We start from the raw sequence: 57,671 nt of genomic DNA, 5'->3' as shown, positions 1-57,671 counted from the left end.
TTCACGTACCGTCTCTGCAGATATCAGGGTAGATGGCGCGAAATACGGCGGCAGCTACATCGGCGCAGGAAGTGGAACTGCAAGGCTTGCGGGAAGCAGGTCCGGCGATCGCTTACGCTTTGCGATTCGCTGGGCGAAGGTCATAAACGGAGAAGCCGGTAACGAAGACGAACGGCGTCCCGCGTTCTGCCAGCAACGCTGCTGGTGGGTAGACCAACTGTCCATTCAGGTTGATATCTGAAACAGCGACATCGAGTGCAAAGCTGCAAAGCTAGGCTCTCTTAGAATCTCCAATGCTCGCTTGACGTCAGACACTGGGCCGAACACTTTGGCACCAACACACTCAAGAATGTCGAGCAGGCTAGCGGCAACGTGGTTACTTGTCCTCGACGACGAGGAAACGCTGGCCTGCGTAGAACCAGCATACGACGCGGGAGCATTTGGCCCGCCTAAGGAACCAACGGCGTTCAGCCTTTCCGCAGGCGCTTGGCGACCATGCCTGGAAGCGTTCTGAACAATCGTCTCTGGCAACTACGCTACCGCAAGGCATTAAGCGTCGAAATCAGCGTATGAGAGATCGACCTCGTCAAGGACCGGCGGGTCGAACGCCTATGGTCCGCTCGACGGCCTCTGCAGGCGCCGTATGCCATATGATATCGCGAAGCCCAGCCCGACAAAAATTCTCTGTCGCGGGATGAACTGACTGAGGGGAGTGACTTAAGGCTTCTCTTGTTACGCAGGCAAAAGCGCTGGCAGACCCCGAGCCATCATCGTCTAGGTTTCGCGTGATGCCGATGGTTACCCGTGAGTGCAATTGGCGTTTAAGCGGAGGGTCCTCCGACCACGGACAAGTACGATTGAGTCAGGTTTTCGAGCTCCTAAAATGAAGCGCAAGCCACAAGCTGGGTGGAACTTTCCACGAACTCCTCTGTTCGTGCGCAGCCTCCAACCGAAAGGATGCAACATGTGCAGGCGAGTAGACCAGATACACGCTAGATCGTATCCTACGCGAGTAAGGCGGGGTCGATCGGAGGAGGACCCAGCTGCAGGTGTTCGACCGGACAGAAATATTGCGTCGACCTGCCCGTTTCCTGTCTTTCCCCAAAGGATTGGTCAACGCGAGGTCGGCCGAGATATCGTAAACCGGAGTGCCCGTCATGAGTGGTAGTCCCTCCAAGCCTACAGTTCGAACCTATGCCGGTCCTGCGGGCGGATGGGGTTCCGCGAAGTCCGTAACGGAAATCTTAGTTCGCGAACATCTCCCCGTTCGAGGCGCCAACCTGCTGCGGCATCAGAACAAGCCAGAAGGCTACATGTGCGTGAGTTGCGCCTGGGCAAAGCCGGCAAAGACCCATCCACTGGAGTTCTGTGAGAACGGGGCAAAGGCAACTGCCTGGGAAGTCACCAGTCGGCGCGCCGACCGAGCGTTTTTTGACGCCCACACCCTGACCGAACTGGAAAGCTGGCGAGACCATGACCTGGAAGAGCAGGGCCGACTGACCCATCCGATGAAATGGGATGCCATTTCCGACAAATATCTTCCGGTGCCATGGGAACAGGCCTTCGCGGAAATAGGCCACGAATTGGGGGGTCTGGCGCCCGAACAAGTTGATCTCTACACATCGGGCCGGGCCTCGCTGGAGACCAGCTACATGTTCCAGTTGTTCGCCCGGATGTACGGCAGCAACAACCTGCCCGACAGTTCTAACATGTGTCACGAGAGCTCGTCGGTCGCTCTGCCCGAGAGCCTTGGTGCGTCAGTCGGCACGGCAATCCTATCGGATTTCGAGAACACCGACTGCATTTTTTACATCGCCCAGAATGTCGGCACATCGTCGCCTCGAATGCTGCATGATCTGCAGGATGCAGTCGATCGCGGCGCAAAGATCGTCACCTTCAACATGCTGCGCGAGCGTGGCCTCGAGCGGTTCGTCAATCCGCAATCTCCGACGCAGATGCTGACCGGGCATGAGACGTTGATTTCCTCTGACTACTACCAGGTCAGGAACGGCGGCGACATCGCGGCCCTGTTCGGCGTCTGCAAAGCGCTAATCGAAGCCGACGATACGCTGAACGCATCCAGTGTGTCGCAGGTTGCCGGCGACGACGACAAGCCAGCCGATCCGGAGAACGCAGCAATGGTGGCCTTTGCCGCCTCGATGGCGGCGGCCGACAAGAAGCATATTCTTGACCATGATTTCATCAAGGAGCACACTTCTGGCTTCGAATTCTTCGCAGCAGCTGCCCGAGGACATCGATGGGAAGATCTCGAGGGCATTTCCGGCCTGACCCGGGTACAAATGATCCAGGCGGCCGCTACCTATGCTAAGTCGAACGCCGTTCTGACGATTTACGGAATGGGGCTGACCCAACACCTGATGGGGGTTCAGAACGTTCATATGGTGGTCAACCTTGCCCTTTTACGGGGCAATATTGGCAAGCCCGGCGCAAACATATGCGCGGTGCGTGGCCACTCGAATGTCCAGGGACAGCGAACGGTCGGCATTACCGAGAAACCGGGGCTCGCGCCACTCGACAAGCTAACTGAGCTATACGGGTTCGAGCCGCCGCGCTGGATGGGCCGCTCGACGGTCGAAACCTGCAAGGCAATTATCGACGGTTCGAGCCGCGGTTTCGTGAGCCTCGGCGGTAATTTCCTGAAAGCCATTCCCGAAACAGAAGCCGTGGAAGCGGCTTGGCGAAAATTGCGTCTAACTGTGCAGATCGCTACCAAGCTTAACCGCAGCCATGTCATCCATGGGGAAGTCGCCTACCTCCTGCCTTGTCTTGGTCGTATAGAGGTCGACCAGCAAGCGACGGGTCCCCAAGCCGTGTCAATAGAAAGCTCCATTGCGTATTTTCACGGTTCGCGCGGAAAAACAAAGCCCGCCAGCCCGGATCTGTTATCCGAGCCGGCGATCGTTGCTGGTATCGCCAAGGCGACGCTAGGTACCACCAGGGTGCCTTGGGAACAATGGGTGGGCGACTATGGAACGGTCAGGGATGCGATCGAGGCAACCTATCCAGAGACGTTCAAGGACTTCAACAAGCGGCTGTTTCAGCCGGGCGGGTTCCCGCGGCCCTTGCCGGCGCGGGAGCGCAGATGGGTGACGACGAGTGGTAAGGCAAATTTCATCACGCCGGACAAGCTGTTTCCGGATCTTTCTACTTCCGGCAGAACTGACGTGCTGCATTTGGCGACCCTGCGGTCGAACGATCAGTTCAACACAACGGTCTACGGTTATAGCGACCGGTTCCGCGGTGTGGAGGGGACGCGAAAAGTGGTGTTCATGAACGGCGACGACATAGCCGCAATGGGGCTGACTAACGGCACGAGCGTCGATCTTACCACGGCGATCGGGGAGGAGACGGTACGCAAAGTTACTGGCTTCCGGATTGTCGAATACAATATCCCGAGAGGGTCGTGCGGGGCCTATTTCCCTGAGACGAACCCGCTGTTTCCTCTAGAACATCACGATGCCCAATCGAAAACGCCATCCTACAAACTCCTTCCCATCCTGATTACACCGTCCTCAGTAGTGCCTCACGATTAAACTTTTTGGCTCAGGATTTTGATGATGTCGTCGCGTTTACGCAAAGGGCGGTCGAGTTTGGTGTTCTGGTCTTTAGCCATCGTGGCGGGTGTAGCCGTTGCGATATCTGCAAGGATCTCGAAGACTGCAAAGGGGCCTGACGATCGCACGCTTGTTCGTAGTTCGCGACTCATAGTGTACCAGGCCGCACTTTCGGGTCTCAAGATAGATCAGTGGCTGGGCATCATGACTGCTTTCGCGTCGTGCCTGGGGATTGCCGCTCTGCTCGGCTACGTCGGGGAACCCCAGCAGTTGCGCCAGGACCCTGCCGTCATCTCGGAGCTGGAAAAGATCAGACTCATGCCAAACGGGATCAGCGGCGCGCCGCCGAATGTCGATTTCGCGCTCGGCCAGCCTTATGAGAACGGCTCCTATAACCTTGCCCAAGGTAAACGCCTGTACTCTTGGTTTGGATGCGCCACATGTCACGGCGACGGTCAGGGAGGAAAAGGACCTTCCTTTCTCGATGGTTGGTGGCTCTACGGGCCGGAAATGGTGTCGATCGTATCGTCCATCCGCGACGGGCGGCCGCATGGCATGCCGCCTTACAAGGACAAGATCCCAATCGGGCAGATCTGGCAGCTGGCAGGATATGTCCAATCGATTGGAGCCTATCAGGCCAAGGTTGCAGCACCTGGCCGCAACGATGCCAGGCAAACGCGCCCGGCTGAAAACCGTGCTCCAGCAGTGATCCTGTTCGAGCCCGTCCCAACCCGCGTTAATCCCGACCAGGGTCCGAGCCCATGAAAGTGGTCGCTATTCTTCTTTTCTTCTTCCTGACAGGCGTTGCAGGTTGCAGCGGTTCGCAATCAGCGCTTGACGTGCACGGCGCGCCCGCGATCCACCTCAAGGACTTGATGACAGCGTTCGTTTGGATCTGCGGATTTGTCTGGCTGCTGGTTATCTTTGCGCTGATTTACGCGCTGGTGAGGTCACGCACCGGGGATGCGTCAACCCAACCGGACGGCCCTTGGACGAAGATCGTGGTATCTGGCGCTGTCGCCGCGACTGGCGTTATCATCACGGGACTTACCATCGCGAGTTTTTATACCACGCGCGCCATCGACGGGAGCCAGGGCGACGCGATTTCGATATCCCTCAAGGGCGAGCAATGGTGGTGGCGCATCCGGTATCCAAATCGGGATCCGGCGCTGGAATTCGAAACTGCCAACGAGATTCATATCCCTGTCGGACGGGACGTACGCCTGCAACTGGAAAGCGCTGACGTCATCCACTCCTTCTGGGTCCCAAGTCTTGCCGGAAAACAGGACCTCGTTCCCGGCCGCAGCAATACCCTGCTCATTCGCGCCGAGCGCCCCGGTATCTACCGCGGCCAATGCGCCGAGTTCTGCGGACTGCAGCACAGCCATATGGGAATCTTGGTCGTGGCGGACGACGAGGCGTCCTATGCGCGATGGCTCGCCTCGCAGCGAAAAGTCCAATCACAAACCATGGACCCCGAAGCGTCGGCCGGCGAAAAAGTGTTCTTGGCCAAGCCTTGTGCTGCCTGCCATACTGTCCGAGGCAGGTCCTCCACGGGAACAACCGGCCCCGACCTGACCCACGTCGGGAGCCGCCAGACCATCGGCGCCGGGCTTCTTGAGACGACCCCAGGCTCGCTCGCAGCCTGGATTGCCGACCCTCAAACACTCAAACCCGGCAACAACATGCCGATGGTGCCACTCACAAGCAACGAATTGCGCCAGATTTCCCGTTACATGGACAGTCTCAGATGAACGCTATTAGACCAGATCGGGATACCAGGGACAGCCAACTCACAGAGGCAGAGCTTCAGCGACATCTGAACGCGACATGGGGCTCGCCGCGCCGTTTCTGGGGCGCTCTGACAAATGTCGATCACAAGGTTATCGGTCGGCGCTACATCGTCACGGCTTTCGTTTTTCTGGCCCTCGGCGGTATCCTGTCCCTCGCCATGCGGCTGCAGCTATCCCAGCCGGAAGCCCGCTTCATCGGTCCCGATCGCTACAATCAGATTTTTACCATGCATGGAACGAACATGATGTTCCTTTTCGCCGTGCCGGTGATGGAGGCGATGGCGGTCTATCTCGTTCCACTAATGGTTGGCACCCGCAATATCGCCTTTCCACGACTGAACGCCTTTTCCTACTGGATGTTTCTCGCCGGCGGGATCCTACTTTGGGTGGCTTTTGCGATCGATACCGGTCCCGATGTCGGCTGGTTTGCCTATGTGCCACTGGCTGGTCCGCAATACGGGACCGGAAAAAGGGCGGACATCTGGGCGCAGATGATCACCTTTACCGAGATCTCCGCCCTTGCGGTTTCGCTGGAACTGGTTGTCACCATTTTCAAGCAGCGCGCTCCCGGTATGTCGCTCAATCGAATCCCGCTGTTTGTCTGGTCGATGCTTGTCACGTCATTTCTCGTCATTCTCGCGATGCCTGCCATCATGATCGCCAGCACATCGCTCATCCTCGATCGTCTGGTTGGCACCCACTTCTTCAATCCCGCCGAGGGCGGTGACGTGTTGCTGTGGCAACATCTGTTCTGGTTCTTCGGCCATCCTGAGGTCTACATCATCTTCCTACCGGCCGTCGGCATGGTCTCTACCATTGTAGCCACCTTCACGCAGCGGCCCGTCTTCGGATATCTGGCGATGGTCATGGCGCTCATCGCCACCGGAGTTCTGGCGTTCGGGCTCTGGGTGCATCACATGTTTGTCGCCGGCTTGCCCCGGCTGGGCGCTAGTTTCTTTACAGCATCCAGCATGGCGATCGCACTTCCCGCCGGCCTGCAGATCTTCTGCTGGCTGGCGACGATCTGGTGGGGCCGGCCAATCTTCAAGACACCGTTCCTGTTCGTCCTCGGCTTCATCTTTACCTTTGTGATCGGTGGGATGACCGGGGTCATGGTCGCCTCGGTTCCGTTCGATACGCAGGTTCACGACACATACTTCGTCGTCGCCCATTTCCACTATGTCCTAGTCGGGGGTGCCTTGTTTCCGCTGCTCGGCGCGATCTATTATTGGTTCCCGAAATTCACCGGTCGGATGATGAGCGAGCGGGTGGGGAAGTGGGTGTTCGGCCTGATTGTCGTTGGGTTCAACCTGACCTTCTTTCCTATGCACATTCTTGGCCTGCGAGGCATGCCGCGAAGGATCTACACCTATCAACCCGAAATGCCTTGGGGCGGGTTGAACATGTTCATCAGCCTGAGCGCCTTGATCTTGACGGCCGGATTTCTTCTGTTCTTCATCGATGTGGTTCGAAGCGCACGTCACGGCCGACCCGCCGGAGCCAATCCCTGGCGGGCATCCACGCTCGAATGGGCGACGCCGTCACCTCCACCCTGTTACAATTTCCAGCGCATTCCAGTTGTTGGCGACAGCACGCCGCTCTGGACTGACGGCGAAGTCCTGACCGTTGCAAGCGGCTTGCGTGTTGATCGGCGGGAATTGTTGGTCACGGGAGTGGTCGATGCGTCGCCGGAAGCCCGGGAGTCTTCGCCGGGTCACTCGGTCTGGCCTTTGTGGACGGCAATCGCCACCACCATCGTGCTGATCTGGTCGATCTTTACACCCTGGGCCGTCGTTTGGGGTTCGATCCCGATCGCCATAGCCTTGATCGGGTGGTTCTGGCCCAAAGGCGAACCGGAGGACGAATCGTGAAAGAAGCCGTGGTTCTCGACGTTTTCGATCTGACTGGACATTGCGATGGCATTGCAAGCCCTGCGTGGTGGGGCACCCTTGCCTTCATGCTCATCGAAGGTACCGGCTTCGCATTGGCGATCGTGCTCTATCTTTACCTCATGAGCATCGCGCCGATATGGCCAATTGGGGTCGGGCCGCCCGATCTGGGGGCCGGCACAGTTATGACTGTCCTCCTGGCCACAAGTCTTGTTCCCAATCTCCTGGTCTCCCGCTGGGCGGCGCAGCAAGACATGCGCAAGGTGCGTTTGGGGCTGATCCTCATGTCGTTCTTCGGGATTGTTCCGCTTGTCGTCCGGATCTTTGAGTTTCCGGCGATGCACATCCCGTGGGACCAAAATGCTTACGGGTCGGTGGTCTGGCTGCTGCTCGGTTTGCACACGACGCATATCCTGACAGATCTCGTAGAGACCCTCGTTCTCACCTGCCTGATGTTCACTCGTCACGGCGATAATCCGCGACGCTTCGGAGATGTCGGCGACAACGCAATGTATTGGAACTTCGTGGTCGCTACCTGGATCCCTATCTACGTCTGTATCTATTGGGTTCCGCGGCTATGAAGACTGCGATCGTCCAAAATGCCGCTTTGCTCGTTCCCGTCGGCCTTTGGGGTTTGACCACGCAACTAGGACTGATCTTACCCACGGTCGATTGCGATCGCAACACGGCTTTGACGCTGTGTGCCTACCTTCTGGCGGTGATCATTTCTCTTTCTGCTATTGGAGCCGGAGCAATGGCGTCGAGATCAATAGAAAATCATCGACGGGTCCAATTCGGAACCTTGTGCTGGTGTGGAGGCCTGCTGTTTTGTTTTGCCGTCTCTCTGCAGGGAGCAGCAGCTTTGCTGATAAGCCCATGCGAGAGATGATCGTTTTCCTCACGATCGTGGTGGCCAGCAACCCCGCATGGGCCCATGGCACAGACGCACATTCCGACGGTGCGACCTGGACCTTCGACCCCTGGATCGTCGTACCTCTCGCGATCATGGCGATTGCCTATGGCGTGGGATCGGTGAAGATCTCGAGCCGAGCAGCACATGGCAACGGCGCTTTTGCCTTGCGCCTCGGATTTTTTATCAGTGGCTGGGCAACGCTTGCCGCGGCGTTGACGTCTCCCCTCCATTGGCTGGGCGAACACCTCTTCACCTTCCATATGATCGAGCACGAAGTGGTCATGGCCGTGTCGGCCCCTCTGTTTGCCTTATCACGTCCGGTGTCAGCGTTTGTCTGGGCCCTGCCAAGGCACGGGCGGTATATTGTGGGCACTGCAATGAACAGCGCAGTGATGCGGGGGATCTGGGGATGGTCGACACGTGGGCAAAACGCCACGCTGCTGCACGGGGTAGCGATCTGGGCCTGGCATCTGCCCTGGCTGTTCGACGCCTCCGTGACCGATATCAGCCTTCATCGCCTGCAGCATCTGAGTTTCCTGATCACCGCCCTGGTGTTCTGGTGGTCGATCCTTTGGCGTTGCAGTCGCGGGGTCGCCGCATGGCACCTGTTCGTAACGATGATCCACACCGGTATCCTAGGAGCACTTATGGCGCTTGCCCCAAGGGTTCTATACCTCGCCCAAACTGCGGATGCGAAGGCATGGGGACTGACGCCTCTGGAGGACCAGCAGCTTGCGGGAATGCTAATGTGGGTGCCGACTGGCACTGTCTATGCAGGTGCTGCTCTGACCATGCTGGGCATGTGGATCAACGGCTCCGGCTTAAAAGGTGTCGCCAATGTCTGACGTGAGACTTTCAAACTGGCTGACTCCAATAGTATCGATATCTGCGGGGCTTTTGGCCGTAAGCGGAACTTTTGTGGCTGTTGGGATCATATCCGACCGTCAAGAGCGGCACGCCGTGGCGGTCGCTCTGACCCATGGTGACGCCTCAAAAGCGTTGCCGCTCTTGCGGAAATACGGTTGCTCCGGATGTCACAGCATTCCGGGCGCGCCAGGTGCTGACGGCCAAGTGGGAGGACCCCTTTCCGGACTTTCAGGCCGTGTCTATATTGGAGGTGTGCTCACCAATTCGCCAGACCATCTGGTCGAGTGGATCATTGCGCCGCAAAGATTCTCACCGAACACCGCGATGCCTATCACGGGCATTACCGAGGCCGAGGCGAGGGACGTCGCCGCCTACCTGTACGATCGCTGAATCATGGTTCGGGAGTCGGCCGCGCGGGCAGCGACTTGATATATTTGGCAATCGCTTTGCGGTCCTCATCGGACAACATCGCGGTATTACTGACAACATCGGCCATTGACGAACCGACGCGTCCGTGAGTGGGTGTATCTCCCGTCTCCAGCATTCTGGCAATGCGTTCCTCAGTCCAACCGCCGATCCCCACCGGGGTGATGTTCGGAACGAAGCCCGTACCTTGCGGATCGATGCCGCCCGCGAACCGGGCAGTCGACTTGATGGCTCCGAAAATGTTGCGTGTCGAGTGACACTCAGCACAATGCGACAACGCCTCGACGATATAGCGGCCCCGCTCGATACCAAAAGCCGCCACTTCGCTGCCCGGCTGTGGCTGGGCAGGATCGAAGAAAAGTAGCTTCCAGAGTCCCACGGATCTGCGGATCGCGAACAAAATACTTGGATGGTGCGGCGGTGCACGGCCGGCTACGGGGGGCAAGCTCTTCAGATATGCGAACAGGTCGTTGATGTCAGCGGCCGTCATGCCGGTATAGCTGGTATACGGAAAAGCCGGGTAATAATGACGTCCGTCAGGCGACACCCCTGTAACCAGCGCGTTCGCAAAGTCCGAAACGCCCCAACTCCCAATCCCGTCGACGGGATCTGGAGAAATGTTCGGCGGTCGAAAAGTGCCGAAGGGCGAGGCAAGCGCCAGGCCGCCGCCAAGTTTCAAGCGATCCGGCTGGCCGGGTGTTGCGTGACAGGACGCACAATCGGCTGCATTAAACACATCACGCCCGCGCTCAGCATTTCCGCCTGTGCGCGGGAATGGGTTGCTCGGCCCAAATTGCGGGCGAGGGGTCGTCAGGAGCCATGCGCCGCCCAGACCTACCAGTGCTGCGGAAATAAAAACGGTTGCGACAATCCGAAAACGCATGGAAGACATCCGCTTCAGCCCGATGGCGAGGAAACGCCTGGATTTTCACCGGCGGCAAGCTAAAAAGTCTCCATCTATCATTTTAGGCTAACTTGAGGGGCGGCCGATAGTTCCTTAACTCCGTACGCCGGTCTGAGATAATACCTGCTATCACGGAAGCCCACAATCTTGCCTGTCCTGTCATAACTATTCGAATTTTCTCCGGTTCGAGCGGCGCCCTTTAGCTCGCGAGGTCGCCCAACCCATAGTCCCCGCAAGGCGCTTGATGGTCCGCGGCCATCCGACTTAGGGGCGGCAACCCCAACCTCGAGGGCACCTCCTTTTCTCGTGGAGAGGGTCAAATTGTAAACCGTAGAATCTCACGGTCGGCTTTTTCAAAATCCGTTGTTCGTTGCAGATCCAGTAGGAGATTCCGGAAGACGGCCAAGGCATCCAAGAGCGGCTCGACGCCATCTAACAACACTTGTCGCCGGCCACGCCAAGCACACTCGGCCATTCGACGGGATCTTCAACCTTATCCGTCGTGAGCAGTTACCAGGAGCATCGCGTCAATCCACTGGTACGAAAACTCTTTCGCGCGGGCAGTATTTTCTAGGATGGGTTAGCAATTTGCGGCGCTTTGGACTGAAGGCGCAAACTCTGGTCGATGACATAAGATAATATCATCTCATCACGGAACTATCGGATGGACTGACTGTTCGTGCGGACCTCAACCCGAAAGGACGTACCATGTTCATGCGAGTAGACCAGCTCCAAGCGGAGCTGCCGGCGCCCAAACGCGCCGATCCCAATGCCGCCGCTGCCTTACAAGAGCTTCTCGGCGGCAAATACGGAGAGATGTCGACCCTCGGCAACTATATGTTCCAGAGCTTCAACTTCCGTTCGAAGGAAAAGCTGCGACCGTTCTACAGCCTCGTCGCCAGCATTACCGCTGAGGAACTCGGGCATGTGGAGCTCGTCAGTAATGGCGTTGCCATGCTGAACAACGGTCCGGATATTCCGGATGGCGATGCCGGTGATGGCGGCGATATCTCAAGCGCCCCTTGGGAAGGCATGAAAGACATTCGCCTCGCGGCAGCGTTCCTTTCTGGAGGAGGCGGCGCGATGCCCGTCAATAGCAACGGCGTTTCTTGGAATAACGATTTCATCACCACGACTGGAAACGTGGTCGTCGATCTTTTGCATAATTTCCATCTCGAATGCGGCGCCCGGCTTCACAAGCTTCGTGTCTATGAGACCCTCTCTGATCCGACCGGCCGCGAAGTCTGCGGCTACCTGCTGGTGCGAGGGTCAGTTCATGCGCATGCATACGCGCTTGCTCTCGAAAAAATCACCGGCGTTGACGTCAAGAAATTCCTGCCAACCCCGAACATCCCACTTGGCAATATCCCCGAGTGCCAGAAATATCTCGATGAGGGATCACATCGTCGTCTCTATACCTTTAGCCCAAATGACTACAAGGAGATGTCGGGCATTTGGGGCAATGGCGAGGTTGCACTGCCGCTTGACCCCCCCGGTGAGCTTGAGGTCATCGACGGCATGCCGGAAGGTGGCAAAATCCAACAATTTGTCGGCGTCCCCTCTGCGTTTACCCCGGACTACGCGCCGGAAGAAATGTTTGAGATCGCCGAAAAGCTTTACAAGAAATCTCGCTAAGTTTGGTTGGCGGGCTTTGCCCGCCAATCTCATCCATGCGGGAAAAGGCAGCGATAGACCTGCCTTTTCGGTCGCGCGGGGAAAAGCGCAGTCAGCGTTCATGCGGCAAGGGTGCTCACCGCCACCATCGTCGGACACCCTTCTAGCGTATCGCTCCGGTCCCCACTGATAAAACCCTGGCGTTAGGATGACAGCATCCATCTGACCGAGACCGTTAACCTGCTCGGAGCGACTGGTCTCGGCGGCGCTTGATGGGTCGCCCAGACGATCTGATGAATCGCGACGACAGTTCACCGACTGCCTTCGCTCGTTTCCTCGACCCCGCATGGATACGACCTATAGTGTCGTCGACTAAGTTGGCGTGCGCTGCGGCGAGCCTCAAACCATCGGTCGACCCGGTGATGACGATGTTGCGCATCGAACGCCCTCCAACCACAAAGATGTGCGGGGGATTACAAACCAACCTCGCCAACAGTCATCGGTTGCCACAATGCAGGTCGCGAATCGTGTAAAGGCCTAGCGCGGTCTGCAGACACTCTTCGGAGAGACGTGTTGTTGTAGGAAAAGGCGCAGTCTTTTGATCAGTCGTATCGCGCTCGGTGCGTTTAAGGACTATGCCGAATTGTGCTGTACGCTCTTTACGGCCTAAACGGTTGAGGCATCTTCTAACGATCATTTTACGAACTTGCGGGGGTAGGCGGCCAGAGAGAGATCCGGCCGCCATCCGTCCCCAGCCGATTCTAGACTTCAGCATTTCCAGACGGTCACTATGCTCTTTGATTTGCCCTCGGGCGAGCTACGTTACGCTAAGGTGTTCGCGGTTCTGTCCGACCTTGAGGTAGTCCTCTTGGATAGTCACGAGCTTCTTATGGCTGTCCAGCTGGGCAGCAACACGGGCCTTGTCGAAATCCTTGCCGGACTTGTCGAGCGACGCCTTGCCTTGGGCGTCGAGCATGGCCTCCAATTCGGATGGGGACGGCGGCTTCAGCGCCCCTTCGGCCTTGCCGCCCATTTCCATCGACTTCAGGATGTCCTCGATTGTCTCCTGCTTGGTCCCATTTGGCGAACGCTTTCACCATCGGGTCAGATGCCTTTTCAACGGCGACGCGGCTGGTCCCAACTGCTGCGCCAATGTCGTTGCTGGTAAGAGCCTGAGGCCACCTTTGAGGCCAGGAAATGGACCGGCAACATGCTTGCTTGCAGCTAACGCCCAAGCGTCAGATCAATGGCCTGCAGGTAGTCGTCCCCCTTGGGGAATACAAAGCGGACGATGACGGAGGATGGGCGCCACTCGTCAATAAAGTGAGCGGGCGTATGGAACGAGGTCGCTTCGGATTAGTTGTTCTCGACAGAGGAGAGCTAACTATGCCGACTCAACGAACATCAGGGTTCACGGACGCTGAGCTGCTGGATACATTGCCCGCCCTGCGTGCGTTCGCGCGTCGCTTCCATAAGTCTCCCTCAGATGTCGAAGACCTCGTGCAGGAGACTTTGACCAAGGCTATCGCCCATTCCAGCAGCTACCAACATGGAACCCAGCTTCGATCTTGGCTATTTACCATCATGAGAAATACCTTCTGTACAAAGTTCAAGGTTGCCAAGAGGGAACAAGTTGGCCAAGTCGAGGATTACGCTGGGCGTGCCTCTTCGCTTCCGACGCAGGACTGGGCGATCATGGGACGCGAGTTGGAGAGAGCAATCACAAACTTGCCGGACAGCCACAGATTCGTCGTAGATCTCGTTCTCGTCCAGGGCCTGAGCTATGAGGTTGCGGCACAGCGATGTGATGTCCCTGTAGGGACCATTAAAAGCCGGATTAGCCGGGCGCGGATCCAGTTAAGTAAGGTGCTTTACCCATTAGGACCGTGAAACCTCAATGTAAATCCGCGCCACCCCTGCCGAACAGGGCATTTGCAATGTAGGAAAGCTCTGCCGGCTTTTCGCATAACGCAAATCCGGTGAACTTTAAGGGAAGAGCTGACGGGTCATACCCGGTCGCGAACACGAACGGGATATCACGCCGTTCGAGTTCTTCCGCAACAGGGAACACAACCTCGTCGCCCAAATGGATGTCAAGAATGGCGCCATCAATCTTCTCCGTATCGAGCAAATCGAGCGCGGCTTTCACTGCGGCGACCGGCCCGATGACGATGGCTCCGGCGGCCTCCAGCTTCCGCCTGGTTTCATCCGCGAGGAAATACTCGTCTTCAACGATAAGAACGTGTTTTCCCACAAATAGCGGGATGCTGATATGTTCCAACCTGGGTCCTTCCGTGGCAGAACACTCGCAATACTAGGCCATCTTGCGCTCCGCAAGCTTGAACAACACAAGATCTTTTTTGTTCCCTTCCGCATACGGAGGGACCTCCCAGCGTCCAACAAGTCGCGCTTTGTCTTCGCGAGATCCAGCCAGTGCCGCGATTCATCTGGGTAGAGGACCAGGATCTAGTGGTTTGGTTTTCTGTGACGTCTGCTCTTGGCTATTGTGACGGTGGAAGGCGGGTTTATTGGAGCGGCGGGTGAATCCGCCGAGATTTCTCCTTACCCTATGGGCGCCAGATCACTAATCCCCTCGTTTGCCCAACGTCTGATTTCGGGCCGCGAGAGGCCCGAGGGGCTGGTTTGGATCCGAGTATGCCGAGTCACATGAGCGCAATCAAAAGGCCAGACTCCGCCGTACATCCGGCAATTCTCGCTACTCATAGAGCCCTGCAGAACAACAGGGAGTGGGGATAGCTTTTTTGTCTATAATGGAGAGAAGACAGGGGGATGTAATACGCAGGAAAACTCGGACGCGGGTTTTTAAGCGCGAAATTCAACGGAGAGCGAGGAGAGGTTGTTTCGGTCAAAATGGCCGCAAACGCAGGTCTTTAGACCGATGCCGCAGTCGTCAGTGCGCAGGCGGTGATGGTTCACGTTGCGACAAGGAAGGCAACAACGATTTCGTATCTCGATCACTTGGCTAAGGATCACGCGATCAGCGTCGCCAAGCCTAGCCCGGACAATATCGGCGTGCCAACCACCGACGATACCAAGCGGAAGATTCTTGCCGGTAGGGTATCGATGTCGACGATGCCCGTCGAATACTGAGCAGGCTTGCGTGTTTGCAAATAGTCCACTCCGAAGGGGGCATTCCGAAATCCCTTTCGCCGGCAGTTCTCTACCAGGGCCGCGTCTGGGGGCGGTTTGCAGTGCTCGCGAGACCTTGTACTGTCTGGTATCGTACGGCAACGAATGTAGAAGCAGCGAGTTTAGTTCGCAAACAAAGCAAGGACTAATGACACGGGATCATCTTGAGGCTGCGCAATAGCAGTTTCCGGTCCGGATCAAGGACGGCCGGGGAATGGGCCCGAAAGAAGCCTTGAACTACCTAACCTATGGCTGGCCGGCAGAGACGGGATCGACTACGACAATGCTCGTCCTTAATGCCTGACCATTTCGCAGAACAGTGCCTGTCGAAGTGGTACGTGAGGCTTTTTTGCGGCGAGTTTCGAGGCCGGTATGCTCGTAGCCTGTGTGCTTCGGATGGATCGAGAACGTTTAGCAAACGTGCAACGAGGAGATGTAATGCCAGATCATCGAAAAGAGAACAAAGTTGATGTTCGCCCGCAGCCTGTCAAGCCGGCGCAAAAGGCCGATCCCACGCTTGAGCCGCCGGTGCGGGAATCCAGCGAGCAAAATTCAAAGGATGTCACGGATCCGACACTGCAACCGATCGGTTCCTCTGGCAGAAAAGGTAAGCCATCGCTTGATTGATAAACTCGACGCGGTTTAGCCGAAGCCCACTCAGCCCTGGTTTTGCCAAGCTTTATCGATGAGGAAGACAAGTCCGGACGTGCGGTACGGCAGCGTCCCGCCTATTCGCACCTGCAGACCCTATCTGGTACTCACGATACCTATCACCTTTTCACGTCTTATCGATCGTTGGCATTATCGCTCTTAGCACACAGCCCCTGCGTCTCGTGCGGCATTGGACTGTAGGCACGATATTTAAGCCACTCCAAATAAAAGACCGGGCGATGTCGCTCCGGCCTCTCTCCTTCCGCACTCCCAGTGCATCCGTGGTCAAAAGGGAGATAAAATTATTTCTTGCCGTCGTTCGGGCGGGCCTTATCGCCCTTTTTGACCTTTGAAGAGTCTGTTTTCGCATCTGGCGACTGTCCTAGATGCGTTCCACCGAGGTGGCCGCCTCCACTCGTATTCTTGCCCTGAGGATCTTTGGTTGCCATGGGAACTCCTTTCATCTGGCTTCTCAACCCTCTGCCAGAGTAAATGTTCCCATGACACTGAACACTTATACGAGCACTGTTGCAACCGTTACCGGGTACGCTATCGGACGGGAACTCATCATAAGCAGGTAAGTTGACCTGCGATCTAAAGATGAGGCTTTTCATGCAAAACCTGGTTTGCAACTTTGAAGATGATGTCATAGAGCTCATACCGGCTCTCCGGCTTCTTGCCGTAGGGTTCATACTGGACGAAGACCTGCAAAATGATCTTGTTGAGGAAATTGTCACGCGCGCTTCTGCGAAGTCGGAGCGGTCTGCCCTTGGTGACAAGATTAGCGATGAGCAGAGGCAATTCACTCTGGATATCTCGGCAGGCGCCACCTCCTATGAAGTCGCCGACGAAGTGCATTGCATGATCGAAACCATTGAAAGCCTTGCTCGCGCGCGCCCCCGGCTGATGAACGGGCTGTATAAGGAAAACACTGCAAATTGGGCGAGGGCTTCCGGATGAATTGGCCGACGACCGTGTTCTTACTAGCTAGTATTGTGCCGCTCATCGCAGGAGCCGCCGCTCTGTGGTTTGGGCCAAAGAGGCGAAAATCCTTCCGTGATCCGCGGGAGCAGTGAATGCCATTTGTTTATTTACACAGGAGCGACGGCAAACGGTTCTTCAACGATCCCAAGGGTCGCTACTTCGCTGATCACAAGCAAGTGCAGGAGGAGGCAAAGCGCGTTTTGGCCATGTGTCTGCTCGAGACCGAAGTGATCGGCGACACCATGGGCATGAGTGTCGAGGCGAAAGACCTGAGCGGCAGAACATTGTTTCAGGTGACTGTCGTGGCATCGACTTGGTAGGGCGAAGGATAATGAAACAGAATATTTCGAAGCTGCTGAATGACCCGCGTTTTGATCTGCCCGCTCTCATCTTGCTCGGCATGATATGCCTAATTGCCATCGTAATCTTCTGCCGCAGCCCAACCAAGCACTACAAAGAGACATATGTTCCTGTCGCCGTGCCGCAGACATCTGGCATAGCCCTGACCGGACCACCGGCTCTTCAGCAAACATGGATGATCTGAAAAGACGTCGAGCTCGATTGAAAATTTTCGGAAAGGAGGTGCTGTGACATGACGTTGTACACGTGAAAATCAGCGCCGATGGCAGAGAACGCTTAGCAGGTATTTCAACTTTACGCGAACTTGAGTTGGTCTTTGAGCAAGCCGATTTGCCACTCGCGCAGGCGCCGGCCGAAATCATCGAGCAAACCTTATGCCCCACGATCAGAAGGGTCGGTGCGAGTTTCGCCGGCGTTTTTTGTTGTCAACAACGACTGCTTTCGTGCTCGGGATGATCTAGGCTCAGGAGCTGTTAAATCGTAAGCGCGAATTTCTGCGCACCTTCTGAAGCGCGGTGCTCTCAGGCATGAAGTGTCCACCAAAATCAGACCGTCCTAAAACGTCGAAGGATCGGGTGATACTGCGGACTCGTCTTGGACCGATGAGGAATTCTTGGGAATTTCTCTCATTAACCCGATTGGGTCAGTAGGAGACCAAAATGTAGTACCTTAATGGATTTTCCTGCGCTCAAAACGCAGATTTCCCGATTATGCCTTCATAGCGCCTATCAGGTCCGGGATGCTAACAAGGGCGATTGCCCTTCTGATATTATAGGCGACTGCAGTTAGGCTAAACTCTCCCTGAACGTGGTTCAACCCACGCATCAGGAACGCGCCTTGGTTCATCCATTGCTTAATAGTCCCAAAAGGATGCTCAACGCTTTCCTTTCTCTGACTCATAATATGTGGACGTTGGCTTAGCCTTTCCGCCATGCGGTCCAGCTCGGCAAGCAAACTGCTGAACTTTTGCCGCCTCGTCCTGAGCGCAGCAATCTTCTTCTCAGTGTCACTGCTTCTACCGTTCGAACTGATACTACTGGCCGCTTTCTCTTCGTCGGCATCACCGTCATCAAGCGCTTTCACATAGTCGGAGAGTTTTTCGTCGGCGCGACGCACAAGATCCAACAGCTTTGTGCGCGTGAAGTTGCGATGCCTATTATTGACCGCCTTGATGCGCGTACCATCCACGGCAAGCATTTCCCTGCCGAACAAATCGAGGCGACGACAGACGATGGCAAACTCGCGGAAAATTTGCTTGAAAGCTGCGCAATTCGCTCGGCGAAAAGATGCGACTTTCCGATAATCAGGTTTCAGATGGCGCAGCAGCCAGATCACCTCGATATTACGGCGGGTTTCTGCTTCCAGCTTTCGGCTCGAACGTACCCGATTCAAATATCCGTAGAGATAAAGTTTAAGCAGATCAGCCGGATCGTAGCCGGGGCGGCCCGTCTCTCTTGCCGTTACGCGGGAAAACCCAGCGGCGACAAGATCAATGCTATCCACAAAAGCCTCTATGAGGCAAACCGGATTGTCCGATCCGACATAATCATCAACCGCTTCGGGGAGAAGCAGCAGCTGCGAGCGGTCTGAGCCAAATAAATGTGCCATGTAAACAACTTACTACGGTTCGCTTACCGTTGGAATCCCACGGAGTTTTTGCACAGTCTGAAATAGGTGGACACCAAATCATGGATGAAGATGCTCCTAAACTGCAGGTGCGGCTTGTTGGTCGCGACGGCCGCCGCCGATATGACCTTGCCTCGAGAGATCAGCTTGTCGCGGCGTGTTTAAAGCCCGGCGTTTCGGTCTCGCGGCTGGCTCTGGAGCACGGCGTCAATGCCAATCTCGTTCGCAAGTGGGTGAAGAAGGCCAGAGAAGAGCGTGCTTTGCCCGCGGTCTCGGCGGTCGTTCCGTTCAGATTGCGTCGGATACGCACACGTCTCTTGCTAGCGGTCGACTGACGGAGGCGGAGCCGATCAGACATTCTCATGCATCCAACAAGGTGAGCGCTCTGCTGCCGAACGGGGTCAGTCTGACCTTGGAATGCAGCGATGTCGATGGACTGGCGGCGATCATAGGAGCGTTGGGTCATGTTCAGACTGGACGCTGATCTCAAGGTCTACCTGCATCGCGAACCGATCGACTTCCGGGCGGGCATCAACAGCCTTGCTGTCCTGGTGCAGGAGGTGATGGAGCTCGATCCCTATGCTCCCGCGGTCTTTGCCTTTTGCAACCGCCGTCGTGACCGGATGAAGCTTTTGTTTTTTGACCGCTCGGGCTTCGTGCTCGTCCTGAAGCGGTTGACCGAGGACAAGTTCCGATGGCCTCGACGCGAGGTGCCGGTCGTTGTGCTGACGACAGAACAGCTTCACTGGATTCTTGACGGCATCGATATCGATGCGATGACCCGCCATCCGGTGCGGCAGTATCGGATTGCCGGTTGAAGGTGGCGCATTGAGCTGTTGACGCCACGAGGCGGTTCAGATTCAAGAATGGGATGGTACGAGCCGGCGATCCTGACATTGCAGTGCTGATGGCGCAGTTGGCGGCAAATGCTGCCGAAATCGCCGCGCTCAAGGCCGAGAAGGCGGCGCTCTCGCGGCGTGTCGTCAAGTTGGAAGAAGAGCTGGCGCTTGCACGGCTGCACCGTTTTGCCCCACGCAGCGAAAAGCACATCGATCGTCTCTTCAACGAAGCCGAAGCGGCCGCGGACGGGGATGATCGTGATTACGGCGATGACGTCGCCGATCTCCCGGATACGGGCCTGCCAGCGGTAGAAGTTCAGGCGGGAAAGAAGCGTGGCCGCAGGCCTTTGCCGGACGACCTGCCGCGCGAGCGTGTCGAATATGACCTCCCTGAGGATCAGAAGTCATGTCCCTGCTGCCAAGGTCAGATGCATCGCATGGGCGAGGCTGTTAGCGAACAGCTCCATATCGAGGTCAAGGCAAAGGTCCTGCAGAATGTGCGGTTCAAGTACGCTTGCCGCCATTGTGACCGCACCGGAATCAACACGCCGGTCGTAATCGCGCCTAACATTCCGCGCCGATTGACATTTCAGAGAGACGTCCAAACCCGCATAATACTTCATGCTGCGCTTCCTTTCTGATGTTTGTGGCTGCTAGAGAACAGACCACGTTTATCATCAGCAGCAAGCGCAGCACCTCCTATCCAAAATTCTCGAAGATGGGCTCAAGCCGAATATCCCATCTGACCCTAGTGCCTGCGGGCATGCTCTGTGACAGTAATTGCCAGCGCGACGGTCATCTCCTTAGATTGAATGGCTCCTGCAGGCAACGCACCTCGCGAAAAGGAACGGGTATTCGCTCCGATCGAGCCGGTGACGAACATGAATGGCACCCTGCTGCCGGTCAAACTATCTGCGACTTCGTAGACTGTGTCTTCACCTATCCGAATGTCCAGAACTGCGGCTTCGACGTCGTTGCTGGTAAGAGCCTTGAGGCCACCTTCAAGGCCTGGAAACGGACCGACAACATCGTTTCCCTGGAGTTCCAGCGCGAGCGTCAAATCATTAGCCTGCGGGTAATCGTCCTCGATTACCACCTTTTACCCATCTGAGATCTAAACATCATATTCCTCTCCCGCTGTAGGGTTGTGATCAGGCACCAGTCGAATCGGCGAGCCAACCGTAGGTGCTCCATTGCCACGGCAAACGAGGATGGCGCGACCTCCATCGTACTCGTCGCGCGATCCTTGGGGGAACCTTGTCGTGCCGTCGCAGTTGGAACGCGGAAGGAGCGTGGCCAATGTATCAGTTCAGTCTTTCAGGGAAGAATATCCTCGTGGTTGAAGATGAGTATTATCAGGCCCGCGGTTTAGCGGAGACCCTTTTTCAGCACGGGGCCAAAGTCGTCGGTCCGTTTGCGGTCACAAGTGAATGTGTTCACCTTTGCAGCCGCAGCCTAATCGATGCCGCTGTCCTCGACGTCATGGTGGGCAAGACAAATTCGTTTTCGCTAGCTGACCTTTTATCGCGCGAACAAGTCCCATTCATATTTCTCACAGGCTATGAACGAGCGATCATTCCTACTCGCCTTCGGAACGTTCCGCACTATCTCAAACCGTTCGTGGGACAGGATGTCCCGACCGCCGTTGCGCTTGCAATAGTAAGCGGGCGATGCGATCCGACCCAGCGTCCGGCACGATGACACAGCCCGGGATGTCTAATATGCAAGACGAAACGGTCAGTAAATCGACTATGTCCGAGAACCGGGCAAGTGGCGAAGCCGGAGAGTTTGATCCCCTGATAACAAGGTACGCCGATGTGACTTGGGAAGCAGACCCGTCAGGCAGCGTGACCACTAAAAGTCAAAGTTGGTGCGCCTACACCGGTCAACTTGCAGAGGAGATGCTCGGCTTTGGATGGCTCAAGGCCGTCCATCCCGACGATCGGATTCAAGCGGAACATCAGTGGCGCGAAGCCGCGCTCACGGGTCGAGACGTCAATGCGGAGTTTCGCATTAGTCATATGGCGAATGGGTGGCGTTGGATCAACAGCGTTGCAACGCCATTACGGGACGAGAACGGCCGCATTCGGAAATGGATCGGCATGAACGTTGATATCCATCACCGCAAGCAGGCTGACGAAGAGCGCGAGCGACATTTGGCGGATCTCGAGCGCCAGGTCGAAGAGCGGGCTGCGGAGCTGCGCACAAACCGGGATTTCCTTCGTGCGATTATTGACAGTTCGCCCGACATGATCCAACTCTTTGATGCCGTGCGCGATGAGCATGGTGAGATAGTCGATTTTGCATGGACGCTGAACAATTTCACGTCTGAAAGCAGAAATGGCATCGTCGGGCGAGCTAGCCCCCTTCAACATACTCGGGGCCTCATCCAAGAAGATGACTTCGGCGCTTTCAAACGTGTCACCGAAACAGGCGTCCCTGAGCAGGCCGAACGTCAATATCCCCATCAGCAGCTCGACGGCTGGTTTCTGCAGTCGGTGGTCAAGCTGGGCGACGGAGTCGCTACCACAAGCCGGAACATATCGGTAGAGAAAGGAGCCCAGGCCGAGCTGCTTCGCCTACGTGCCGAAGTAGCCAAAGCGGCGTTGCGGCAGAGCGAAGACCGGTACCGCATCCTGTTCGAATCCATTTTTGAGGGGTTCTGCACTATCGAAATGGAATTCGATGAGCACGGCCGCCCTACGGATTATCGTTTCTTGGAAGTCAATCCAGCGTTCGCCCGACAGACAGGAATCATCGACGCCGTCGGCAGGGCGGCTCGTTCCCTCATTCCCAAGCATGAGCAGTTCTGGTTCGAGACCTTCGGCAGGATAGCGACAACCGGCCAAGCTGAGCGATTTGAGCACCGGGAGGACGCCTTGGGGCGCTGGTACGACGTGTACGCGTTCAGGGTGGGCGAGCCAGAGGACCGCCGCGTCGCGATCCTGTTCCACGACATCAAGCCCCGCAAACTGGCCGAGGAGGCGCTCCGCAAGAGCGACGCACATTCGCGGGCACTGGTTGAAGCCACCTCCGATGTCGTCTACAGGGTCAGCCCCGACTGGGAAGAGATGCGCCACCTTCACGGCCGCGGCTTTCTCGTCGATGCCGAGCGACCAACCGCAAGATGGATGGACGACTACATCTTTCCTGAGGACCACGCTTCGATCCGTGCCGTTATCGACGAGGCGATTGAAAGATGCGCGCCGTTCGAGCTGGAACACCGTGTCCGCCGCACCGACGGGTCGGAAGGGTGGACTTTCTCAAAAGCCGTCCCCATCCTCGGCGACGACGGCGAAATCGTCGAGTGGTTTGGCATGGCGGCGGATGTCACGGAACGTGTCATGGCCCGCAAGGCCGAGCACAAGGCTAACCAGGCCCAGCAGCGCAGCGAGGAACGTTACCGTCTCATTGTCGAGAGCGCGCTCGACTACGCGATATTTACCACCGACCAGGTGGGAAAGGTAGAGGACTGGCCGCCGGGCGCGCAATCGGTTTTCGGATGGAGCCCAGAAGAAATCGTCGGCCAGGATCTAAAAATCACATACACGCCCGAAGACCGTGCGGCGGGCGTCCCGCAGCAGGAGCTTCACGACGCCCTCCACAAGGGCTTTGCGGAAAACGTAAGATGGCACATGCGCAAGGATGGCAGCCGAGTGTTCATCGAGGGTTTCGCTCGGCCGGTTCGTGGCGGCGACACGGGCCCGGAAGGCGTAGTCAAGATCGGGCAAGACGTGACAGCGCGCAAGAAGTGGGAGGAGACCCAGAACGTCCTGGTGGCGGAACTGCAGCACCGCACCCGTAACCTGATCGCCGTCGTCCGCTCGATCGCCAGCCAGACCATGAGCGAGACCGGGCCTACAGCGGACTTCATGGCTCGGTTTGCAGACAGGATGTCAGCGCTGTCGCGAGTGCAGGGCCTTCTCTCACGCTCCGAAATAGAGCCTATTACCCTTCGAACGGTCTTCGAGATGGAAATTTCGGCGCTGGAGTTGGTCGCCGAGCGCGTGTCTCTCTGCGGGCCAGAAGTATTTCTCAAGAACAGCACGGTACAGACATTCGCTCTGGCCATTCACGAACTCGCCACGAACGCCCGGAAGTACGGGGCGCTTTCGGGCGACGATGGAGCGCTGACGATATCGTGGTCTACATATGAGACATCGGATTATGAGGCATCGGATCAGGAGAACCGCCTTCGTGTGGAATGGCTTGAGGAAATCTCCGAACCACGTTCAGTGGAGGTTGCTGTGACAGGAACCGGTTACGGCCGTGAGCTGATAGAGAAGGCGCTGCCCTACGCACTGGCGGCCACGACGACTTACGAGATTACGGAGACACGGCTCCGGTGCACCATCGACGTGCCGATCAAGTGGCGCAAAACAGGGTAATGGAGTTGGCACAGCGCAGCATGTACTCAGGCAAACGGCTGCTGGTCGTCAAGGACGACTACCTATCGCCCTTGATATGACGACCTGGCTTGAGGGCTAACGACGCCGTGTTAACGGGCGCTTCGGTCGAACGTTTTACGGCACGCGTCACAATTGCAATGTGAGGCCTTATGACGAACTGCGTTACCGCGAGCGCAAGTCACCCATCCGATATCGCATTTGAGCCTGCACTTTACGCGGTGGCTAACCTCGGTAAGCGCACGACCGGCAGTGGTAATCCCTTAAGTCTTGTTACCGAAACCGGCAGACCATTGGAAAATACGCCTTTCGGTGGGAACTAGGAAGGCGCAGTGATGTTCGAGTATGTCGTCGACATTGGGGTTGCAGTGCTACCCGCTTGCTGGCGACATCGTGGAGGTCCCCAAAAACCAAATTGGCGTCGGTGGAAACACCGACGTCCTTTCAGTAGAATGGTCCCCGACCTTCCCGCTCATGGTAATTTACGGGAGGCATTCAATGTGTTCGATGTCAGGCTGCGCGCTGGCCCTGCCCACTTCCGCGCGCTGCGGCGGGCCCATTAGACGACTGTATTCCGTCTCCGGGACGCCGTAGGCATCATCCGCGAAACCGAGAAGTGCTGTACGGTTTCTAATTGTTATCCTCCCCCGTAGTGACCGAATAAATCTTTCACCCTCGAGAAGATGAAGTGCGTCAGTAACCCCTGGGCGTCTTACACCAAGCATTATGGCGAGATACTCATGTGTAATCACAATAGTATCGCCGTCCGTTCGGTCATGAAGCATAAGCAGCCATCGGGCAAGGCGTTGAGGGACCCCGTAGCGTCCATTGGCAAGCGCCGTATATCCGGCCTGAATGCTAAGCGTCCGGAGAAACCGAATGGCAAGGCTGCGAAGGGTTGGTAACTGTTCGAGGGCTGTTACAAAGTCGGTCGCGGACATCCTTAAAGACTCCCCGCCAACTTGGATAATGACTTGATACGGACTTCTGCGGTCACCCGCAACAAGGCCGAAGGCTGTCAAACCATCGAGGCCAACGAGGCCGGCCTCAATTCGCTGCCCTTTTGGCGAGATCGCTATAATTGAAGCAACGCATGTCGTCGGGAAATATACCTGCTCAACCTCATGGTACTGACGTTGGATTTCCTCACCTTGCGGTACCTTAATCACCGAAAGAGCTGGTAGAAGGGCTTTCAGTTCACCACGCGGGAGCATCGCGAGAACGTTATTCTTTCGGGCAACCACCTGCTCACCGGCGTCCAATGGTAAAATCGACCGGAGCGCGGAAACAATCTCGCGCATGTCGAAAGGTTTCCGGATAAACTGCTTTAAGGCGTGTCTGGCAGGCACGATATCCAGATCATAGCCAGTCCCGAAAAAAAACGGCAGTGATAGTCGATCAAGCTCATCTGCTAGTGGGAAAACCATCGCTCCATTTAGGTTGATGTCTAGAATGGCTCCATCGATTTTCTCTGAATCCTGCAAGATTTGCATAGCTGTTTCAATTGAGGGGGCAGGCCCGACCACCTCCAATCCAAGCGAACTCAGGTCAGCGGCAAGATCGCCCGCCATCATATAATCGTCCTCGACGACCAAGATACGTTTGGCTTTGGAAGTGCTCCCAGTCGCTAACATTGATACTCCAAGTCTTTCCCGCATCGTTTTGTGCGCAGCCTTCAGGAAAACATGGTGTTTGCCAAGGCTGAATGCATAAGGTACGTCATTGTTCCCCCAAATGTGAGGTAAGGACCGATTTCGGCTGTGGTTTACATCGAGGCGGCGGCCCGGGATTGTGTCTTCAGCATAGGCCACGCTCTCGCTGTGGAACCAAACCGCAGCCGGATAGCCGGCAGTGTACGTTACCGGGCTAAATGTAATGCGGCTCGTCTGAAAGCGGACGGTCCCGACCATGAGTGTAGAAGTCGCCGATTAACTTAGTACCTCTCATCGAGTCAGATCTACTTTGAAGGGAACCGAGATGGAAGAGATAGAGGCATTGAAGCGCCGTCCTAGAGGCCCCTCTCGCGGGGGGATTTCGAGGCCGCGAAAGATGTGGCGATGAAAGTTTTGGAAGCCGAGCGTGCCTCCAATCGGGAGAGCGATTGAAGGCGCAACGCGCGGCGATATCCCGATATGGCTCGGGTATCAGGCCAACATGACGCTTCGCCATGGTGGACAATTAGCTCCGGATCCGGTTTCGGAGCCACGTTCCGCACACGTAGGGCCTGTGGCCCCAGTCTGAAACTGTGCTTCTGAATTGTCAGACTTTGTTTTTGAGGCAGCAGTCCGTTGGGCTCGCTTTAATCTTTGCCGAACTTTTACTCGACGCCAGGACGATAAACTCCCGATCGTCAGCGATGGGGCGGTGGCCAGGGGCTTTTTTCTGGCTACCTGTATCTTCTTATCGACGGCCTGCAGGGCCGCGCACAGAAGGTCGTCGCAAATCTGCTTGACTTTAAAATAGCAATCATTCCACCGTGGCTGTTCCAGACTTAATTTACAATGTCCGCGTTCCGGGTCGCAAACATGCCCGCACCAAAGGAGCGACGTGCCAGATTGACATATTAATCTGGACATGGGGACACACGGTATTTTCACGCCGGGCCCTCACGTGCGGAGGCACGAGTGCTCCTTTTCAACATACTGTACCGCCCCCAGGTCTATGAAAGTTGGGCGGCTGCGGCTATTCACGAATATTCTTTTCTTGCAGGCTTAGAACAGGGATTCACAGGCCTCACAACCCTGAGTTACTAAGTGTTTGAAGGTGCACGATATGAAGATGGCAGACGAGGAGCTTAAGGCACAGGCTAAACAGACATTTATACCTGTCTGCGCGATCGGGGCATCTGCAGGCGGCGTGCCTGCATTGCAAAGTCTTTTTCGACAGGTACCCCCTGACCTCGGCCTTGCCTATGTCGTCATTGTTCATCTTTCCCCGGATGAACCAAGTTCGCTCAGTGAAATTCTCGCAGCGTGTACGCAAATGCCGGTGCTTCAGATAGACGACAGCCCGACGTTGAAGGCGAATTGTGTTTACGTCATTCCACCGGATCGGGAGCTTGTCATCGATGGGGACAATATCGAGGCGCGGCCGTTTAGCGAGCCGAGAGGCCGTCGCGCGCCGATCGATATGTTTTTTCGTTCGGTAGCTGCTGCGAGAGGTGACGGTGTTGCCATTGTCTTGTCCGGGGCAGGCGCAGACGGAGCACTCGGCGTTACTGCCGTCAAGGAGGCGGGTGGCGTCATCATGGTTCAGGACCCAGCCGAGGCGGGTTTCAACTCCATGCCACAGAGCGCGATCGCCACTGGCGCTGCGGACTTCGTCGCTCCCATCGCAAGATTGGCGGAGCATCTAACTGAAGTCGCCCACAGTAAGGAAGCCGTACGATCTCTTGATATGTCAGGCTCCGCTTATGATCTCCGTCGCATCATAGCTTTGTTGCGAGCGCGAACCGGTCACGATTTTTCTGCCTACAAGCGCGCCACGGTGATGCGCCGGGTCGTTCGGCGGATGCAGGTCTGCCGAACAGACACGCTCCCCGCCTACGCGGATTACCTGCTCACCACGCCAGACGAGGCACAGAACCTGTTTTCCGATCTGCTTATCTCGGTCACGATGTTTTTTCGTGACGAGCAAGCTTTCGAGGCTTTGGCGCGCCAGGCTGTAAAGCCGCTGTTCGATGCGTATGATCAGGAGAGTGATGAAAGCATTCGGGTCTGGGTCGTCGGCTGCGCCACGGGCGAGGAAGCTTATAGTGTCGCCATCCTTCTGCGCGAAGAGATGGCCCGCCAAAACGTAAAAATTCCCGTGCAGGTTTTCGCCACCGATCTTGATGAAGGTGCGCTGGCTACAGCAAGAGAAGGGCGCTATCCTAAAACGATCGAAGCTGACGTTACTGAAGAACGGCTGGCTCGGTTTTTCATAGACGAGGGAACGCATTTCCGTGTTCGCAAGGAACTGAGGGAGAGCGTGCTGTTTGCAAAGCACAGCGTCCTGAAAGAGCCCCCCTTCATGCGGCTTGACCTCATCACCTGCCGCAACCTGCTCATCTACCTGGAGCGCGCTCTGCAGGCCCAGGTCTGCTCGACTTTTCATTATGGTTTGCGTCCTGGCCGATACCTGTTCCTTGGTTCGGCCGAGACCGTCGATGTGGCTGCCGACCTCTTCGCACCGGTTGATAGACAGGCGCGAATCTACAGCGGGCGCCCGCATGGAGGTAACCTCCTACCAATCCTTCCAAAGTTTGCTGCGCCAGAGCAATTCTCGATCAGCGACAGACCGCCGACGAGCGGTGCGGAGCGAATTGCGCTCCCCACTGCCCTCCACGTAGCAGCACTGGAACACAGCGCGCCGGCAAGCGTACTCGTCGACGACGGACAAAACATCCTTCATTTGTCCTCAAACGCAGGGCGCTTCATCCTTCACTCCGCCGGTCCGGTATCAAAAACCCTGCCGGCGGTCGTAAGGCCGGAGCTTCGGCTGGACTTAGGGATCGCACTGTCGCGAGCCCTTGAAAAGGGTGAACCAACGGTCACCTTGCCGACCGCCGTCGCTTTCGATCAGGGGAGGCGGCGAATTGCTATGCAGGTTACGCCCATCGCTAGCCAGGCACGAAAAGCTGCCCAGGCGCTAGTCTTCTTCCTTGACGGCGGGCTTGTTTTTGAAAGCGAACAACTCGAACCGGTCGGGGACGCACGGCCAGACGAAGTGCGACGGGTCTATGCCGAGCTTAAAGCATCGCAGGAAGCGTTGATGGTCAGCCGGTCTGGGCATGGGTCCGTCGTTCAGGAGCTTCGTGCTGCAAACGAAGAACTGCAGTCAATGAACGAGGAATATCGTTCGACGGCCGAACAGCTCGAAACCTCGAAAGAGGAACTGCAGTCCGTCAACGAGGAGCTGCACACCGTCAACGCCGAATTAAAAAGTAAGCTGGAAAGCATCTCGGCCGCACATAGCGATCTTCAGAATCTTTCTGCTGCCACGGAAATAGGTACATTATTTCTCGATCCTGATCTTCGCATCAAGATGTTTACAGCGCCCGTTGCTGGACTCTTCAACATTACGCGGCATGATATCGGTCGTACCATTACCGATTTTACACATCGTCTCGATTACAACGATATTGACAATGATGCACGACAGGTCCTGAGAGATCTTTTCCCGATTGAGCGCGAAGTTGTCAGTCACAGGGGCCGCCAATTCACGATGCGCCTACGACCTTATAGGACCGTCGAGGACCGGATCGACGGCACAGTTGTAACTTTCGTGGATATATCGGACCGGGCACGCGCCGAGCAGGCTCTACGCGTAAGCGAGGATCGCCTGCGCCAGTTCGGAGAGGCGACCCAGGACATTCTCTGGATCCGGGACGCGGAGACGTTCCAGTGGTCGTATCTTACACCGGCGTTTGAAACGGTCTACGGCCTTGATCGCGAGGCCGCTCTACGGGGCGACAACATGGTCGGCTGGCTCGAGTTAATTGTGCCGGAGGACCGTGAACACGCAGCAGAAAGCCTGCGGCGTGTTGGGCAAGGTGAATGGGTAACATTCGAATACCGCATCCAGCGACCCGCTGATGGCGGTATTCGGTGGTTAAGGGATACGGACTTCCCGATTAAAAATGAAAAGGGCCACGTTGCTCATATAGGTGGCATCAGCCACGACGTCACTGATTTGAAGAATACGGAGGAAGCCCTTGCTGCTGCCGAGCGACGTCAGCGTGCCCTTGTAGAAGGTATACCGCAATTGGTCTGGCGTGCCATCGATGGGGGTAAATGGACCTGGTCCAGCCTGCAATGGACCAACTACACCGGCCAGGCTGAGGCAGAAAGTCATGGAGAGGGGTGGCTGGAACCGGTCCACCCCGACGATCGCGAACTGGCGCAGATGAATTGGGGCAACGCCATCGAATCCGGTGGGATGGAAGTCGAATACCGTATCCGCCAGGCCGACACCAACATCTACCGCTGGTTCCATACTCGCGCGACGCCCGTTCGCGACGCGTCCGACGCGATTGCAGAATGGCTCGGCACCTCGACTGACGTTGATGATTTGCGCGGAATGCAGGCCCGTCAGGAGGTGCTGGTTGCCGAGCTGCAGCATCGAACAAGGAACCTGATCGCTGTCATTCGCTCCATGGCTGATAAGACAGGCCGCGCCAGCACCGACATGGACGATTTCCGGGATAAATTCCGAGATCGCCTAGATGCCCTGGCACGGGTCCAAGGCCTCCTTTCGCGCCTAAATGGTCACGACCGGGTCACATTCAACGAGGTGATCGAGAGCGAACTATCGGCGATGGATGGTAATGTTGACAGGGTCAGCCTTGACGGCCCCCGGGGCGTCCGCCTTCGCTCTTCCATGGTGCAGACACTCGCTATTGCCCTTCATGAGCTTGCGACCAACGCGATCAAATACGGCGCCCTAGGGCAAGCCACCGGCAAGCTGTCCATCACCTGGTCGCTCGAGGAAAACGGTCCGGGGGGGCAACCGTGGCTTCACATCGACTGGCAGGAAAGCGGCGTCACGATGCCGACCGAGGGATCCGGGCCGAGCGGTAAAGGGCAGGGGCGGGAGCTGATCGAACAGGCCCTGCCGTACCAGCTTGGCGCAAAGACCAGCTATAAGTTGGGACCGGAGGGTGTGCAATGTGCAATCTCGATACCGGTCTCGTCAACCAGATCCCCCTCTCCGAAATCTGCAACCTCTTCTCCGTCACAGAATGCAGAAACTACTTCCAAGCCGCAGGATACGAGGCAGATTAAACGCGACACGCTTTAGTGGTCGAAAACGAGTACATGCTCCCTCGAACTTCGCGACTATCTTTTGGATCTGGGCGCGCTCCTGATAGGCCCGTCGGCACGATAGAAGAAGCCTTGGCCTTGCGGGAGGTCTCAAACATTGATGTGTCGATTCTTGACGCCAACCTCCAGGGCGAGATGGTATTCCCTATTGCCGGGAAACTCGAGGACGAGAACGTGCCGTTCCTGTTCACAACAGGTTACGACCTTTCCATAATCCCCGGTTGCTTCCGACATGTAGCGCGGTTCGGCAAACCCATCGTTATGGCAAAGCTCTGTGAAGCAATTGCTGACATGACGACCGCAACACATGCGCGCAGACCGTGGCCGGTGTCGATCGCAGGCCGGGCCGCAAGCTACTTTCGGCCAGGGGCAAGCTCGCGCGCCACAACAACCAGCGAACATACCGCTCATTAGGCAGCCTGCAGCGCTTGTGGCTTTTCGCTGGGACAACGCGTTTGCTTCGGTTACGCTCGCACTCACCCGAGCTGATATGATGATGGCCCTTTATTATTCTAGGTCCTGCGCTCTAACGCCGGCACAGCGTGTTCAGGCATCTCGTCGTCTTCCTCCTAAGCTACGTCCCATCAAAGAATGTGCAGGCTTGTCGGCGCTGGCAACCTGTCTGTTCAGTTCTACAAGGGTTGCAAGTCGATGCGATTAGAGGCAAGTTGCGTGGCGATATGGCTTCGCCTTTTGCGGGGCGATACCCTTTCCGAAAGAACGTGTGGCGCAGCCATCACAATCTCCTCCAGCGGATGCCAAGCCGCTTATAGAACTCTGCCCTAAGGTCGGAAGAGGCGTTGGTCGGGTACCGTACACAGGCTGTCTGGGATTGCAAAGCCGTTGGTGCGGTGACATGGTCGCATGAGTGCTAGAATTTTTTGGAGAGCTGCCGTGACTCACAACCATGTAGCGCCGTGCGTTCTCAGCCCTGAGGAGCTGGATTTGGTCCAAGGTGTTTTCGATCGTATCACCTCGGAGCTCTGGTTTTCGAAGCAACTGTCGCACAGGTCCGATTTTGCACGGTACGTCCTGCGGATGTATGCGCGGGGATTGGTTTGGCCGGAAAAGCTGCAATCCTTTTGCACCCTCGCCGCCCAGAAACATTATTTCGCACCGAACGCCCTTCTTAAGGGGCAGCGCATACTGATTGTGGAGGACGACTATTATACAGCTAGGGAAGCAGCCGAGACGTTAAGTGCGCTCGGTGCGACAGTTGTCGGCCCGATTGCAAACTTTGCGGAAGCGATGAATGTCGCGGGCAACGACATGGAGTTGGACGGTGCTCTGCTCGACGTAAACCTCAACGGACAAATGGTCTATCCGGTAGCGGGGTTCCTCAAGATGCACGGCGTGCCGTTCGCGTTCGTGACCGGATATGACGAAGGGGTTTTCCCGGCGGCGTTTCGATCGTCGCACGTGGTTCCAAAGCCGACGGACTGGGCAAGCGTGGCTTTGCAAGTGCTCTGCCGATCGCAGTTGCCCTCTGCCTGATATCGGCAAACCCTTTGGCGCCTCGCAGGAGCAAGAATTGGATCAGTGTCTATGTTCTGAAGTACGTGTTTATCTATAACGATAACGACGGACCTAAGACGCGACCAGCGACGCGGGCAAAGTTTTCGGCAGGCACGGCGGCGAGGTGGGACCCCACCAAACTTCACTTCACTAACTAATCACCCTCTGCTGGCCGACGTGATGAATCGGATTGTCAGGGCCGGCGCCTACCACGAGATTCTTCGGGTTAGAAAAAGCCGGCGGTACACCCGAGCTGGCTCGATCGGGCAGGGGAATTGCCTCTAAATCCATTTCTGGAGGGCGTTGCGAGTTTACTGCATGGGAACCGGTATCGGCGCCATCGATCTCTCGTTCGGCCTGCACCCAGTTGTCTTCATGGCGGCCATCAGGATTGCCCTCGGTTTCCCATAATGAAAAGGCGTGTTCTTTGATAAGTTGCTCGCGGTTTATCACACCTATCTCCTTCACATGGCTTCTAACATAGGCAGTGTGCCACAGTTCCACCGCAGCGGTAGATCTCCTGGCTAGTCTCTTTAGCTCCCTTGGAAGCGAGGACCTCTCAAAGCACCTCGCTTCCAAGCCGGCGCCCAGAGGGGCAAGTGCCGGAGACGCGTGGGAGGGCGCGCCATCATCGAACCCTGAGGGGCGGGTTCGACTGGCTCAAACCGGGAGCGCGGCAGCTTGTTCCCATGCGGAAAATAATTTTATCTAACTCGCAAGCTGTCTCAAGTATCGTCGCCCGAAAATATCATCACCTACCACGCACCATCGATGAATGGTGAACCTACTCCTCAAAAGAAATGCTGTGCCGCGTGGTTGAGCATCCGGTTGAGGCGCCAAGCCAACGAACCGTCATGATGTTCCATGACAGGGCTTCCGCGCGAAGGTGCTGAGCAAATCTCTGGAACAAAGCCGAAAAAGTCTGGTTTACCCCGCTAAGGAGGAGCCGTGATGACAAATACGCCCAAATTGCCAGTATCTGATAAGGATCGTCACCTGCTTTGTCAGGAAGAGGTCGACGGATCACTACAAGACATACTGAACAGAGCGACGACCCACGGCTGGGGAACGTTTGAGACCATCAGTGCCATGGAAGAGGTGCTGAAAAACCTCCGCATCGTGTACACAAACCATCGCCATCCAAGTGAGGATCCGAAAGACGGTAACGAAGGCCATGCCTTTATTCACGGGCGCGGCGGGCACGAAAAAACATGATTTTCTGCGCGGGATCATCTCAAAGCGCGGGATGGGCGCTGATAACGGTGAAGCACACCTACGGCGAGTATTCAGGCGGTCCGATCGGCGTGATCCCTTCGGGCGTGAAAGTCTTTCTTGCGAGCCATTTCATCGACTTCCACAAGTGGCCTAACGGTTTGCTGTCACTGGTTCGCGATGCGGGCAGTGACCCGTACAAGGGCGCGCGCTGTGTCTTCGGGGCAAAGCGGACCGGATCAAGATCGTGTGGTGGGATGGTTCCGGGCTTTTCCTCTATGCCAAGCGGTTGGAGAAAGTGCAGTTTTGTTGGCAACTATCGGCCACAGCCGGGCCGACGTCACCATGCGCAGCTCTCGCTTTGGTCGATGGAATGGACTGGACGCGGGTTCGTTTCACGCCAGTGAAACGTTCCAAAATGATGGGTAACCCGCTGCGGCGCAGCGAATCAGGTGGCTGAAACCACGGGCGGATTGCAGCAAAATATGCTCTAATCAGACCCATGACGCCACCCGATTCTTGAACGCGGAGGCCGACGAGCGCATCGAGCGGCTGACCCAGATTCTGAAGGCCTTCGATAGAGCCCGCTTTGGACGACGCTCGGAGAAGCTTGCGGCATCAGGGGTCGATGACGAGCAGCATGCCTTTGTCTTCGAAGAAATCGAGGCTGGCATTGCGCCAATCAGGGCCCAGATCACAAAGGCCACGTATCTGCAAGTGACAATGACGCGTTCCGGGGTTGAGAAGTCGATTCCTGAAAGATCAAACGCAGCGGACGCTTACGGCAAGAGATGTCGAATACGTTAAAGGATCGATTTCGCTAGTTCAGCCAACAGAGGGCTTCTAAGCCCGTCTCTCAGTGGTTTTTGTCATTCAGAATAGCAAGAGCTTGCAGCGAACTTTTCCATCAAAGTCGCGGAACATTGCTAAGGTTGGCGGGGTGAAAAAGCGCACTTTCTCGGATTCAAAGGACACCTGTTTTATCGTCGTGCGCTTCCCGTTACCAGCCACTCACTGGGCCTAACGGGATTGCCGCTTTGGGCGGTCCAGTCCCATTGCGGAGTTTTCTCACTACCTCTACGAGATTGCATAAGCGGGGCACTCGCGCTGAACAGCCGCCTTGGAACATTTGAAAGCGGAAGCGGTTTGGGAGTCGACTATACCGGGAAGATCATCCACGCGGTGACAATTCGCCTACACGGACAGGCAGAGCGCGCAGCGGAGCAATACGATGCCGATTGATCGTTGCCTTCAAGAGCTGGCTGGAGCGTCGAGCCCGCGCCACGGTCGACAAGAAAAGAACTGGCGGCAAGAAGTCAGGGACGGGCAGGGGGAGGCCGAAAGTCCGATCGAAAAGCGGGCGCGATGGGGGCCCTGCGTCCGCATCTCGTACAAGGGACGAGCGCTCGGCTTTGCTGAAAAGAGCCCCTGCCACATGCGAACGCAACGAAAGCTACGCGGAGCACTGCCGCCTGATGGCTTGCTTAAAATAGGGAACGTCTGGAGCACGAATATGGCAAAGAAATCGAAAAAGAAATGGTCGCAGGACGTGACTGAGAATAGCGATGCAATGGACCTTAAAGATGGTGTCTTCAAAGAGCGCAGTCCCAAGAAAATTGCCGACTCCTTGAAACAGGCCGCAGAGCAGAGCGAACGCCGGAAGGCGAGCCCGTTCCAATCCGCCATGTCGATGCTGACATTCTTCATCAACCGCGCCGGCAAGGGGCTATCAAAATCGCGGCTGGCGACGCTTGATCGAGCTAAGGACGAACTCAGGAAAGATTTCAACAAACGGCCGAAACGCTGAGTTTTCGCCATTGACGGGCGAACGATGGCTTGGCGGGAAAGCGGTGAACCCTTCGAAAAACGCTTGGCCCGACCCTCGTCACCACGGCTATGGGCGCCATGGCACGAGGCAGGCCGAACCAGCCTGTTGGCAAGGTGGAACTGATAAGCACGAACATGTGCGTCAAACCAGCTGCTGGACGTTTTCCACACCGGCGTTCGGCTGTTAATCTCGACGAGCTTGTTTCTCGCCGCCCGAAGTCCTGCGGCGGACGAAAACTTGGTCTGGCGGAGCTTGTGCGCCTGCTGAAGTTCGGCTTGGAATGGGGTGAGTTTCGGAAATTGAAGGGTCATGGTTCCAAAACACACCGTCGCTCCCCGGCGTCGTAGCCAAGAGCAGAGGGCATTTGAAAAAGTTGATTAACGATACACCTATTATCAAGCGCTTTTGAGGGTGTTCAAACTGGCTACGATTTAGCCGCAGGAAGCCGTAGCTTCGCAATCGTACCCTTTACATGCTTATGCCGGTTGAAAAGTTCAAGAGCAGAAATATTGCAAGCCGACCTATTACTTGTCCACCCTTCTACACAACGAAAAGGGTCGGCAAAGGAGCAGGTCCCGGGCTTCCAATGGTCCAAGGTCGAATTAAGCGCATCATTCAGCTGCCGTTGCGAGAACTGCGTCTGAAGTCTCCTGACGGTCTCCCCCGCGTCGTCCGCAATTCGGCCTATCAGCAACGATTACCTCAATGCGGATATTTTTTTGTGTCAATTTCGCCAGTTCCGCTCCCGTCCAAGACCAGCGCGTTGTCGTCAACCGCGAGGATCGAAAGCTTGCGCCCTGCCCGGGCGGTTGATGGCTCCTTCTCGGTAGTTGGGACCGGTTCCACCGCCTTCGCCGCGATCGGTAGCTGTACGTACCCTCGCCTCCCTTCGACCTAAGCCTTACGCATTAGCAGCACTGGGCCATCAGACCGGTGACACGAATGGCCGGTATGAAAACGGCGGCCAAAAAGCCGCCTTCCTGTTATAAGTTAGTCATGGTGGAAGCGCGACGTTTCATCCGTAAGGAGGGTGCCTGTTCTATCGTCTTCTACTTCAACCCCAGTCATTCTGGCGCCATAGGGCGATACGCTGGTTTGCCCTGTTCAAAACGTGATATCTTAGGCCGACCCTGATCCCAAAACATGCATCACGAAGTTGAGGCGCGGCTCGCTGGATAGCTCACTCCTCGAATAACGCCGTGAAAGCCAGGTACCCGGTATCTGGAACCTAATTAATTTTCAGGCAGGAGCGAGCCGCCTCTTTCGCGGCACGGGTCGCAGTAAAATGGACCAAGAGCTTGACGAGGACGGCTGCGGCATCTGCGAGGGGCGCCTCCCGCCCAAGGTCGGGAATCTTACGAAATCGGGGTCTGTTTCCGATGACCGGTACTGAAATCGCAGAAGAGTGTGCGGCGTGGAACTTCCCAAATCGTTCGTAGTTCAATTTGATCATCAACTGTACACCGCGAAGTGACGCTCGTGCTCGGGAACGATATCAACCAGAAGACGCTGAGCTTTTGTCACAACAACTCATTTGTCCGCAAGGCGGCCTGCGAAGTTTTCTCCTCTCCTTGGCCGCCGCAACCCGTGCGCCCTCCACGTATGGTACGTCATAAGGGTTTCCTCAACTGTCCGGCTCGGCATACCGTGTCAGATCCGCCTCGGCTGATTCAGACTATTTTTGCGGTGGTGCGGGAACCTTTTCCATAAGGCTCGGTTCGGCTTGAACGTCTCACCCAAAGGATCAGTTCAATGTTCATGCATAACAAAAGATTACAATATACCGTTCGAGTTTCAGAGCCGAACCCTCGTCTTGCCTGCATGATCATGGAGCAATTCGGTGGAGCGGATGGCGAGCTTGCGGCGGCAATGCGATACTTCACGCAAGGGCTAGCGGAAGATGATCTTGGCCGCAGAGACATGCTGTTGGACATTGCGACGGAGGAACTCAGCCACCTTGAAGTTGTTGGATCGATCATTACGATGCTGAATAAAGGCCTAAAGGCGCAACTCGCCGAGGGCCAGCTTAAGGAGGCTGATCTATATATGATGATCGGGTCGAGCGGTACTTCGGTGAAGGAATCGATCTTGTTCGGCGGCGCGCCTGCTCTATGCGATTCTGCTGGGGTCCCCTGGACCGCAGCATATGTCGACTCTCGCGGTGAGCCTACAGTAGATCTTCGCTCGAACATTGCAGCTGAAGCCCGTGCCAAGATTGTATATGAGCGCCTCATCAACATTACCGACGACCCAGGCATCAAGGACGCTCTTGCCTTCCTTATGACCCGAGAAATCGCGCATCAGAAATCATTCGAGAAGGCCTTGTACGCTATCGAAAACAATTTTCCCTCGGGCAAGCTGCCGGGTATCGAACAATACGCCAGCATGTACGTTAACACTTCGCAAGGAGAAGGCGATACCACCGGGCCGTGGAATTCCGGCGACGACTGGGATCGCATCGACGATCTGGAGCAGGTGATGCCGGTCGATGACGGTGACGGCTCTGCAAGCGTGAAGCTTTCGGCGTTGGACAAGAAGGTAGCAACCGCAGCGGCTGCGCGTACTATGTCTGACCCGGTATCTGACCCCACTACTGGCGCCGACCTTGGGGCGGGTGCTGGTGCAGGGCGTACCAAAAACGCGGATATGGGCGGCGCTGCTAATGTCGTTGAGGCCAAGGCCATGAGTCCGGGGGCTGCCAAAACCAAAAGGTAAATGCTTGACTTGAAGGGCCACTCCAAGGCGGCCCTTCGCCCTTAGAGGCGGTCGCTTCGCGTTGATAACCCTGTACTCCGACACTGCAGAGCTTCGACGATCTTTCGGAAATCTAGACCATTAAAGTTTTCCGAAGAACCGGACGCATCGTAACCATAGTGGCATTTTTGAATGAATGCCTTCAGATCCACGATCGTACCAGAAAGCTACATGGGCACCCGACATTTACATCCTCCGCCCGGTCGAACCTACGATCCTTGAGGTCCAAGAGGGTCAGTCGCATTCGATCGGCTCGATTGAGATCAAGCAGTCGCCGTTCGTCTGTCTTGATTGTTGGCAAGGATTGCGCAGTCCGCAGTGTTGCGGAGTCCTAACAGGAACGAAGCCACGCTTCACGATCCTCATGAGGGGACGACTGTCTAGTCATCGGTGGCTGCCCGCGCCTCAGCTTCTGAAATTGCTCGAGCAGTCTTAGATTGTTTGACCCCTCTGGGAACTTGACGCGCTTGCGGCGGTTAGAGGGATCCAGAAACAGAGGATCTATCATGACAACCGAAAATACAGCGCGTTCGATTTTCGTTACCGGCCTCAAGAATGCTCATGCCATGGAAAATCAAGCGCTCTCGATTATGAAGCCGCAGGTCAGCAGGATTGAAAACTATCCGGACGTGGCAGCCAAGCTCGATCAGCACATTCGTGAGACCGAAAATCAGATTGTGCGGATTGACGGACTACTCAGCGACTTTGCTGAAGATCGATCGACCTTGAAGGATATGGCACTCTCATTTACTGGCGCGATGGCCGCAATGGGACACACCGTAGCCGGCGATGAAATCTTGAAAAACTCGTTCGCGAATTTCGCATTCGAGCATTTCGAGATCGCCGCCTATAAGTCGCTTCTCACCGTCGCCGAGCAAGGAGGATTTTCGGCCTCCACCGCTGCGCTTAAAGCTAACCTCGATGAAGAGCTAGCTATGGCCGGCTGGCTTGAGCAACACCTGTCCGACGTCACGCTCAGGTTCCTTTCCTTGAAAGCAGCGGGTGAAACCGCAAAGATCTGACAGCAAAGGTCTGATAGCGATGACAGTAGCTGATGTCTTGTTTTTGGTGTGCGGCGCGGTTCCCATTATGGCAGGTCTGCTACTACTTTGGTTCGGCCCAGTCAGGCGACGCTCCTTCCCGGATTCGCGTAAACAGTGATGTCAATCGCCTGCTAGTACCGAAGCGAAGGCCAAGACCTCGACCGGACCAGACGGTATCTGCTGTTGATTCGATGCAGCACAAGAGGTGCTCAGCGCGTCCAGTTCTGGGTGGCTATCTGCGTCAGTCATTTTGCCGAACCTATGTTCTTGGAGTAAGCGGCGGCGTTTACTCGTTAGCCGCCGGCCTGTTGGCCCAAGCAGCAGTTTCAAAACTCGGCGCTGAAGGCTACCCAGCAGGTTTCGTCGCAATCCGGTTGCCCTATGGGGTCCATGCCGACGAGTCGGACGTGCAAAAATCCCTAGCCGTTATCCGCTCGGATCGTGTCATCACTATTGATATCAAACCCGCGGGCGACACCTTGCTCGCTGCCCTCATGCTGGCGGAAGCGGATGGTGTCGAGCCGGCTCGAAAGGACTTTCAACTCGGCAACAGGAAGGCGCGTCAGCGGATGATCGCGCAGTCTGCATGGGCTGGTGCAACTGGCGGATTGGTGATCGGAACCGACTAACCGCTGAAGCCCTGATGGGTTTTTTCACTAAGTTAGGCGATGGGGCGGCCGATATCTTGCCACTAGCAGGCCTGACGAAACGACGGGTGAGGGCCGTTGCCGAACACATGGTGCTCCGTCCGAACTGGCGTTCAAAGTGCCGACAGCCGATCTCGAGTCTGACGCGCCTCTTCGTCTCGACGAAGAAGTCTATGGCGTTACCTATGAGCAAATAGATGATTTTCTTGAAGGGAATCCGGTCGTGGAGAGCGCGGCTGCGAATCCTGAAGGCCTATCGTGCGAGCGCGCACAAGCGGAGCCTGCATGTGGCGCCGTCCTTCTGAGTGCTTCTTCTTCAGGCGGTATCCAAGTCCGGCGTTTATCGCCCAAAACGAGCGAGCCCGCGATCGGTCCTGCCGCGAAGATATCTCTGGTGACTAATCGGCGTCGACCATGGAACCAGCACCTCGTTCCAAGGTTTGCGCCGCACGGAGGAAGCTATGGAATATAACTGGGTACACTTGTGCATCGATATGCAACGAATGTTCGCCGAAGACACGCCTTGGCATGTCCCATGGATGCAGCAGGTGTCGCCTCAGGTCCAGGAAATCGCAAAGCATCATCCGCAGCGGACGATCTTTACGCGCTTCGTACCGCCAAAGCGTGCAGCGGATATGGCCGGCTTGTGGCGAAGTTACTATGAGAAGTGGGACACGATGACACTCGAGCGGCTTGAACCGCAGATGGTCGACCTAGTTCCGCCGCTAAAGGCCCTGGTCCCGCCGGCGAGGGTCTTTGACAAAATGACCTATTCGCCATGGATCACCGGGGAGCTTCATCACGTGTTGGCGGGGGAGGCGGTGGAGACGCTCGCGATTTCGGGGGGCGAAACGGACGTTTGTGTCCTGGCCGCCGCCCTCGGCGCCATCGACCTAGGCTATCGTGTCATTCTTTTGAAGGACGCCGTCTGCAGTGGCGCGGATGATACCCATGACGCTTCCCTTGCATTGTTAGGGGATAGGTTTTCAGTGCAATTGGAAATCTCGTCGACCGAAGACTTCCTGAGTCGCGCGTGACCGAGAGGCCGCGGCCCGCCGATCTAATTGTTCTTTCGCTCCGTGGCCGCAGCGCGGGTAGCCGGCGTGGCCATAGTCCTTTCCGGGGCGGGCGCTGACGGCGCACCCGGGGTGACGGGAGTGAAGAAAGCGGGAGGCTTCATCATGGTCCCGGACCCAGCCGAGGCGGGTGTCAACTTCATGCCACAAAGCGCGATTGCAACTGGGGCCGCCGAGTTGTGGCTCCTATTGCGAGATTGGCGGAGCGTCCGGCCGAAGTGGCTCGTAGCAGGGAGTCGGTCCGCTCATTGGATATGTTGGGCTCAGCTAATGATCTCCGCCGCATCCCGCTGCTACGGGCGCGTACGTGCCATGATTTCTCTGCTTATAAGCGCGCCACGGTAAAGCGGCGCGTCGTCCGTCGCATGTGGTCTGCCGGGCTGGTGATGAATGACCTTGCACTGGCAGATACAGAATTCTGGTCGTCGAAGACGGGTACATACGCGCCATGAGCTGCGCAACATGCTTGACAGATACAGGCGCGCTCGTGTGTTGCTGCTGAAGCATAGATGGCACTGGAGCTGGGAGGAAACTTGGCCAAGATTAATGCGGCTATCCTCGATTTCAACCTGTAAGGCAGGTTTGTGCCCGGTGGCTGAGAAACCCGAACACCTGCACGTACCGTTCGTGTTAACCACAGGATATGATCCGTCGATCGTTCCGGTCGCCTCCAGCGTGCCGCGCGGTTCGGAAAATCCACCGCGGCCGGCGTTTGCAAATGCGAAGTGTCAGCTTCCACGACGGCATCTCCTACTTTGGCTGCGTTGTGGAAGCCTCACTTGCGAGCGTTGGCCCCTGTGAACTCCCCAGCGATCTTGAAAGCCGGGGTGTGGTTCCGGCGCCGTCATCTCCCGATGATCTCACCTGCTCCCGTATCTAGCCGAACTCAGTCAGAAATTTCACCTATCCCAACTGTGCAGCTCTCGCGAGCCAACGCTGCGCGCTTGCCAAGCCAGTCCGAAAGCGATGCGCACCTCCTATTGGAACGTGCTGCGATCTCGTTTGTTATGGCATTCGCTCGACCGGTAGCTCATGAGAATTGAGAAATATCACTACGAAACGCTTAGTACGAAGTCGTTTCCGAGCGGCTGCTCTGTACTTCCTGTTTCGCCTCATCGGCAGCGGCCAGCGAACGAATAATTTCTTACTAGCAGTCGGATTCGAACCCACCCGCGGGCCAATTACGGCGAGTTGTTTGTGCTGTGATTTCACTCATCCACCCTATTGTCGCAAATCAAGAAAAACGCATTTTCGGGTGGAACGATCAACTAACACTGAGGTTAGACCTTACTCGCATGGTGCGGGCATCGAAAGGGAAACGACATGACTAACCAACAGAACGATCAGAACAACCGCAACCAGGAAAATCAGCAAAACCAGCAGGAAAATAAGCAGAACCAGCAGGAAAACAAGCAGAACCAACAGGAAAACAAGCAGGATCAGCAGGAAAACAAGCAGAACCAGCAGGAAAACAAGCAGAACCAGCAGGAAAATAAGCAGGATCGTCGCTGACCATAAGGAGCGCCCCGACATGACAAAGCAAGGCCTGTCGGGGCGTTTCCGCCCTGAGGATGTTCTACTCTACCAGTCGATCCAAGCACTCTCCTGTCACAGAGATGCAGATTTCGCGCTTTGCGAAGTCTCTGTTCCCGATAGCGCTCAGGACGCAAACGCAACCTCCTTCTGGCTCGTCCCACTCGACGGAAGAGAGGCCGAACAGTTTACCAGCGGTGAGGGGGGCGACACCGGTGCGGCGTGGTCGCCAGACGGCACGACAATCGCGTTCGTCACTAGCCGTACAGGCACACTCCAGATTCATCTCATTAACAGAAACGGCGGCGAGAGCCGTGCACTCACCCAGATGGATAACGGGCCACTTTCCCTTAAATGGGCGCCCAATGGGCTCAAGCTCTTCGCGACCGCCAAAGTCGCGGTCGACCCGGAATGCCGAGGCAATCGCGGTAAGCCAGCGGAGGGTCAGCGCCCGCAAGTCGTGTGGCGTTTACCATACAAGACCGACGGAATAGGCTACATACTGGATCGGGAGATCCACCTATTCTCGATAGATTTGGAAAGCGGTGATGCGCGCCAGCTAACCGATGGCCCATTTGACATTCGAGGAATGGACTGTTCTGCTGACGGTTCCCGCATTGCGTTCACACGCACCAGAACTGGGCGGGAAGCCCATGGCACCGACCTTTGGATCATGAACGTGGACGGAAGCCATGCCGAGCAAATCTCGTTCAATGTTGCGTCGGCAAGTTCGCCGTGCTGGTCGCCAGACAGCCAATCGATTGTGTTTGCCGGCTCCGAGGAAGAGGGCGCATCAAGGCAGCGCCCGTGGATCGCCGACCCCGACGCAAAGAGCGTCTCGCCGCTTGGCGACGAGTCCATTGAGGTCGAAAGCGGAAGTTCTTTTTTTTGGTCCGAGGACTCCAAAAGGGTAGTTTTCATCCTCGCACGGCGAAGTGTTCAGGAAATAGCTACCGTCGCGATCGAGAACGGCCGCCTCGACGTCATCGTCACCGGCGAAAGGCATGTGATTGGGCTGGCGGCCATGCCAAACCGTATCATCTTTGCCGCCACAAGCCTGACCGAGCCGGCCGAGCTATATTCTTGCGGTTGGAAGGGTGAAGATGAGACTAAGCTGACCAACTTCAACGCTTGGTGGAGCGATAGGGAAAAGCCGCGAACAATGCTGCGCACGTTTGACGTGCCCAATGAAGACAATGCGACCGAAACCATCGATGGGTGGCTCATGTTGCCGCCGGGCGACAGTCAGGGCCCGTTTCCCCTCCTTGTGGACGTCCATGGCGGGCCGCATGCAATTGCATATCTGGAGTTTGGTAAGCAGGTCTATCGTCATGTGTTGTGTAGTCGCGGCTGGGCGGTGCTTTCACTAAACCCGGTGGGGTCTTCAAGCTACGGCAGGGAGTTTGCAGAGCGGCTACGGGGCCGGTGGGGCGATCTTGACCTCAAACAGCACATTGCGGCGATCCGGAAGCTCCAAGAAGAAAATCTCGTTGACGATCGGATTGCGATCGCAGGTAAGTCCTATGGCGGCTTTCAAGCTGCATGGGCAATAACGCAGACGGACATGTTTAAGTCAGCCGTAATTTCGGCTCCGGTCAGCAACATCGAATCCCACTTTGGCACCTCTGACAGCGGGTACTATGTGACCCCGTTTGCCATGCTTGGAGAACCGTTCGTCAATCCCGAACCTTCTCGAGAGCTCTCACCGCTCGTGCACATGAACGAGGCGCGGACCCCCACGCTTTTGCTTCAGGGGATGGATGACCAACGTTGCCCGATTGGGCAATCGGAAGAAATTTTTGCGACATTGATGCGCAGCAGCGATACCGCTGTTGAAATGGTCCTCTATCCAGGGGGCAGTCACCACCTGCTTGAGGAGGGCCAGCCCAGCTTTCGCATTGATTACATTACAAGGGTGGTCGAGTGGGTAGAGCGTTGGACAAACCGTGCGTCTGATGACCGCGACACTGATCCAAATGAGCCGATGGACAGCGCGGCCGGTGAGGTTGGTGAAGCTGAACGACAAAAGGAAAATGACTGACCTGTAAACCCCGATCAAGCTCGAATTCCTTAACTGCCGAGCGGAAGCCAACGTTGTGATGACATCATGATACCGGGGAAGGACGGGGAAGAATTGGCCTTAGAAAAGGGGTAAATGTCTCTATCTTGATAGCCTACGACGAATTGCCGAACAGCGTTCTCGAACAGGCCGAGGGATATCTAACGTCGTGGTGCTCTTGATGCATGCGGACGAGGATTTGTTCGCTTCCTTTTGAGCGTGGCTCTCACTGAAATACACGAGCGTCGTGTGACGGGGCCTGTATCATTCCACGCCGAAACATTCAGCCCCTCTTCATGCCGAGTTAATTGTGCCCCCAGATTCCCACATGACCTCAGAGCCATCTCCATCGGTTGGGGCACGCTTAGTGACAGAATAGAAACCAAACAGGACTTTGAGAACGAGCGCTACAGCAATCAAGATCGGAAGAACGACAGCAAGTTTGGCGCTTGTAGTCATAGGTGTTCCTCAATAACGGCCCGTGTGACGAACAGCGCGAAGGCTGAAGTTACCCTTCTCACTTGCCCGCGCCCTTGAGCGCGGCAGGTCCCCCGATGGGAGAAAATCGGCCACGCCACGCTTTGCAATAACACGTCATACAATGGTCGTGCCAGGTTCGTGAGGCTAGGTCCCTCCGTTTTGCTCAGCAAAAACGGGCGGGACGATTTTTCGTTCCATAATATCTCGACTATCGGACTAGTTTAATTGCAACGTGGGACTTCGCCTTCCTTTCCTCGGCTGTGCATGAAGCTCGCCGAAAATCTTGCGACAGTACTCTTGCGTTGTAGTGTTCGCACCCGATTAACAGCAACAGTCGGACAGCGGTCGTCTTAAGGCTCGTCTATCCGCGGTTAGAGGGATCGCGGAGCCCAACTCCGCGCGCGCACCTGACGGGTGTTCGATCTCCACTCGTAGCACGAGCGATCGCGAGGGAGGGCGCCCAGCCTAGACCATCGAGAACCAGAAATCATGTTAGCGTGCTCATATTTCATTGTTCGAGCGGTGGGATGAACGCTAATTGAAGCTGGGTAAAAAAAGTTTGGATCCCTTCAGGGCGTTCAGGATTACAAATTTCACCACGGGACCATTTACCAAACTAGCGAGGATCTTTGACAAGGTTCAATTTGATTCAAGTGGGTTATGGCTAGCTGGGTGTTCAGAAATCCGCCGAGAGCGGCTATATATCGCGATAATGCCAAGCATGGGGCGAAACGATGTCTATCATCTCGGCAGGCTGCCGAGATGATTCTTCTGGCGCTCCTCAGTTTGGAAAATACCAAGGCGGAGCGTAGAGATTACCATCGGCCTGACTTCCTTCGCGACGTCTTGCCTCACGAGAATACGTTCAAGGTGAAACTGTCACCGATCACCTTCCTCACCGTCTACGCGACGACCTACCGTTATCGAAAGGACGCTGGTCGCTTTCCTCCGAGAGGCGAGAACGATGAGATAGCAGCTGCCGCGAAGACACTGCAGGTTATCCTCGTTGGCCGCCGTTCACTTCGGCATAGGACTGACTGACTCTGACCGACAGCTGCGAGGTAAATTGCTGGGGACAATAACGGGTCGATTTTTCTTCCCATCAGGACCCGAAAGCTCAACCATGGGAGAGAACCTACCATGCTGGCGTCCGTCAATTCTCGAAGCACGTTGCTTCAGGGCTGCTGTGCGGAGCCCCGTTGGCAGGCCCGGTCGACAAGCTTCGCAACGCAGGGAACTTGTATCCCATGCGAAGGTTTGACGTGACGAAACGAATGGAGTCCTTCATGGACAAGGTCATCGATGTTGATTTCCGGGTAACGTGGCAAGCGCCCGTCTTTGTCCGGATTGGCAACGGGATGCGGGAACGCATTGGCGGGCCGGACTCGGCATTAGCAGCGCTTCTCCATCGCTGGCCGTCGAGCAGTCAATCGGAATATGCCGTCGCCAAGCGCCGCTGCGTCGACGCTATCGCAAGGCACCGCAGTCCCGAACTTGCCCGCAACGCGTTCGTAGAAGCTGCGGTGGCGGCCAAGGTGCTCGCATGACCGGCTCGCGTCGGCGCATCATACGAACCTTCCCGCTATCCGCAGGGCTGCTGCTTGGTCTGGGGTTCGGAGGCTTTTTTGACGGCATCGTACTCCACCAGCTTCTGCAATGGCATCATATGCTCAGTTCTTGGTACCCGATCACCACAATCGAGAACCTTGAACTGAACACGTTCTGGGACGGCGTCTTTCACTCCGGTACCTATGTCTTCGTGCTCGCTGGTCTCTTCATCCTGTGGCGGTCGGGCCGCCTCAGCCATTTCCGGTGGTCGACAGGCGACCTCATTGCGACGATGCTCACCGGCTTTGGATCGTTCAACCTGATCGAAGGCATTGTTGACCACCACGTTCTTGGCTTGCACCACGTCAACGAAATGGTCCCGCGCGGGCAGTGGCTCTTCTGGGATGTCGGTTTTCTTGCCTGGGGTGGGGCAATGGCCGCCGTTGGCGTACTGATCATAAGGCGGCGTCATGGTTGAGATTCTGCGTGAAATGCGCACTGCGTTAACATGGGCTGCTTTCGGTCTTGGTCTTGTCTTCGCGACGCGACCGGTGTGGTCGTTTCTTCTGTTCAGCCGAAACCTTACTCTTGAAGACCTGCTTTCACTGCGCTGCTTCGGCCTCACGACATGACGCATCGATCAGACAGGCGATATCCGAGAAGCAATCGACGGAGCGTACCATGACAGACCGACCTGAGCTCGACGCCGAACATCCCGCCTCCCGCCATGTCGTCATCATTGGAGGCGGTTTCGGCGGCTTGGCATGTGCAATCGAACTCGGCAACGCCCCCGATATTGACGTCACGGTCGTGGACCGCCGCAACCACAATCTCTTCCAGCCCCTGCTGTATCAGGTAGCCACCGCCGCCCTGTCACCGGCGGACATCGCCGAACCGATTCGCAAAACGCTCGCCCATTTCAGTAACATCGACATGATCATGGCAGAGGTAGTCGGCATCGACCCGTCGTCCCGCACGGTGTCTTTGTCTGATGGTGAACTGGTTCCCTACGATCACCTCGTCATCGCCACCGGCTCAGATTACAACTATTTCGGGCACGACAACTGGCGGATGTTCGCACCCGGCCTTAAAAGCATTCATGAAGCGCGGCAGATCCGCCATCGCCTGCTTCTAGCCTTCGAGCGGGCGGAGCGGGCGAGAAGCGAGCCGGAGAAGCATGCGTTGCTCACCAGCATTGTAATTGGCGGGGGACCGACCGGCGTCGAAATGGCTGGCGCGATTTCTGAACTAGGCCGATTTATGATTAGCCGCGACTTTCGAAACCTGCAACCCGACCATTTGAGAGTGCTCCTCGTGGAAGCGGGACCACGAATACTGGCGGCCTTCCCGGAACACCTCTCCGCCTACGCCAGGACCTACCTCGAAAAGATCGGTGTCGAGGTCCGTACAGGTAGGAAGGTGATGGACATCCGGGAGGATGGGGCCGAGATCGACGGCGAATTCGTCCCCGCCGGATCGATCATATGGGGCGCCGGCGTCAAGGCTTCCCCCGCCCATTCATGGCTTGGAATTTCCGGTGTCGCGGGCGGCCGGATACCTGTCGACGATTGTCTTCGTGTCCAGGGGTTGGACGACATCTATGCCGTGGGAGACACATCTGCGCTGGTGGGGTCAGACGGGAAGTTTTTGCCGGGCCTAGCACAGGTCGCCAAACAACAAGGGATATACCTCGGGAAAAGCCTGCGAAGGGGCCATGCCGTTTCAGGCTTCAAATTCAAAAATCGCGGTAACACTGCGGTCATTGGCCGGAACGCCGCTGTATTCGACTTTGGAAAATGGACGATGAAAGGCAGGGCAGCCTGGCTTCTTTGGGCGCTCGTTCACGTCTATCTTCTCATCAATTTCGAGAAGCGCCTTCTCGTCTCCATCCAATGGGTTGGGCGGTATCTAACGCGACAACGCGGTGCACGAATAATTGACGAGACGGCCGATGGAGCCGGGCATGAAAATCACCAAGCTGCCATCGACAGCGCTACCGGCCGACCGTAGTCTGGCGACAATCACCTATAAGCTTTGCAATATGGCTGGAGCGAAGCATTGCCTTCGGCGCAAGCATTGCTTCGACTTCGGAGTCGGTCGGAGGCTTGAGCGCGCCCTTAGCCTTATTTCCCATTTCCATCATGATGTCGGCAATCGTTTCCTGTTCGGCGACCTCCCACTTGGCGAATTCATTTGCCATCGGTCGAAGACTTTCTCAAGGGCCACCCGGCTGGTTGCTAGCGAAAGAGAGCCAACCGTTTTGTCCCGGTGGCATGTTTCTTCTCCGCTTCTCCGCTTCTCCGCTTCGCCGGGATGGCGGCAGACTGCGCGAAGGCCCTTGATAAAAGGAGCGCCGGAAGTGGCAAAAGCTGCGGTTGTCAGTACGGTGCGACGGTTCATGGCTTTCCCTTCTTTGAACTGCGGCACGAACCTGAAGTTAGGCGGAAAGTTTTACCACCTGTTCATAGCGCGGGATCATACGGGATCGCGACCGTGCAGTTTGCCCTTGAAGGAATGCAGGCGGTTATCTTGCCGGCGCATCTGCGCCTCCGACAGAAGCAACGAATCACTGATAACATCGTTTCCCTTCGATCCTAGTGAATCAAACAGAAATCCACCGCAAGTGATTTAATAGGTCCTGAGCCTTTAGCGCTGCGGCCGGTCTGCTCGGTGCGGCTCTAACGGGATAGCAACTGTGTGACCTGACGGGGCCCGCGACATTGTGAATGAAAGCGTTTTAAGGAGCGTTACCGTTGGCTCTGATCAGGACAATTCTCATCCGGCGGAAGACCACGGTCCGCGCAATCGCAGTGGCGCGTGCCTTGATCACAGCATCTTGGCTGCTGATGAAAGCGTCATGATCCTCATCTTCTACTGGTACAACAAAATAAGGTTTTTCGAAATAAACGTCGTCGATCTTGCCGCACGGGATGAAGGCTTTGGCCTCTAGCATCTTGTCAGAGTCGGCACGACCGCCGCAACTTCATCGGGATCGATCATGATGTAATCGCCCGGAAGGAAAAAAGACGCGGAGGAGGCGCTCGCCAAGCGGGATTTCAAGTTCACATTAGATGGAGAGCGACTGCATGGGAGCTTCGTACTCGTGCGCAGGCGCCACGGTCGCGACGGCGGGAAACGGACCAATTAGCTGCTGAACAGCATCATGACGGCTTTTCCGCCGAGGAAAACGGCGCGGCCGGCCTTGAGGAGAACTATACCTCAGTGGCATCCGACAGGAAAATGGAGGCTATTGCGTCCGGCACGGGCAGCAAGCCGACGCCGTTCATGACGCAGGGCGACGCGCTCGAAGCGGATGCGGTGTGGGACAGCAGTACCGGTCTCACCGCCGAAGAGCGCAAGGCAGGGAAGACGCAGATGGCTGCCAAGTCAGCGAAGAAGGCAACGGTCTCTAAAAGCGTGAAATCCTTGATGCCGGATTTTGTCGCTCCGCACCTTTGTGAAACGCTTACGCGTCCGCCAGAAACGGAAGCGGTTGGCAAGTTATTTCGGCCTTGCGCCGATGCTGCATCAAAATGGCAATGTCGATAATGACCGACGCCTCGGTCGGGCAGGCAATGCTCGAGCCAGCAAAAAATAGGACTTTGCCCAAAATGCCGATCTCCTCGGTTCGGCACATGGCAACGGTCATGGAGCGGGAACTGGCGAACCGCCAGCTGGGAAGTTGGCGTATGCAACATACTCTGCCTGACGTTTCTGCATTTTACCGGAAACCTCGACCTTGTCCATAATCGCGAAGAAATCGCAGGCTATCCATCCCTGTACTCAACTTCTCTTCGGCGCGATACGCGGTCGGCTTCCAATAAGCAAAGCGGCCGTAAGCCAATGCAGTGGCCAAGGTGCGCCGTTCACACAGCGTGGGAGCAACTTAGCACCGAGAATCCACCAATTTATACACGCCGTGGGCCTCTGTACCGGGGATCGACTGTCGAAAAGACAGCGTCTAGTGCCAGCAGAGCTGCATCAATCTGCTCCAACTCCTCGAGCGGAGGCAAGTCATCAAGACTGATGTTTTTCAGGTGGTGGCTTATCGTGTCATGGAGATCGCTTATCCATGGCCCATCTCCGCGGTCGTTCGCGAGTTCGTTCAAGAACACGATGGCCGTATGTAACAAGCCGGTTGTTGCCGTGGCTAAGGTATTCCCCTTTAAATCAATTCCGCCCATTGCCTTGCCTCCCGCGTCCGCGTTCCGATGCCGTCAGAATGAACGGCCCACGCTCTTACCATTTGGAGCCGGTGTTGTTCCGTTCAGGACAGCGAGTTTCGGAAGATGACTTGAGCGAACGAACTTCGTAAGTACCCAAGGTTTCGCAGCTATCGCGAGATCAACGATGCGTTCGTTGGGCAATGAAGACGATTATAGGAGCTTGTCCGGTGGATGCAGTCCAGTTTCAAAGTCTCGAGACCAACCCGTTTTCTCGTTGGCCGTCTCAATGTGATCGTCGTTCCAACAAATAGAAAAATGTGCGTTCGGCGCCGTCCGTCAGATCGAAAGATGTTAAATGAATCCTCTCGAGCCCTCCGCTTATGTGCGCGATCGCTTCTTAAGCCTCGCAAATAGCCATCTCGTCAAAGATATCGGCGCCCTAATGCCATAGGCCTATACGCAACGGACGTAACCACTACGGAGTATTTGTTCTTATCAAAACGAACCGTGCAGGTCTTCGACACCGAGACCGGGACGCTTTGGAAGCCGTCGAACGGCCCGACGTAATACACGAGGCTACCGCGTTCCTCCTCGAACACCCCGCCAGATCATTCGCTCGGTCTGCTCGGGATGGCGGTGCGCCTTGGCGTAAACGATACATTTGTCGAGCAGCCAGACATTCAGCTCCTCCAGGCTTTTCATCCGGAGGCGTGTCGTTCGTAACAATTTGAGCCACGAAAGCTTGAGCCCCACGCGATACGAAATGAGTTTACTCGTAATTGCGGCGGATACGAGAAAGACGGCATCGTTTGCCCAGTCTGCTGTAAGCTCCGCTTGCGGGCTCCACCACAGCCAGTTGCGGAAGATCGAGCGGCGCGACTGATCTCTATCGATAGACGTCATTACCGCGTTTGCCCGGCTTAGCCGGATCGCTAGTGTATGGGCGACCTTCAGGAACAGCGATGTTTCGAAAATTCATTGCTAGTTCGTGGAGCCGGTTTCTCATACTCGGCCCGCTGACTGGCTGGCCGTGGCCGCTGATCACCAACTCTGGCTCCAGCGCAGCGAGCAGCTTGACAGATTGTTCGGCCTCGTCCCAATCCGGAGTGAAGTAACGCGGCGGTCCGTGCATTTCGGGCGTCTGCATGATCGCGTCGTAGACCGACTCCTGGCCAGTGGTTACAATTGCATCACCAGAAATCAGTGTGCGGTCAGCTTCGCGCCACAGGGAGACGTGGCCGGGCGCGTGTCCCGGCGTGTGTAGCCATCTCCATTCCGGCATGTGAGGCACCGTTTGGTCTGCCAGAAGCGTCGTCAGCCACGGCTCGACATTGACCGGAGATCGTGGAAAAAGCGGCGATAGCAACGCCATCAGGCCACCCCCGACCAGGGGATCTGCTGGCGGATAGGAGGCCTGTCCGTTGAGATAAGGAAATTCGAGAGGATGGGCGTAAACCGGCACGTCCCAGTGGCGTGCCAATGCTTCAAGCGATCCTGCGTGATCAAAATGGCCATGCGTCATGATGATCGCCGACGGTCGGGTATTCCGGCCAAAACGATGTTCCGCAGCAGCAATGATGCTTTGCTTGGAAGTCGGCAGGCCCGTATCGATCAGGACCCAACCATTTCCGATCGTCGGATCTCCATAGAAAATCACATTGACGATCGACAGGCGCAAGTAGGCAAGATCGCGTGCAAATGCGAGGACACCTGAACCGGTTTCGGTCGTTGGTGCAACATCAGTTTCTTCGAGCGAAAGCTGAACAGCCATACGTGTCTCCTACCACGGAGGAAAGCCAACTAGCTGGGAGGGCTAAAGTTCCCAGCTTCTGACATCTGAATTCTGGACGGCGCGACCTCAGGATGATTGGGAGAAGCGCGGTCAATCGGGCAGTCTCAATAAAGCAGGCCGCATAGGGTGGGGAAACCGAGTTACTCGCTTCATCAGGACTGACAAGACTGGCCGATCAAGCCACTCCTGCCGCCAATTCATTTGGGAACTTGTTTGTGGGGAACCAGTTAGCTCGCATCGATATTAACTCAACGAGGTTGATCAGACGGTGTGGTGACGTAGTTCTCTCCAAGGGTACTGCAAGCATCTTTGTCAGCAGGAAATCAATAGCTGGCGACCATAAATGAGGGTCGCTACCTAATACAGCCCCAAAGGCGAGTGCACCATCGTGCGAGGTCTAGTTCAATATGAGTGGTTTCAACATTGTCGCTTTACGCTTGGAAAATGATAGCCCGCGCGGCCGCCCCATGAGAAAATCGGCATGTTAGATGAGCGGGAAGCTTATTTGAACGCGTCAGGGCTCCCTGATGCACAGCCGTCAAAACCGATTATCGAGCGCACTCGACTAATGCAGTCTGACGGCCAGGGATATTACAAAGACCCGACAAACGGGGAAGGCTGGTGCCTGCTTTGGATTGAACTACGTGCCGGGGGAAGGCTCAAGCCGCTGGTTGTATGGTATCTGGGCTCTCGAGACAAAAGGCTGGGGGCAGATGAAAGACGTTCATGACCGACCACTTGGAAAAGACGATCTGGGACTGTGCCATCATCGGTGGCGGCCCGGCTGGCTTGACGGCAGCGATTTATTTGGCTCGCTTCCATCTCTCGGTGACGGTATTCGACGATAATACCAGCCGGGCGGCGATGATCCCGATATCGCATAACCATGCTGGATTTCCAGACGGGATCAGTGGCCCGGAACTTCTGGGCAGAATGCGTGCACAAGCTCAGAGATACGGCGCTTTGAACCAGCGCCGGAAGGTCACGGCCGTTAAAAAGGGCAGTGATTTTTTTGAGTTGGAGGTTGACGGCGACACAGCATTTGCCCGGACCGTGCTTATGGCGACAGGTGTGCTCAACCGCCGGCCACCGATGGTGTCAGCCGCGCACGACGAGGCGGTTGCTCACGGACTCCTGCGTTATTGCCCTGTTTGCGACGGGTTCGAAGTCTCCGACAGGTCCGTTGGCGTCCTTGGTACTGGCGCCAAGGGATTTAAGGAGGCGAAGTTCTTGCGAAGCTACACCCGGGATGTCACGCTGGTCGCGCCTGATGGCGAGCACAGCCTTGCTGACGACGAGCGAAGAGGCCTGGAAGGTCTCGGCGTCAAAGTCGAGGAGGGACCGGTGATATCAATCGAACCGGGTGCCGGCATGATTACCGTGACAACAGACGCGACAGCCTACGCATTCGCTTCACTCTACCCGGCCCTTGGCTCGGACATTCGTTCCCGCCTGGCAGAAGCACTCGGAGCTCGCGTCTCGGATGAGGGCTTTATTGACGTCGACGCTCATCAGAGAACGAGCGTCCCAGGCCTTTATGCCGCTGGCGACGTCGTAATGGGTCTCGACCAGATTAGCCACGCGATGGGGCAAGCCGGGGTCGCTTCGACAGCTATTCGCAACGATCTGTATGAAATCGAAGCGTTGGTTCGCTGAAGGAGGCGCGGTCTACACGATGCCGCTCTCGAAACCTGCATCGATTGATGACGGATGCCGGACATGCCAGGCGTACCAGCAGGATCCAGAAGGGCGCGGAGAACCCCGCCCCATCGAAGACTACTTGATCGGAGAAGCCTACCGAGCTTCACCGACGGCTCGCGGCTCGAAACACCAGCTTGCCGAGTTCCGGGACGAAGGCTGACACGCCCTCCTCTCCAGGGAAGGCCATAACACCTTCGTCGAGATCATTGGCAATCCCGGCTTTACATTGGGAGGCCGGGACATCGGATATGATGTTCCCGCCTCGTTTGTCATTGGGTGGTTGCAACACCGCAATGGCGATGCACAAGCGGTTGATTTCTGCCCGGCCTGAACTTCCGTTCGGAAAAAAGCAGAACCCTTTGCGCATTTCGAGGCTTCTTCGAACCGTTGATAGAGCTTCGCCCTCGCGTATAAGGGAGACTAACGCCTCATGTCCTATACTAGCCATTTTGTCGGCATCGACATATCTAAATCCTCCTTCGATATCTGCATTCTTCTCGAGCAGCAGTCCCTGGCCTCTGCCAATACCGCGCAAGGCATCGCTGCCTTCCTCGCCTTCCTGGCCCCAGTCGAGGGGATCGAGCGGGTTATCCTTGAGCCGTCAGACGGTTACGAGCGTCTCGTCGTTTCGGCCCTGCAGGCGGCCGGGCTTCCCGTCGCCAAGGTCAACGCCAAACAGATTAGACAGTTCGCAAGAGCGGGCGGTCAGCTCTCCAAGACCGACCGGGATCGATGGCTTCGTCCTGGCCGACTATGCCCGGCGCATGGACACGAAAGTACTCGTTGCCGCCACGGTAGAACAGGAAAGCCTGGTCGATTTGGGTCTCACGCTACAGGCAGTTGTCGCACATGATCGTGCAAGAGAAGAACCGTCGGGAAGCTGGCCGGTAAAGCCAACGACATGACGAGAGCCTAGATTGAGGCAACATTGCGGTTTCTGCTCGACCAGCGTCAGGCGGTAGTGGACGAAATGACGGCCTGCCTCAAGTTGGATGCGGACCTGTCGGGCAAGGCTGACCTATTGATGTCGCTCAAAGGTATAGGCCTGCGCACGGCATGTTTCCTAATCGCCGCCCTGCCGGAACTGGGGCTGATGGACAAGGGACAGATCGCCAAACTGGTCGGCGTCGCGCCGCTCAACCGCCACAGCGGTCTGATGCGCGGCAAAAGGCTGATCGCCGGTGGACGAAAGCCCGTGCGGGACGCACTCCACATCGCTGACCTTCCGGCATCCGCTTCGATCCCGATATGAAGGCATTCTTCGAACGCCTCAAGGCCAAGGGAAAGCCGGGCAAAGTCGCCCTCGTCGCCATCATTGTATTCCTCCCTGATCTCTTGGCCTTCGGCAAGGCTGCCTGGATGGCTTCGCAGGTCTTCCCCCGGGCAGCCTTGCCGAGAAGTTCGAAGACCTGGTCAAGGCGTTCGATCTGGCCTCGCGTTTCATGGCAATGCTTCAGGAAGCCGGCCTCGCCTTCTTCCGACAGGGCGGCGCGCGCCACTTTCGGCAGTGCCTTGAGGGTCTGTTTCCGGCGTAATCCTTGAGCGTATCAAGTAAAAAGGTCCGCGCCAGAGCCCTCCGCCAACGGTCGCTCGCGGAGAGGCTGTCCCTCAATACCCGGTCGTTTCCACACTCACCGAACGAACCGTCGTAGCCTTTGGCCCTCTCACCGGCGCCACACAGCGACAGGAATCTGTCGTACAGAAACTAGGTTGGGGCTCCTGGGCGAGCAAACTGATGTCCGGCGGCGTGCCGTTCGTATTTGCGACCGGCTATGACGATAACTCAATCCTAGGCATCACACCTGCGTCCGCGCTTTCTCAAGCCGGTCAGCTAGACCTGCTTCCTTTATGGCCTGGAGATCTAACGGGATTCCAACCATAGTATCGTGCTCTCAAGATGCAACCGGTGCCACTCCTCCACGCCTCTGAGCTTTTGTCTTCTGCAACTGTTGAGGTTTCGTCTGGGTTCGCGCAGTCATGTGGTAGGATCTTCGGCGACGGGAACATAGAACGGGGACGGACGGTTAATGCGCATGAGGGAAGAACATAACGATTCCAAGCACCGCGGCCTGATTGTCGGCATCGGCGCTTCCGCAGGTGGCCTTGAAGCGTTCAAGGCGTTTTTCGAAAATTTGCCGCCTGATAGCGGGATGGGCTTCGTGCTTGTGCAGCATCTTTCTCCAGACCATAAAAGCATGCTGACGGAAATCCTCGCGCGAGAATCGCCGATCCCCGTCGTTGAAGCTCTCGACGGCATGCGCGTCGAACCCAACTGCGTCCATGTGATCCCGCCCGACGCTACCTTGACCATAAAGGACGGGCACCTCGTCGTCGTCCAACCAGCGCCTCCGCGGGAAGACCGCAGACCAATTGATACCTTCTTCGTCTCGCTGGCGAAAGACCAAAGCGACAACGCCGTGTCAATCGTGCTGTCGGGCGTCGGCAGCGACGGATCGGTCGGGCTTGTGGCCGTGAAGGAGAATGGTGGGCTGACGATTGCGCAGGCGGAATTTGACCACCATGCCATGGCAGGCATGCCGCAAAGCGCTGCGGCTACTGGTTTGGTTGATTACGTGCTGCAAGTCGAGGACATGCCCGCAAAGCTGATCGAGTATCGTGATCACCTGGCGCTAGTGGCTGACCGCAAGGATGGCGACGGCACGCGCAAGGACGCCGCCGAACACTTGGGGACAGTCATTGCCATTCTCCGCTCGAAGACAGGGCACGATTTCTCGAAGTACAAGAGCAAGACCGTTACGCGCCGTATCCAGCGTCGCATGCAGGTTCTGCAGGCCGACACTGTGCCTTCTTACGTCAAGCATCTGCGCGACGATCCCGCCGAGCCGGAAATGCTATTCCGAGATCTGCTCATCGGCGTGACAGAATTCTTCCGTGATACCGACGCCTTCCAGGGGTTGTCGGCGGCAATTGACGGGATCCTCGAACGCAGCGACCGCCCGCAATCACTGAGGGTCTGGGTGGCGGCCTGTTCGACCGGCGAAGAGGCCTACAGCCTTGCGATTACAATCCGCGAAATCCTCGACACGCGCAATGCAAATCTCGAGGTTCAGATCTTCGCAACTGATATCGACGACCGCGCGATTGAGTTCGCCAGGGCCGGCCGCTACCAGCGCGTAACGGGCATCTCTCCGGATCGCCTCAAACGATGGTTTTACGAAGAAGACGGCGCTTTTTGTCCGAACCGCCAAATTCGCGGGATGTGCGTGTTCTCCGTCCATAACGTCACGAAAGATCCGCCCTTCTCCCGGCTGGACCTTATTTCGTGCCGCAACCTGATGATCTACATGGACAACGACCTGCAGGATCGTATCTTGCGGACGTTTCATTATGCCCTGAACTCGGACGGTCTCCTGTTCCTCGGTCTTTCGGAAGGCGTGAGCCGCCATTCAAATCTTTTCGCGGTCTGGGACAAGGCGGCCCACATCTTCCAGCGGTCGGATGGGGATGCGGCATTCCCGGCCCTTCCGATGCCACCGCAAACGCCTGCCGCCAATCG

At 56.5% G+C, this 57,671-nt stretch carries 48 protein-coding genes and 9 pseudogenes (1 of these 57 running past the window's edge); 42 read left to right on the top strand and 15 right to left on the bottom strand.

Annotated elements, in window-relative coordinates; genetic code table 11:
• From ACP7E6_RS23820 to ACP7E6_RS23785, 8 genes are all read left to right on the top strand, one after another.
• Nucleotides 1-241, top strand: the 3' portion of a protein-coding gene (locus tag ACP7E6_RS23820) for a hypothetical protein (protein ID WP_426232175.1). Its footprint begins 227 nt before the window's first position; only the last 241 of its 468 coding nucleotides appear in the window; its start codon lies off the left edge, out of view; its stop codon occupies nt 239-241.
• 916 nt (nt 242-1,157) lie between these two features.
• Nucleotides 1,158-3,554 (top strand): FdhF/YdeP family oxidoreductase, encoded by a 2,397-nt coding sequence (locus ACP7E6_RS23815; protein ID WP_426232174.1) that lies wholly within the window; start codon nt 1,158-1,160, stop codon nt 3,552-3,554.
• Between the two features lie 225 nt (nt 3,555-3,779).
• Entirely contained in the window at nt 3,780-4,340 is a 561-nt protein-coding gene (locus ACP7E6_RS23810) for a c-type cytochrome (protein ID WP_426232261.1), read from the top strand.
• Nucleotides 4,337-5,329: a cytochrome c oxidase subunit II gene (gene coxB / locus ACP7E6_RS23805; protein WP_426232173.1), complete on the top strand. Its 993-nt coding sequence runs from the start codon at nt 4,337-4,339 to the stop codon at nt 5,327-5,329. Before ACP7E6_RS23810 ends, coxB begins: the two co-directional genes overlap by 4 nt.
• Nucleotides 5,326-7,239: a cytochrome c oxidase subunit I gene (gene ctaD, locus ACP7E6_RS23800; RefSeq protein WP_426232172.1), complete on the top strand. Its 1,914-nt coding sequence runs from the start codon at nt 5,326-5,328 to the stop codon at nt 7,237-7,239. Before coxB ends, ctaD begins: the two co-directional genes overlap by 4 nt.
• Nucleotides 7,236-7,838, top strand: a complete 603-nt coding sequence (locus tag ACP7E6_RS23795; RefSeq protein WP_426232171.1) for a cytochrome c oxidase subunit 3 — start codon at nt 7,236-7,238, stop codon at nt 7,836-7,838. Before ctaD ends, ACP7E6_RS23795 begins: the two co-directional genes overlap by 4 nt.
• A 295-nt stretch (nt 7,839-8,133) precedes the next feature.
• Nucleotides 8,134-9,015, top strand: a complete 882-nt coding sequence (locus ACP7E6_RS23790) for a cytochrome c oxidase assembly protein (protein WP_426232170.1) — start codon at nt 8,134-8,136, stop codon at nt 9,013-9,015.
• Entirely contained in the window at nt 9,008-9,427 is a 420-nt protein-coding gene (locus tag ACP7E6_RS23785) for a c-type cytochrome (protein WP_426232169.1), read from the top strand. Before ACP7E6_RS23790 ends, ACP7E6_RS23785 begins: the two co-directional genes overlap by 8 nt.
• A gap of 1 nt (nt 9,428) precedes the next feature.
• On the opposite strand, the gene ACP7E6_RS23780 is transcribed toward ACP7E6_RS23785, so the two are convergent.
• Nucleotides 9,429-10,355: a c-type cytochrome gene (locus tag ACP7E6_RS23780; RefSeq protein ID WP_426232168.1), complete on the bottom strand. Its 927-nt coding sequence runs from the start codon at nt 10,353-10,355 to the stop codon at nt 9,429-9,431.
• Nucleotides 10,356-11,075: 720 nt separating this feature from the next.
• Here ACP7E6_RS23780 and ACP7E6_RS23775 point away from each other — a divergent pair.
• Nucleotides 11,076-12,002: a manganese catalase family protein gene (locus ACP7E6_RS23775; protein WP_426232167.1), complete on the top strand. Its 927-nt coding sequence runs from the start codon at nt 11,076-11,078 to the stop codon at nt 12,000-12,002.
• Nucleotides 12,003-12,798: 796 nt separating this feature from the next.
• On the opposite strand, the gene ACP7E6_RS23770 is transcribed toward ACP7E6_RS23775, so the two are convergent.
• Nucleotides 12,799-13,020 carry a hypothetical protein gene (locus ACP7E6_RS23770; protein ID WP_426232166.1) on the bottom strand — a complete coding sequence of 74 codons (222 nt, stop codon included), beginning with the start codon at nt 13,018-13,020 and terminating at the stop codon, nt 12,799-12,801.
• A 347-nt stretch (nt 13,021-13,367) separates the two neighbouring features.
• Between ACP7E6_RS23770 and ACP7E6_RS23765 the strand changes: the two genes are divergently transcribed.
• Nucleotides 13,368-13,871, top strand: a complete 504-nt coding sequence (locus ACP7E6_RS23765) for a sigma-70 family RNA polymerase sigma factor (RefSeq protein WP_426232165.1) — start codon at nt 13,368-13,370, stop codon at nt 13,869-13,871.
• A gap of 4 nt (nt 13,872-13,875) precedes the next feature.
• On the opposite strand, the gene ACP7E6_RS23760 is transcribed toward ACP7E6_RS23765, so the two are convergent.
• Nucleotides 13,876-14,262 (bottom strand): response regulator, encoded by a 387-nt coding sequence (locus ACP7E6_RS23760; RefSeq protein ID WP_426232164.1) that lies wholly within the window; start codon nt 14,260-14,262, stop codon nt 13,876-13,878.
• A 647-nt stretch (nt 14,263-14,909) separates the two neighbouring features.
• On the opposite strand from ACP7E6_RS23760, the gene ACP7E6_RS23755 reads away from it, so the two are divergent.
• Nucleotides 14,910-15,092: a hypothetical protein gene (locus ACP7E6_RS23755; protein ID WP_426232163.1), complete on the top strand. Its 183-nt coding sequence runs from the start codon at nt 14,910-14,912 to the stop codon at nt 15,090-15,092.
• A 477-nt stretch (nt 15,093-15,569) separates the two neighbouring features.
• A complete protein-coding gene (locus tag ACP7E6_RS23750; protein ID WP_426232162.1) occupies nt 15,570-15,758 on the top strand; it encodes a hypothetical protein in 189 nt (62 codons plus the stop codon).
• Nucleotides 15,759-16,084: 326 nt separating this feature from the next.
• Here ACP7E6_RS23750 and ACP7E6_RS23745 read toward each other — a convergent pair whose 3' ends face one another.
• Nucleotides 16,085-16,231 carry a hypothetical protein gene (locus ACP7E6_RS23745; RefSeq protein WP_426232161.1) on the bottom strand — a complete coding sequence of 49 codons (147 nt, stop codon included), beginning with the start codon at nt 16,229-16,231 and terminating at the stop codon, nt 16,085-16,087.
• 163 nt (nt 16,232-16,394) lie between these two features.
• Between ACP7E6_RS23745 and ACP7E6_RS23740 the strand changes: the two genes are divergently transcribed.
• The 3 genes from ACP7E6_RS23740 (at nt 16,395) to ACP7E6_RS23730 (ending at nt 17,310) form a co-directional block, all read left to right on the top strand.
• A complete protein-coding gene (locus ACP7E6_RS23740) occupies nt 16,395-16,742 on the top strand; it encodes a hypothetical protein (protein WP_426232160.1) in 348 nt (115 codons plus the stop codon).
• A 116-nt stretch (nt 16,743-16,858) separates the two neighbouring features.
• The gene (locus ACP7E6_RS23735; RefSeq protein WP_426232159.1) at nt 16,859-17,086 is read left to right on the top strand and encodes a DUF6894 family protein; all 228 of its coding nucleotides are present in this window, start codon (nt 16,859-16,861) and stop codon (nt 17,084-17,086) included.
• An 11-nt stretch (nt 17,087-17,097) separates the two neighbouring features.
• A complete protein-coding gene (locus ACP7E6_RS23730) occupies nt 17,098-17,310 on the top strand; it encodes a hypothetical protein (RefSeq protein WP_426232158.1) in 213 nt (70 codons plus the stop codon).
• A gap of 524 nt (nt 17,311-17,834) precedes the next feature.
• Here the strand turns inward: ACP7E6_RS23730 and ACP7E6_RS23725 are convergent.
• Entirely contained in the window at nt 17,835-18,734 is a 900-nt protein-coding gene (locus ACP7E6_RS23725; RefSeq protein ID WP_426232157.1) for a transposase, read from the bottom strand.
• Between the two features lie 80 nt (nt 18,735-18,814).
• Between ACP7E6_RS23725 and tnpA the strand changes: the two are divergent.
• The 3 genes and pseudogenes from tnpA to ACP7E6_RS23710 form a co-directional block, all read left to right on the top strand.
• Nucleotides 18,815-19,236 (top strand): annotated as a pseudogene (gene tnpA, locus ACP7E6_RS23720) (IS66-like element accessory protein TnpA).
• Nucleotides 19,217-19,570, top strand: a complete 354-nt coding sequence (gene tnpB, locus ACP7E6_RS23715; RefSeq protein WP_426232156.1) for an IS66 family insertion sequence element accessory protein TnpB — start codon at nt 19,217-19,219, stop codon at nt 19,568-19,570. The pseudogene tnpA and the gene tnpB (ACP7E6_RS23715) overlap by 20 nt, the downstream one beginning before the upstream one ends.
• A gap of 53 nt (nt 19,571-19,623) precedes the next feature.
• Nucleotides 19,624-20,157 (top strand): annotated as a pseudogene (locus tag ACP7E6_RS23710) (IS66 family transposase zinc-finger binding domain-containing protein); the annotation flags it as partial.
• A 182-nt stretch (nt 20,158-20,339) separates the two neighbouring features.
• On the opposite strand, the gene ACP7E6_RS23705 reads toward ACP7E6_RS23710, so the two are convergent.
• Complete coding sequence (locus ACP7E6_RS23705) at nt 20,340-20,687, bottom strand: hypothetical protein (protein ID WP_426232155.1); 348 nt, start codon at nt 20,685-20,687, stop codon at nt 20,340-20,342.
• A 203-nt stretch (nt 20,688-20,890) separates the two neighbouring features.
• Here ACP7E6_RS23705 and ACP7E6_RS23700 point away from each other — a divergent pair, with 203 nt between their 5' ends.
• On the top strand, nt 20,891-21,292 hold the full coding sequence (locus ACP7E6_RS23700; protein ID WP_426232154.1) for a response regulator: 402 nt from the start codon (nt 20,891-20,893) through the stop codon (nt 21,290-21,292).
• A 20-nt stretch (nt 21,293-21,312) separates the two neighbouring features.
• The gene (locus ACP7E6_RS23695) at nt 21,313-23,979 is read left to right on the top strand and encodes a PAS domain S-box protein (protein WP_426232153.1); all 2,667 of its coding nucleotides are present in this window, start codon (nt 21,313-21,315) and stop codon (nt 23,977-23,979) included.
• A gap of 500 nt (nt 23,980-24,479) precedes the next feature.
• Here the strand turns inward: ACP7E6_RS23695 and ACP7E6_RS23690 are convergent, their stop codons facing one another.
• Nucleotides 24,480-25,571 carry a helix-turn-helix domain-containing protein gene (locus ACP7E6_RS23690; RefSeq protein ID WP_426232152.1) on the bottom strand — a complete coding sequence of 364 codons (1,092 nt, stop codon included), beginning with the start codon at nt 25,569-25,571 and terminating at the stop codon, nt 24,480-24,482.
• Nucleotides 25,572-26,775: 1,204 nt separating this feature from the next.
• Between ACP7E6_RS23690 and ACP7E6_RS23685 the strand changes: the two genes are divergently transcribed.
• Complete coding sequence (locus ACP7E6_RS23685) at nt 26,776-30,777, top strand: chemotaxis protein CheB (protein ID WP_426232260.1); 4,002 nt, start codon at nt 26,776-26,778, stop codon at nt 30,775-30,777.
• Between the two features lie 917 nt (nt 30,778-31,694).
• Entirely contained in the window at nt 31,695-32,294 is a 600-nt protein-coding gene (locus tag ACP7E6_RS23680) for a hypothetical protein (protein WP_426232151.1), read from the top strand.
• Nucleotides 32,295-32,465: 171 nt separating this feature from the next.
• On the opposite strand, the gene ACP7E6_RS23675 is transcribed toward ACP7E6_RS23680, so the two are convergent.
• On the bottom strand, nt 32,466-32,768 hold the full coding sequence (locus ACP7E6_RS23675) for a DUF2934 domain-containing protein (protein WP_426232150.1): 303 nt from the start codon (nt 32,766-32,768) through the stop codon (nt 32,466-32,468).
• Between the two features lie 498 nt (nt 32,769-33,266).
• On the opposite strand from ACP7E6_RS23675, the gene ACP7E6_RS23670 reads away from it, so the two are divergent.
• From ACP7E6_RS23670 to ACP7E6_RS23600, 15 genes and pseudogenes are all read left to right on the top strand, one after another.
• Nucleotides 33,267-33,530 (top strand): hypothetical protein, encoded by a 264-nt coding sequence (locus tag ACP7E6_RS23670; protein WP_426232149.1) that lies wholly within the window; start codon nt 33,267-33,269, stop codon nt 33,528-33,530.
• A gap of 208 nt (nt 33,531-33,738) precedes the next feature.
• Nucleotides 33,739-33,987: an IS66 family insertion sequence element accessory protein TnpB gene (gene tnpB / locus ACP7E6_RS23665; protein WP_426232259.1), complete on the top strand. Its 249-nt coding sequence runs from the start codon at nt 33,739-33,741 to the stop codon at nt 33,985-33,987.
• Nucleotides 33,988-34,049: 62 nt separating this feature from the next.
• Nucleotides 34,050-34,229: pseudogene (locus tag ACP7E6_RS23660) on the top strand (IS66 family transposase); the annotation flags it as partial.
• Nucleotides 34,230-35,040: 811 nt separating this feature from the next.
• The gene (locus ACP7E6_RS23655; protein WP_426232258.1) at nt 35,041-35,334 is read left to right on the top strand and encodes a DUF3175 domain-containing protein; all 294 of its coding nucleotides are present in this window, start codon (nt 35,041-35,043) and stop codon (nt 35,332-35,334) included.
• Nucleotides 35,335-37,107: 1,773 nt separating this feature from the next.
• Complete coding sequence (locus ACP7E6_RS23650) at nt 37,108-38,070, top strand: manganese catalase family protein (protein WP_426232148.1); 963 nt, start codon at nt 37,108-37,110, stop codon at nt 38,068-38,070.
• Between the two features lie 545 nt (nt 38,071-38,615).
• Nucleotides 38,616-39,131, top strand: a complete 516-nt coding sequence (locus tag ACP7E6_RS23645) for a ferritin-like domain-containing protein (protein WP_426232147.1) — start codon at nt 38,616-38,618, stop codon at nt 39,129-39,131.
• A gap of 245 nt (nt 39,132-39,376) precedes the next feature.
• A pseudogene (gene nadE, locus ACP7E6_RS23640) lies at nt 39,377-40,104 on the top strand (ammonia-dependent NAD(+) synthetase); the annotation flags it as partial.
• Between the two features lie 156 nt (nt 40,105-40,260).
• The gene (locus ACP7E6_RS23635; protein ID WP_426232146.1) at nt 40,261-40,836 is read left to right on the top strand and encodes a cysteine hydrolase family protein; all 576 of its coding nucleotides are present in this window, start codon (nt 40,261-40,263) and stop codon (nt 40,834-40,836) included.
• 42 nt (nt 40,837-40,878) lie between these two features.
• Nucleotides 40,879-41,220: a chemotaxis protein CheB gene (locus tag ACP7E6_RS23630; protein ID WP_426232257.1), complete on the top strand. Its 342-nt coding sequence runs from the start codon at nt 40,879-40,881 to the stop codon at nt 41,218-41,220.
• Nucleotides 41,130-41,327, top strand: coding sequence for a hypothetical protein (locus ACP7E6_RS23625; protein WP_426232256.1), 198 nt, complete (start codon nt 41,130-41,132; stop codon nt 41,325-41,327). The genes ACP7E6_RS23630 and ACP7E6_RS23625 overlap by 91 nt, the downstream gene beginning before the upstream one ends.
• An 871-nt stretch (nt 41,328-42,198) precedes the next feature.
• Complete coding sequence (locus tag ACP7E6_RS23620; RefSeq protein ID WP_426232145.1) at nt 42,199-42,387, top strand: hypothetical protein; 189 nt, start codon at nt 42,199-42,201, stop codon at nt 42,385-42,387.
• A gap of 19 nt (nt 42,388-42,406) precedes the next feature.
• Nucleotides 42,407-44,449, top strand: a complete 2,043-nt coding sequence (locus ACP7E6_RS23615; protein WP_426232144.1) for a S9 family peptidase — start codon at nt 42,407-42,409, stop codon at nt 44,447-44,449.
• Between the two features lie 1,784 nt (nt 44,450-46,233).
• Nucleotides 46,234-46,494 carry a DUF982 domain-containing protein gene (locus tag ACP7E6_RS23610; protein ID WP_426232143.1) on the top strand — a complete coding sequence of 87 codons (261 nt, stop codon included), beginning with the start codon at nt 46,234-46,236 and terminating at the stop codon, nt 46,492-46,494.
• A complete protein-coding gene (locus ACP7E6_RS23605) occupies nt 46,491-46,973 on the top strand; it encodes a DUF2243 domain-containing protein (RefSeq protein WP_426232142.1) in 483 nt (160 codons plus the stop codon). The genes ACP7E6_RS23610 and ACP7E6_RS23605 overlap by 4 nt, the downstream gene beginning before the upstream one ends.
• A 203-nt stretch (nt 46,974-47,176) precedes the next feature.
• On the top strand, nt 47,177-48,505 hold the full coding sequence (locus ACP7E6_RS23600; protein WP_426232141.1) for an NAD(P)/FAD-dependent oxidoreductase: 1,329 nt from the start codon (nt 47,177-47,179) through the stop codon (nt 48,503-48,505).
• Here ACP7E6_RS23600 and ACP7E6_RS23595 read toward each other — a convergent pair.
• Both ACP7E6_RS23595 and ACP7E6_RS23590 read right to left on the bottom strand, forming a co-directional pair.
• A complete protein-coding gene (locus ACP7E6_RS23595) occupies nt 48,489-48,695 on the bottom strand; it encodes a hypothetical protein (protein ID WP_426232140.1) in 207 nt (68 codons plus the stop codon). The genes ACP7E6_RS23600 and ACP7E6_RS23595 overlap by 17 nt on opposite strands.
• A 549-nt stretch (nt 48,696-49,244) precedes the next feature.
• Nucleotides 49,245-49,495, bottom strand: a pseudogene (locus tag ACP7E6_RS23590) (Ku protein); the annotation flags it as partial.
• A 10-nt stretch (nt 49,496-49,505) separates the two neighbouring features.
• Here ACP7E6_RS23590 and ACP7E6_RS23585 point away from each other — a divergent pair.
• Both ACP7E6_RS23585 and ACP7E6_RS23580 read left to right on the top strand, forming a co-directional pair.
• Nucleotides 49,506-49,984, top strand: a pseudogene (locus ACP7E6_RS23585) (DNA ligase D); the annotation flags it as partial.
• A 31-nt stretch (nt 49,985-50,015) separates the two neighbouring features.
• Nucleotides 50,016-50,093, top strand: a complete 78-nt coding sequence (locus ACP7E6_RS23580) for a hypothetical protein (protein WP_426232255.1) — start codon at nt 50,016-50,018, stop codon at nt 50,091-50,093.
• 310 nt (nt 50,094-50,403) lie between these two features.
• On the opposite strand, the gene ACP7E6_RS23575 is transcribed toward ACP7E6_RS23580, so the two are convergent.
• From ACP7E6_RS23575 to ACP7E6_RS23565, 3 genes and pseudogenes are all read right to left on the bottom strand, one after another.
• Nucleotides 50,404-50,679: a hypothetical protein gene (locus ACP7E6_RS23575; protein ID WP_426232139.1), complete on the bottom strand. Its 276-nt coding sequence runs from the start codon at nt 50,677-50,679 to the stop codon at nt 50,404-50,406.
• 458 nt (nt 50,680-51,137) lie between these two features.
• A pseudogene (locus ACP7E6_RS23570) lies at nt 51,138-51,357 on the bottom strand (Mu transposase domain-containing protein); the annotation flags it as partial.
• Between the two features lie 190 nt (nt 51,358-51,547).
• On the bottom strand, nt 51,548-52,432 hold the full coding sequence (locus tag ACP7E6_RS23565) for an MBL fold metallo-hydrolase (RefSeq protein ID WP_426232138.1): 885 nt from the start codon (nt 52,430-52,432) through the stop codon (nt 51,548-51,550).
• 747 nt (nt 52,433-53,179) lie between these two features.
• Between ACP7E6_RS23565 and ACP7E6_RS23560 the strand changes: the two genes are divergently transcribed.
• On the top strand, nt 53,180-54,109 hold the full coding sequence (locus tag ACP7E6_RS23560; RefSeq protein ID WP_426232137.1) for an NAD(P)/FAD-dependent oxidoreductase: 930 nt from the start codon (nt 53,180-53,182) through the stop codon (nt 54,107-54,109).
• Nucleotides 54,110-54,257: 148 nt separating this feature from the next.
• Here the strand turns inward: ACP7E6_RS23560 and ACP7E6_RS23555 are convergent, their stop codons facing one another.
• Nucleotides 54,258-54,689, bottom strand: a complete 432-nt coding sequence (locus ACP7E6_RS23555) for a hypothetical protein (RefSeq protein WP_426232270.1) — start codon at nt 54,687-54,689, stop codon at nt 54,258-54,260.
• On the opposite strand from ACP7E6_RS23555, the pseudogene ACP7E6_RS23550 reads away from it, so the two are divergent.
• A pseudogene (locus ACP7E6_RS23550) lies at nt 54,585-55,471 on the top strand (IS110 family transposase); the annotation flags it as partial. The gene ACP7E6_RS23555 and the pseudogene ACP7E6_RS23550 sit on opposite strands and share 105 nt — an antisense overlap.
• Here ACP7E6_RS23550 and ACP7E6_RS23545 read toward each other — a convergent pair.
• Nucleotides 55,472-55,724 (bottom strand): annotated as a pseudogene (locus tag ACP7E6_RS23545) (ferritin-like domain-containing protein); the annotation flags it as partial.
• A gap of 463 nt (nt 55,725-56,187) precedes the next feature.
• Between ACP7E6_RS23545 and ACP7E6_RS23540 the strand changes: the two are divergent.
• Nucleotides 56,188-57,671: chemotaxis protein CheB (locus ACP7E6_RS23540; RefSeq protein WP_426232136.1), on the top strand; the 1,484-nt coding region annotated here is incomplete at its 3' end.

Source organism: Pararhizobium sp. DWP3-4 (genome assembly GCF_049898205.1).
Taxonomy (GTDB): Bacteria; Pseudomonadota; Alphaproteobacteria; order Rhizobiales; family Rhizobiaceae; genus Pararhizobium.
The sequence above is the reverse complement of the archived record's forward strand: the minus strand, read 5'-3'. Positions and strand labels throughout refer to the sequence as shown.

Coding starts and splice junctions, on each gene's coding strand:
- ACP7E6_RS23700 (WP_426232154.1), top strand. CDS start 20,891: ATGTATCAGTTCAGTCTTTCAGGGAAGAATATCCTCGTGGTTGAAGAT.
- coxB (WP_426232173.1), top strand. CDS start 4,337: ATGAAAGTGGTCGCTATTCTTCTTTTCTTCTTCCTGACAGGCGTTGCA.
- ACP7E6_RS23615 (WP_426232144.1), top strand. CDS start 42,407: ATGACAAAGCAAGGCCTGTCGGGGCGTTTCCGCCCTGAGGATGTTCTA.
- ACP7E6_RS23605 (WP_426232142.1), top strand. CDS start 46,491: ATGACCGGCTCGCGTCGGCGCATCATACGAACCTTCCCGCTATCCGCA.
- ACP7E6_RS23790 (WP_426232170.1), top strand. CDS start 8,134: ATGCGAGAGATGATCGTTTTCCTCACGATCGTGGTGGCCAGCAACCCC.
- ACP7E6_RS23775 (WP_426232167.1), top strand. CDS start 11,076: ATGTTCATGCGAGTAGACCAGCTCCAAGCGGAGCTGCCGGCGCCCAAA.
- ACP7E6_RS23695 (WP_426232153.1), top strand. CDS start 21,313: ATGCAAGACGAAACGGTCAGTAAATCGACTATGTCCGAGAACCGGGCA.
- ACP7E6_RS23815 (WP_426232174.1), top strand. CDS start 1,158: ATGAGTGGTAGTCCCTCCAAGCCTACAGTTCGAACCTATGCCGGTCCT.
- ACP7E6_RS23750 (WP_426232162.1), top strand. CDS start 15,570: ATGCCAGATCATCGAAAAGAGAACAAAGTTGATGTTCGCCCGCAGCCT.
- ACP7E6_RS23595 (WP_426232140.1), bottom strand. CDS start 48,695: ATGGCAAATGAATTCGCCAAGTGGGAGGTCGCCGAACAGGAAACGATT.
- ACP7E6_RS23810 (WP_426232261.1), top strand. CDS start 3,780: ATGACTGCTTTCGCGTCGTGCCTGGGGATTGCCGCTCTGCTCGGCTAC.
- tnpB (WP_426232156.1), top strand. CDS start 19,217: ATGTTCAGACTGGACGCTGATCTCAAGGTCTACCTGCATCGCGAACCG.
- ACP7E6_RS23635 (WP_426232146.1), top strand. CDS start 40,261: ATGGAATATAACTGGGTACACTTGTGCATCGATATGCAACGAATGTTC.
- ACP7E6_RS23670 (WP_426232149.1), top strand. CDS start 33,267: ATGACAAATACGCCCAAATTGCCAGTATCTGATAAGGATCGTCACCTG.
- ACP7E6_RS23785 (WP_426232169.1), top strand. CDS start 9,008: ATGTCTGACGTGAGACTTTCAAACTGGCTGACTCCAATAGTATCGATA.
- ACP7E6_RS23560 (WP_426232137.1), top strand. CDS start 53,180: ATGACCGACCACTTGGAAAAGACGATCTGGGACTGTGCCATCATCGGT.
- ACP7E6_RS23685 (WP_426232260.1), top strand. CDS start 26,776: ATGGCAGACGAGGAGCTTAAGGCACAGGCTAAACAGACATTTATACCT.
- ACP7E6_RS23610 (WP_426232143.1), top strand. CDS start 46,234: ATGGACAAGGTCATCGATGTTGATTTCCGGGTAACGTGGCAAGCGCCC.
- ACP7E6_RS23780 (WP_426232168.1), bottom strand. CDS start 10,355: ATGTCTTCCATGCGTTTTCGGATTGTCGCAACCGTTTTTATTTCCGCA.
- ACP7E6_RS23620 (WP_426232145.1), top strand. CDS start 42,199: ATGACTAACCAACAGAACGATCAGAACAACCGCAACCAGGAAAATCAG.
- ACP7E6_RS23565 (WP_426232138.1), bottom strand. CDS start 52,432: ATGGCTGTTCAGCTTTCGCTCGAAGAAACTGATGTTGCACCAACGACC.
- ACP7E6_RS23575 (WP_426232139.1), bottom strand. CDS start 50,679: ATGGGCGGAATTGATTTAAAGGGGAATACCTTAGCCACGGCAACAACC.
- ACP7E6_RS23655 (WP_426232258.1), top strand. CDS start 35,041: ATGGCAAAGAAATCGAAAAAGAAATGGTCGCAGGACGTGACTGAGAAT.
- ACP7E6_RS23745 (WP_426232161.1), bottom strand. CDS start 16,231: ATGGCAACCAAAGATCCTCAGGGCAAGAATACGAGTGGAGGCGGCCAC.
- ctaD (WP_426232172.1), top strand. CDS start 5,326: ATGAACGCTATTAGACCAGATCGGGATACCAGGGACAGCCAACTCACA.
- ACP7E6_RS23690 (WP_426232152.1), bottom strand. CDS start 25,571: ATGATGGCGGGCGATCTTGCCGCTGACCTGAGTTCGCTTGGATTGGAG.
- ACP7E6_RS23650 (WP_426232148.1), top strand. CDS start 37,108: ATGTTCATGCATAACAAAAGATTACAATATACCGTTCGAGTTTCAGAG.
- ACP7E6_RS23645 (WP_426232147.1), top strand. CDS start 38,616: ATGACAACCGAAAATACAGCGCGTTCGATTTTCGTTACCGGCCTCAAG.
- ACP7E6_RS23765 (WP_426232165.1), top strand. CDS start 13,368: ATGCCGACTCAACGAACATCAGGGTTCACGGACGCTGAGCTGCTGGAT.
- ACP7E6_RS23730 (WP_426232158.1), top strand. CDS start 17,098: ATGAAACAGAATATTTCGAAGCTGCTGAATGACCCGCGTTTTGATCTG.
- ACP7E6_RS23740 (WP_426232160.1), top strand. CDS start 16,395: ATGCAAAACCTGGTTTGCAACTTTGAAGATGATGTCATAGAGCTCATA.
- ACP7E6_RS23725 (WP_426232157.1), bottom strand. CDS start 18,734: ATGGCACATTTATTTGGCTCAGACCGCTCGCAGCTGCTGCTTCTCCCC.
- ACP7E6_RS23735 (WP_426232159.1), top strand. CDS start 16,859: ATGCCATTTGTTTATTTACACAGGAGCGACGGCAAACGGTTCTTCAAC.
- ACP7E6_RS23580 (WP_426232255.1), top strand. CDS start 50,016: ATGCTGCATCAAAATGGCAATGTCGATAATGACCGACGCCTCGGTCGG.
- ACP7E6_RS23600 (WP_426232141.1), top strand. CDS start 47,177: ATGACAGACCGACCTGAGCTCGACGCCGAACATCCCGCCTCCCGCCAT.
- ACP7E6_RS23770 (WP_426232166.1), bottom strand. CDS start 13,020: ATGGAAATGGGCGGCAAGGCCGAAGGGGCGCTGAAGCCGCCGTCCCCA.
- ACP7E6_RS23755 (WP_426232163.1), top strand. CDS start 14,910: ATGGTTCACGTTGCGACAAGGAAGGCAACAACGATTTCGTATCTCGAT.
- ACP7E6_RS23625 (WP_426232256.1), top strand. CDS start 41,130: ATGTTGGGCTCAGCTAATGATCTCCGCCGCATCCCGCTGCTACGGGCG.